At 71.0% G+C, this 57,671-nt stretch carries 47 protein-coding genes (2 of these 47 only partly in view); 22 read left to right on the top strand and 25 right to left on the bottom strand.

All coding sequences use genetic code 11. From position 1 onward, the window contains the following. Nucleotides 1-55 carry the 5' portion of a hypothetical protein gene (locus NAG42_RS38900; protein ID WP_250037416.1) on the bottom strand. 419 nt of this gene lie to the left of the window's left edge, so the window shows 55 of its 474 coding nt (coding positions 1-55); the start codon lies at nt 53-55; the stop codon falls past the left edge of the window. Between the two features lie 219 nt (nt 56-274). Continuing rightward, nucleotides 275-1,270 (bottom strand): LacI family DNA-binding transcriptional regulator, encoded by a 996-nt coding sequence (locus NAG42_RS38905; protein WP_250037417.1) that lies wholly within the window; start codon nt 1,268-1,270, stop codon nt 275-277. 33 nt (nt 1,271-1,303) lie between these two features. Between NAG42_RS38905 and NAG42_RS38910 the strand changes: the two genes are divergently transcribed. Both NAG42_RS38910 and NAG42_RS38915 read left to right on the top strand, forming a co-directional pair. Further along, complete coding sequence (locus NAG42_RS38910) at nt 1,304-3,679, top strand: beta-glucosidase family protein (RefSeq protein ID WP_250037418.1); 2,376 nt, start codon at nt 1,304-1,306, stop codon at nt 3,677-3,679. 123 nt (nt 3,680-3,802) lie between these two features. Next, complete coding sequence (locus tag NAG42_RS38915; RefSeq protein WP_250037419.1) at nt 3,803-4,465, top strand: FHA domain-containing protein; 663 nt, start codon at nt 3,803-3,805, stop codon at nt 4,463-4,465. 5 nt (nt 4,466-4,470) lie between these two features. Here the strand turns inward: NAG42_RS38915 and NAG42_RS38920 are convergent, their stop codons facing one another. The 7 genes from NAG42_RS38920 to NAG42_RS38950 all read right to left on the bottom strand — a co-directional run bounded on the left by NAG42_RS38920 (nt 4,471) and on the right by NAG42_RS38950 (nt 11,870). Next, nucleotides 4,471-5,553, bottom strand: a complete 1,083-nt coding sequence (locus NAG42_RS38920) for a hypothetical protein (protein WP_250037420.1) — start codon at nt 5,551-5,553, stop codon at nt 4,471-4,473. Further along, nucleotides 5,550-6,080 (bottom strand): RNA polymerase sigma factor, encoded by a 531-nt coding sequence (locus tag NAG42_RS38925; protein ID WP_250037421.1) that lies wholly within the window; start codon nt 6,078-6,080, stop codon nt 5,550-5,552. The genes NAG42_RS38920 and NAG42_RS38925 overlap by 4 nt, the downstream gene beginning before the upstream one ends. A 70-nt stretch (nt 6,081-6,150) precedes the next feature. Beyond that, on the bottom strand, nt 6,151-7,533 hold the full coding sequence (locus NAG42_RS38930) for an MFS transporter (protein ID WP_250037422.1): 1,383 nt from the start codon (nt 7,531-7,533) through the stop codon (nt 6,151-6,153). 27 nt (nt 7,534-7,560) lie between these two features. Then, entirely contained in the window at nt 7,561-9,363 is a 1,803-nt protein-coding gene (locus NAG42_RS38935; protein WP_250037424.1) for a laminin G domain-containing metallophosphoesterase family protein, read from the bottom strand. 143 nt (nt 9,364-9,506) lie between these two features. Continuing rightward, complete coding sequence (locus NAG42_RS38940; RefSeq protein WP_250037426.1) at nt 9,507-10,079, bottom strand: histidine phosphatase family protein; 573 nt, start codon at nt 10,077-10,079, stop codon at nt 9,507-9,509. A gap of 91 nt (nt 10,080-10,170) precedes the next feature. Next, the gene (locus NAG42_RS38945; protein ID WP_250037428.1) at nt 10,171-10,779 is read right to left on the bottom strand and encodes an FMN reductase; all 609 of its coding nucleotides are present in this window, start codon (nt 10,777-10,779) and stop codon (nt 10,171-10,173) included. After that, entirely contained in the window at nt 10,776-11,870 is a 1,095-nt protein-coding gene (locus NAG42_RS38950; protein ID WP_250037429.1) for an LLM class flavin-dependent oxidoreductase, read from the bottom strand. The genes NAG42_RS38945 and NAG42_RS38950 overlap by 4 nt, the downstream gene beginning before the upstream one ends. Before the next feature lie 192 nt (nt 11,871-12,062). On the opposite strand from NAG42_RS38950, the gene NAG42_RS38955 reads away from it, so the two are divergent. The 3 genes from NAG42_RS38955 to NAG42_RS38965 all read left to right on the top strand — a co-directional run bounded on the left by NAG42_RS38955 (nt 12,063) and on the right by NAG42_RS38965 (nt 14,976). Further along, a complete protein-coding gene (locus NAG42_RS38955; protein ID WP_250037431.1) occupies nt 12,063-13,028 on the top strand; it encodes a hypothetical protein in 966 nt (321 codons plus the stop codon). A gap of 56 nt (nt 13,029-13,084) precedes the next feature. Continuing rightward, nucleotides 13,085-13,840, top strand: a complete 756-nt coding sequence (locus NAG42_RS38960) for an SCO2525 family SAM-dependent methyltransferase (protein WP_250037432.1) — start codon at nt 13,085-13,087, stop codon at nt 13,838-13,840. A gap of 107 nt (nt 13,841-13,947) precedes the next feature. Beyond that, nucleotides 13,948-14,976 (top strand): FAD-dependent oxidoreductase, encoded by a 1,029-nt coding sequence (locus NAG42_RS38965; protein WP_250037433.1) that lies wholly within the window; start codon nt 13,948-13,950, stop codon nt 14,974-14,976. A gap of 107 nt (nt 14,977-15,083) precedes the next feature. Here the strand turns inward: NAG42_RS38965 and NAG42_RS38970 are convergent, their stop codons facing one another. The 3 genes from NAG42_RS38970 to pgi all read right to left on the bottom strand — a co-directional run bounded on the left by NAG42_RS38970 (nt 15,084) and on the right by pgi (nt 19,212). Then, entirely contained in the window at nt 15,084-16,400 is a 1,317-nt protein-coding gene (locus NAG42_RS38970) for a glycosyl hydrolase family 18 protein (RefSeq protein ID WP_250037434.1), read from the bottom strand. A 64-nt stretch (nt 16,401-16,464) separates the two neighbouring features. Beyond that, entirely contained in the window at nt 16,465-17,541 is a 1,077-nt protein-coding gene (locus tag NAG42_RS38975) for a winged helix DNA-binding domain-containing protein (protein WP_250037435.1), read from the bottom strand. A gap of 33 nt (nt 17,542-17,574) precedes the next feature. Continuing rightward, entirely contained in the window at nt 17,575-19,212 is a 1,638-nt protein-coding gene (gene pgi, locus NAG42_RS38980; protein ID WP_250037436.1) for a glucose-6-phosphate isomerase, read from the bottom strand. 253 nt (nt 19,213-19,465) lie between these two features. Here pgi and NAG42_RS38985 point away from each other — a divergent pair, with 253 nt between their 5' ends. Further along, nucleotides 19,466-21,550 (top strand): ArnT family glycosyltransferase, encoded by a 2,085-nt coding sequence (locus NAG42_RS38985; protein ID WP_250037437.1) that lies wholly within the window; start codon nt 19,466-19,468, stop codon nt 21,548-21,550. 385 nt (nt 21,551-21,935) lie between these two features. On the opposite strand, the gene NAG42_RS38990 is transcribed toward NAG42_RS38985, so the two are convergent. Next, nucleotides 21,936-24,350: a putative bifunctional diguanylate cyclase/phosphodiesterase gene (locus tag NAG42_RS38990; protein ID WP_250037439.1), complete on the bottom strand. Its 2,415-nt coding sequence runs from the start codon at nt 24,348-24,350 to the stop codon at nt 21,936-21,938. Nucleotides 24,351-24,735: 385 nt separating this feature from the next. After that, nucleotides 24,736-26,259 (bottom strand): CBM96 family carbohydrate-binding protein, encoded by a 1,524-nt coding sequence (locus tag NAG42_RS38995; RefSeq protein WP_250037440.1) that lies wholly within the window; start codon nt 26,257-26,259, stop codon nt 24,736-24,738. 244 nt (nt 26,260-26,503) lie between these two features. On the opposite strand from NAG42_RS38995, the gene NAG42_RS39000 reads away from it, so the two are divergent. Further along, the gene (locus NAG42_RS39000) at nt 26,504-27,682 is read left to right on the top strand and encodes a dipeptidase (protein WP_250037441.1); all 1,179 of its coding nucleotides are present in this window, start codon (nt 26,504-26,506) and stop codon (nt 27,680-27,682) included. A 260-nt stretch (nt 27,683-27,942) separates the two neighbouring features. Here the strand turns inward: NAG42_RS39000 and NAG42_RS39005 are convergent, their stop codons facing one another. Then, nucleotides 27,943-28,692, bottom strand: coding sequence for a response regulator (locus tag NAG42_RS39005; RefSeq protein WP_250037529.1), 750 nt, complete (start codon nt 28,690-28,692; stop codon nt 27,943-27,945). A gap of 41 nt (nt 28,693-28,733) precedes the next feature. Continuing rightward, on the bottom strand, nt 28,734-30,011 hold the full coding sequence (locus tag NAG42_RS39010) for a sensor histidine kinase (protein ID WP_250037442.1): 1,278 nt from the start codon (nt 30,009-30,011) through the stop codon (nt 28,734-28,736). Nucleotides 30,012-30,141: 130 nt separating this feature from the next. Between NAG42_RS39010 and NAG42_RS39015 the strand changes: the two genes are divergently transcribed. The 4 genes from NAG42_RS39015 (at nt 30,142) to NAG42_RS39030 (ending at nt 34,232) form a co-directional block, all read left to right on the top strand. After that, nucleotides 30,142-31,041, top strand: coding sequence for an ABC transporter ATP-binding protein (locus NAG42_RS39015; protein WP_250037443.1), 900 nt, complete (start codon nt 30,142-30,144; stop codon nt 31,039-31,041). Further along, on the top strand, nt 31,038-31,826 hold the full coding sequence (locus tag NAG42_RS39020) for an ABC transporter permease (RefSeq protein ID WP_250037444.1): 789 nt from the start codon (nt 31,038-31,040) through the stop codon (nt 31,824-31,826). Before NAG42_RS39015 ends, NAG42_RS39020 begins: the two co-directional genes overlap by 4 nt. A gap of 63 nt (nt 31,827-31,889) precedes the next feature. After that, complete coding sequence (locus NAG42_RS39025; protein WP_250037445.1) at nt 31,890-32,156, top strand: hypothetical protein; 267 nt, start codon at nt 31,890-31,892, stop codon at nt 32,154-32,156. 39 nt (nt 32,157-32,195) lie between these two features. Continuing rightward, nucleotides 32,196-34,232: a M6 family metallopeptidase gene (locus NAG42_RS39030; protein WP_250037446.1), complete on the top strand. Its 2,037-nt coding sequence runs from the start codon at nt 32,196-32,198 to the stop codon at nt 34,230-34,232. On the opposite strand, the gene NAG42_RS39035 is transcribed toward NAG42_RS39030, so the two are convergent. After that, entirely contained in the window at nt 34,214-34,909 is a 696-nt protein-coding gene (locus NAG42_RS39035) for a cyclase family protein (protein WP_250037447.1), read from the bottom strand. The two genes, NAG42_RS39030 and NAG42_RS39035, sit on opposite strands and share 19 nt — an antisense overlap. Nucleotides 34,910-34,964: 55 nt before the next feature. On the opposite strand from NAG42_RS39035, the gene NAG42_RS39040 reads away from it, so the two are divergent. The 3 genes from NAG42_RS39040 (at nt 34,965) to NAG42_RS44655 (ending at nt 39,444) form a co-directional block, all read left to right on the top strand. Next, complete coding sequence (locus NAG42_RS39040) at nt 34,965-35,630, top strand: MerR family transcriptional regulator (protein WP_250037448.1); 666 nt, start codon at nt 34,965-34,967, stop codon at nt 35,628-35,630. Further along, a complete protein-coding gene (locus NAG42_RS39045; protein WP_250037449.1) occupies nt 35,627-38,119 on the top strand; it encodes a VIT domain-containing protein in 2,493 nt (830 codons plus the stop codon). Before NAG42_RS39040 ends, NAG42_RS39045 begins: the two co-directional genes overlap by 4 nt. Before the next feature lie 308 nt (nt 38,120-38,427). Further along, entirely contained in the window at nt 38,428-39,444 is a 1,017-nt protein-coding gene (locus NAG42_RS44655; protein ID WP_308201246.1) for a ricin-type beta-trefoil lectin domain protein, read from the top strand. Between the two features lie 182 nt (nt 39,445-39,626). On the opposite strand, the gene NAG42_RS39060 is transcribed toward NAG42_RS44655, so the two are convergent. Beyond that, entirely contained in the window at nt 39,627-41,504 is a 1,878-nt protein-coding gene (locus NAG42_RS39060) for an FAD-binding dehydrogenase (protein ID WP_250037452.1), read from the bottom strand. Nucleotides 41,505-41,538: 34 nt separating this feature from the next. After that, nucleotides 41,539-42,114, bottom strand: coding sequence for a TetR family transcriptional regulator (locus NAG42_RS39065; RefSeq protein WP_250037453.1), 576 nt, complete (start codon nt 42,112-42,114; stop codon nt 41,539-41,541). A gap of 127 nt (nt 42,115-42,241) precedes the next feature. On the opposite strand from NAG42_RS39065, the gene NAG42_RS39070 reads away from it, so the two are divergent. The 7 genes from NAG42_RS39070 (at nt 42,242) to NAG42_RS39100 (ending at nt 51,368) form a co-directional block, all read left to right on the top strand. Beyond that, complete coding sequence (locus NAG42_RS39070; protein WP_250037455.1) at nt 42,242-43,162, top strand: SDR family oxidoreductase; 921 nt, start codon at nt 42,242-42,244, stop codon at nt 43,160-43,162. A gap of 120 nt (nt 43,163-43,282) precedes the next feature. Next, nucleotides 43,283-43,660 (top strand): hypothetical protein, encoded by a 378-nt coding sequence (locus NAG42_RS39075; RefSeq protein WP_250037456.1) that lies wholly within the window; start codon nt 43,283-43,285, stop codon nt 43,658-43,660. Beyond that, nucleotides 43,588-44,229, top strand: coding sequence for a hypothetical protein (locus tag NAG42_RS39080; RefSeq protein WP_250037457.1), 642 nt, complete (start codon nt 43,588-43,590; stop codon nt 44,227-44,229). Before NAG42_RS39075 ends, NAG42_RS39080 begins: the two co-directional genes overlap by 73 nt. 9 nt (nt 44,230-44,238) lie before the next feature. Then, nucleotides 44,239-46,404: an RICIN domain-containing protein gene (locus tag NAG42_RS39085; protein WP_250037458.1), complete on the top strand. Its 2,166-nt coding sequence runs from the start codon at nt 44,239-44,241 to the stop codon at nt 46,402-46,404. Nucleotides 46,405-46,452: 48 nt separating this feature from the next. Further along, nucleotides 46,453-47,883, top strand: coding sequence for an amino acid adenylation domain-containing protein (locus NAG42_RS39090; protein ID WP_250037459.1), 1,431 nt, complete (start codon nt 46,453-46,455; stop codon nt 47,881-47,883). A 72-nt stretch (nt 47,884-47,955) separates the two neighbouring features. Beyond that, nucleotides 47,956-48,738 carry an FAD binding domain-containing protein gene (locus tag NAG42_RS39095; RefSeq protein ID WP_250037460.1) on the top strand — a complete coding sequence of 261 codons (783 nt, stop codon included), beginning with the start codon at nt 47,956-47,958 and terminating at the stop codon, nt 48,736-48,738. Next, on the top strand, nt 48,735-51,368 hold the full coding sequence (locus tag NAG42_RS39100; protein ID WP_250037461.1) for a molybdopterin-dependent oxidoreductase: 2,634 nt from the start codon (nt 48,735-48,737) through the stop codon (nt 51,366-51,368). Before NAG42_RS39095 ends, NAG42_RS39100 begins: the two co-directional genes overlap by 4 nt. On the opposite strand, the gene NAG42_RS39105 is transcribed toward NAG42_RS39100, so the two are convergent. The 4 genes from NAG42_RS39105 to NAG42_RS39120 form a co-directional block, all read right to left on the bottom strand. Then, complete coding sequence (locus NAG42_RS39105) at nt 51,304-53,253, bottom strand: ATP-binding protein (protein WP_250037463.1); 1,950 nt, start codon at nt 53,251-53,253, stop codon at nt 51,304-51,306. The two genes, NAG42_RS39100 and NAG42_RS39105, sit on opposite strands and share 65 nt — an antisense overlap. Further along, nucleotides 53,250-53,822, bottom strand: coding sequence for a GAF domain-containing protein (locus tag NAG42_RS39110; protein WP_250037464.1), 573 nt, complete (start codon nt 53,820-53,822; stop codon nt 53,250-53,252). Before NAG42_RS39110 ends, NAG42_RS39105 begins: the two co-directional genes overlap by 4 nt. 40 nt (nt 53,823-53,862) lie before the next feature. Beyond that, complete coding sequence (locus NAG42_RS39115) at nt 53,863-55,926, bottom strand: transglycosylase domain-containing protein (RefSeq protein WP_250037465.1); 2,064 nt, start codon at nt 55,924-55,926, stop codon at nt 53,863-53,865. Between the two features lie 104 nt (nt 55,927-56,030). Beyond that, nucleotides 56,031-56,423 (bottom strand): DnaJ family domain-containing protein, encoded by a 393-nt coding sequence (locus NAG42_RS39120; RefSeq protein WP_250037466.1) that lies wholly within the window; start codon nt 56,421-56,423, stop codon nt 56,031-56,033. Between the two features lie 76 nt (nt 56,424-56,499). Here NAG42_RS39120 and NAG42_RS39125 point away from each other — a divergent pair, with 76 nt between their 5' ends. Then, entirely contained in the window at nt 56,500-56,769 is a 270-nt protein-coding gene (locus NAG42_RS39125; protein ID WP_250037467.1) for a DUF2277 domain-containing protein, read from the top strand. 6 nt (nt 56,770-56,775) lie between these two features. On the opposite strand, the gene NAG42_RS39130 is transcribed toward NAG42_RS39125, so the two are convergent. Beyond that, nucleotides 56,776-57,492, bottom strand: coding sequence for a GntR family transcriptional regulator (locus NAG42_RS39130; RefSeq protein WP_250037469.1), 717 nt, complete (start codon nt 57,490-57,492; stop codon nt 56,776-56,778). Beyond that, nucleotides 57,479-57,671, bottom strand: the final stretch of a protein-coding gene (gene trpA, locus NAG42_RS39135; RefSeq protein ID WP_308201247.1) for a tryptophan synthase subunit alpha. The gene runs 923 nt beyond the window's last position; 193 of the gene's 1,116 nt are visible here — the last part of the coding sequence; the start codon falls outside the window, past its right edge; it ends in the stop codon at nt 57,479-57,481. The genes NAG42_RS39130 and trpA overlap by 14 nt, the downstream gene beginning before the upstream one ends.

Below are 57,671 nucleotides of genomic sequence, written 5' to 3' on the forward strand. Positions count from 1 at the left end.
TCGCGGTGGCGGTGAAGTCGCGATGACCCAGGTTGCTGTTCAGCGAAACGAGCATGGCGCTCATCCCCCTTCGGCGGGCTGTCCTTACCCCCTCACCATTCGCCTGCCGCCTGAGCCGCCCATGTGCCTTGCCTGTGCGTTTGTTGTCAGCCTCATCGAGGTTCGCTGATCAGTCCGGCGTGGAGGCCACGACACACTCGGCGCCCGCGACGGGCAGCAGCAGCACGGTCAGTGGCTCGGCTCGTGGCGGCCGGCGGCTGGTGGCGGCTGGTGGTTACGCCGACTGGCGGGGGACTATGCGGACGATGTCGGCGGCGGGCAGGGTGGGGGCGGCGCGGCCGTTCATTGCGGCCACGACCGTGGCGGCCAGGTGGGCGCCGACGACGGACTGGTCGGTGGTCACCGTGGTGAGCGGCGGGTCGGCCAGGCGGGCGGCGGGGATGTCGTCGACGCCGATCACGGCCAGGTCGGCTGGTGCGGACGAGCCGAGCTGGCGCAGGCCGGCGAGCACGGCGAGCGCCACCTCGTCGTTGTAGGCGCACACCGCGGTCACCCCGGTGGCCTGCCATCGCCGTACGGCATCGGCCGCTGCCGGGGGATCGAGCGGGACCGTCAGGCCGACCGGCGTCGGCAGGCGCCGGGCCGCGCACGCGGCTCGGACGCCGGCCAGCCGCGGCTCGGCGAAGAACCGCACCCGCGGGTCGTCGGGGTAGGCGTAGCCGAGCCTGGTGTGACCGGCCTGCGCGAGGTGCTCGGCCTGGCGGCGCCCGACCAGCTCCTGCGGGACGGCCAGCTCGTGCCCGCGGTGGCGGCCGGACAGGGCGACCACCAGCGCCACCCCGGCCGAGCGCATCGCGGCGATCTCGGCGTCGGAGAAGCCCGAGTACGCGATGACGGCGGCCGGCGTGATCGCCTTCCACAGGTCGGCGATCGGGCGGTCCGCGCGGTTGCCCGGGTGCACGACCAGGGTGAGCCCGTGGTGGGCCAGCGCGGCGGAGAGGTGACCGAGGTTGGAGCCGACCTCGGTGCCGATCGGCCAGTCGGGCAGCAGGCAGAGCACCACGTCGGAGCGGCCGGTGCGCAGGGTGCGGGCGGCGGCCGAGGGTGAGTAGCCGAGCTGGGCGGCGGCCTCGCGGACGCGGTCGCGGGTGCCGGCCGAGATGGTCTGGCGCGGCGTGTCGTTGAGGACGTAGCTGACCGTCGCACGCGACACCCCGGCCAGGCGGGCGACGTCGGCGCTGGTGACTCGTTTGGTCGTGGAGTCGGCCATGACAACCCAACTTACACGTGTAACCATGGGGTCATGACGTCCGACCTCGCCGCCCTGGTGAAATCCCTCGATCTGCCCGCCAAGGTGCGCCTGCTGACCGGCGCGACCGCGTTCACGCTCGCCGGGGAACCGTCGATAGGACTGCACGAGATGCGCTTCTCGGACGGTCCGACCGGCGTCCGCGGTCTGAAGTTCACCGGCGGGCGGGTGGCCACCCTCTTCCCGAACGCGACCCTGCTCGCCTCGACGTGGGACGAGCGGACCGCGTACGAGGTCGGGAAGCTCCTCGCCGAGGAGGCGATGGCCCAGCAGGTGCACGTCGTGCTGGGCCCGACGATCAACCTGCACCGCACGCCGCTGGGCGGTCGTCTCTTCGAGGCGTACTCGGAGGATCCGCTGCTCACCGGCAAGCTGGCCGCCGCTTACGTGCGGGGCCTGCAGGACAGCGGCGTCGGCGCGTGCCTCAAGCACCTGGTGGCCAACGAGAGCGAGACCGAGCGCAACACGGTGAACTCGGTGGTCGACGAGAAGACGCTGCACGAGCTGTATCTCCTGCCCTTCGAGATCGCGGTGGACGAGGCCGGCGCCTGGTCGATCATGGGCGCCTACAACGACGTCAACGGGGTGGCCGCGACCGAGCACAACTACGTGAACAACGAGGTCATCAAGGGTGCCTGGGGATACCAGGGGCTGATCATGTCGGACTGGTTCGCCACCAAGACCGCGGCGCCGGCTGCGAACGGCGGTCTCGACCTGGTGATGCCGGGGCCGGACGGGCCGTGGGGTGAGGCCCTGGTCGCCGCGGTGCGGGCCGGTGAGGTCGACGAGGCGGTCGTCGACGACCACGTCACGCGGCTGCTGCGGCTGGCCGAGCGGGTGGGTGCGCTGGGCACGCCTCGCGATTACCCCGCCGATCTGCCGGCTCCCGCTTCCCTCGTACGCCGGGAGCAGTTGACCAGGTTGGCCGCGAGCGGCATCACCGTGCTCAAGAACGACGGCGACCTGCTGCCGCTGGACCGATCCACCAGTGTGGCGCTGATCGGGCGGCACGCGGTCGAGACGATCGACATGGGCGGTGGCTCGGCCGTGGTGAACCCGCCATACCAGGTCACCGTGGCCGAGGGCCTGACCGGGCTGCTCGGCGACCGGGTCACCGTGGTCGACGGGGTGGACGTGCGGACCCGGCCGGTGCCCGCGCGCGGCGGCTTCCTGACCGCTCCCTCCAACGGGCAGCCGGGCATCGACGTCATCCTCTGCGACGCCACCGGCAACGAGCTCGAACGACGGTTCTGCCCGCTGGCCAAGACCATGATCGGCATGGACGACGACTTCACCGGGACGGTCACGACGGCCCGGCTGGTGGGCGACGTGCACGCCGACGGACAGGCCGAGCTGGGTGTCATGGGTGTCGGCGACTGGAAGATCTCCGACGGCACCACCTTCGCGCTGCGGACCTCCGGGCGCGGCATGGGCGAAGAGGTACTCACGCCGCCCACCCGGACTTTCGTCCCGTCGTCGGCGCCGGCCCGTTTCGAGGCCGAGGTCGCGGTGCCCGGCATGGGGCTTTACGGCCTGATCGGGAAGCCGGCGGCGCGGGAGACGGTCGACGTGATCGACGAGGCGGTGCGGGCGGCGGCCGGCACCGACGTGGCCGTGGTGGTCGTCGGCCTCACCGAGGAGCAGGAGACCGAGGCGGTCGACAAGAGCACGCTGCAGCTGCCGGGCGCCCAGGACGCGCTGGTCGAGGCGGTGGCGGGAGCGGCCCGCCGGACGGTCGTGGTGGTCAACGCGGCCACCCCGGTGCTCATGCCCTGGCTGCCGCGGGTCGATGCCGTGCTCTGGGCCGGGCTGCCCGGTCAGGAGGGCGGGCACGCCGTGGCGGCGGCCCTGCTCGGCGACATCGAGCCGGCCGGGCGGCTGGTCACCACCTTCCCGGCGGCCGACGGGGCCGCGCCGGCGTGGTCGGTGACCCCGGTCGACGGCCGGCTGGAATACGCCGAGGGCACCTTCATCGGCTATCGCGGGCACTTCGCGGGCCGGGCGCCGGACCCCGCCTTCTGGCTGGGTCACGGGCTCGGCTACGGCGAGTGGCAGTACAGCGACGTGCGGCTGGTGACCGGCGACGCGCCGTCGATCACGGTCACCGTGAAGAACGTCGGCCGGCACGAGAGCCGTGAGGTCGTCCAGGTCTACCTGCGCCCGGTCGAGCCCGACGAGCCCGTCCGCCTGGTCGGGTGGACCGCCGTGACCGTCGAGCCGGGCAAGGCGGCGCGGGTCACCGTGCACGCCGACCGCCGGCTGTGGCGCCGCTGGGACGCCGAGGCGCACGCCTGGTCGGACCGGCTGGCCGACGGCGGCGAGTTCCTGGTGGCACGCGGCCTGGGTGACGTGCGCGCGACAGTGTCCTGATCGTGGCGGCGGTCGCCTGGCATACTCGTCAGCTGAGCTTGCCGGGCAGGCCGTCCCAGGCCCACGGGCGCCGTGGGGCGGCCGGACCTGCCTGGCGTGACGTACGACCGTCAGGATGACGCCGTGACCGCTGCGCCCGAACGCGAGAGGCTCGAGTCGCTCGAGCCCTCCGGTGCGGTGCGCCCGGACGACATCCTCGACGCGATGCGCCGCGAGGCCGAACGTCACAAGGCGCTGCTGGCCGCCGGCCGCACCCTGGTGCCCAACCACTACACAGTCGGGCTCTCCGCTTACGACCACCGCCGCTGGGCCCCGCACGCGGCCCGGCTGGCGCAGGAGCTGGCCACCCGGCAGGCGGCGCTGATCGCCGAGCAGGCCTGGATCGTCTACGGCGACGTGTCGGTCGAGGTCTTCCAGGGTGACGACCTCGACACCGGCACCTTCCGGGTGGCGGCCCTGCTCGAACCGGATCCCCCTCCCCCGCGACCGGCCCCGCCGCCCGACGACACCGTCGCCACGCTGGTCAGCGCCGAGGGCCAGGCGTGGGGCCTGCCTCCGGGCCTGACCGTGCTCGGCCGCGACCGGGAGGCCGGCGTCCGGCTGCGCGACCCCGGCGTGTCCCGCCGCCACCTGATCATCGAGGTCCACGACGACCGGATCACCCTGACCGACCTGGGCTCGCACAACGGCACCCGGGTCAACGGCCACCCGATCGCCACCGTCGACCTGCGCCCGGGCGACACCATCGAGATCGGCGGCACCGCTCTCACGCTGCGCATCCGCTGAGTGGCTCACGGCAGGTCCCCGATGTCTTCCACCAGGCCGAAGTTGTAGATGTGGCGGTTGACCAGGGCGGGGTCGATCGGTCCGGCCGGGAGTGGCGCCGGGGACCACGGCAAACCCGACGGCCCGGTCTGCACCTCGACGTTGTCGGGCGGTGACCAGGCGGGAGCCGGCCCGTCGTGCAGCACCTGGGTGCCGGCGATCTCTCCGCTCACCGGGTCGATCAGCAGGTCGTAGGCCTTGTCGGGGCCGAGGAAGCCGAGGAAGCTCCCGGCCGGCGCGGCGAAGCGGACGATCACCAGGCGGCGGCCGTCCACCCCCGTTTCGCCGACGCTGACCGGGAGATCCCTCAGCAGCTGGTAGAGCGCGACCCGTCGCTCCGCCGGAAGCAGCGCGTCGAGGATCACCATCTCCCAGATGCCGCTCCACACCTGCTCGTCCTCGGAAACGACGTCGACCGTGACCCGGTCGATGAGGTCGCGGCGAGCCGCGGCCGGGTCGGTCGGGCCGGCCAGGAACGAGGTGAGCTTGAGGAAAGGCCGCTTCCCGAGGGGGAGGGACCGGTAGCGGTCCTTCGCGTTCTCCTGCTCCCACGCCGCCGAGGCCCGGCCGGGGTCGGTCAGTCCCTCCTCGGCCGAGCCGAGATAGGTCGTGGTCGCGGGCTCGATCCAGGTCTCGATGCTTCGCCGGAAGGGACGACCGTCGAGCGGACTGATCTCGACGATCTCATCGTTCTGATACACGAGTTGCCCAGCCCGGGGCCGGAAGGGCGTTTTCCGGCCGGCCGCCGTGATGAGCTCGTCGAACACGCGCCGCACCCGGGCCGGCTCGGACGACACCGGCTCGGGCTGCGGCGGGGTCAGCGCCCTCGGTCGCAGGGAGGCCAGGCCCACGCCGACCACCAGGAGCACCGCAGCCGCGGCGGCGACCGGCACCCAGAACCGCCGCATCGTCAGCCGCCACGCGAGATGCCGCGGCGCGGGCTGCGCGAAGACGCGCTGCCGGACCCGGGCCAGCGACTCGTCGGACGGCTCGACGACGCCGGGCGGAAGGTTCCGGACCGCGATCAGGTCCTCATCCATGGGCGTCATCGCGCACCCTCCTTTTCCAGTGCCGCCCGCACCTTGGTCCGGGCCCGGTGCAACGCCGACTGGACCGACCCGAGCGGAATGCCCAGAGCTTCGGCGATCTCGGCATACTCCAGCTCGGCCACGGCGAAGAGCATCAGAACGTCGCGCTGGCGGGTGGGCAGTTTCGCGATCACGGCCGAGAGCCGGGCCACCGACCGCTCGGCATCGACCCGCCCGGCCGCCGCCTCGTCGTGAGCCGGGTCGTCGGCCGCGACCGCCCGCGTGTTGTCCCGCAGCGCCTGGAGCTCGGCCCGCCGATGCCGGCGCAGCAGGTTGGTCGCGATGCCGTAGAGCCAGGGCAGCCACTCGCCGCGCTCGGGATCGAACCGCTCGCGCCGCTCGTGGGCCACCAGGAACGTCTCGGCCACCACATCCTCGGCCAGCTGCGGACCGACCCGGCGTGTGCAGTAACGCAGCAGCTCGCGGGCATGCCGATCGAACAGCTCCGCGAGTTCGTCGTGCTGCGTGGCGGCCCGGATCGGCGTCATACCTGTACTTGTCTCAACTCGACAGTCATGTTCCCGGATATTCGAGACGGCGGATCGCGCCGCCCGCAAGTCAGGGGCGGGCCCGGCCGGCCACGACGTTCCCGGCGGTGGCGGGCAGCCGGAACGCCTCGACGGCGGGGACCACGAGCAGGACCGCGAGCGCCAGGAAGGCGAACCGGAACCGGGGCTCGGCCCCCTCGGTGAAGCTTGCCCCCAGCCGTACGAGAAGGGCTCCGGACGCCACGCCCAGGCCCGCACCCAGCTCCTGAACGGTCGACATCAAGGTGTTGGCGCCGGTCATCCGGTTGGCTGGGACGTCGGCGAAGGCCAGCGTGTTGTAGGTGCTGAAGCCGATCGAGCGGAACGTGCCGCTCAGCGCGAGAACGAGCAGGACCAGCAGCAACGGCGTCGAACCGGTCAGCGACGCGAGGCCGATCAGGCAGGCCGCGGAGGCGAGCACGGCGCCCAGCATGACCGTGCGCATGCCGTAGCGGCGCATCAGCGGGGTGGTGACCGGCTTGATGCCGATGTTGCCGGCGAACAGGGCGATCACCACCAGGCCGGCCTGCGCGGCCGTCCAGCCGAAGCCGAGCTGGAAGAGCAGCGGCAGCAGGAACGGGATGGCGTTCATGACCGCGCGGAAGACCGAACCGCCCAGGGCCGTGACGCGGTACGTGCGCACGCGCAGGATGCGCAGGTCGACCAGGGGGTTCGCGGCGCGCAGCAGGTAGCCGATCGTGGTGACCAGCGCCGAGGCGGCCAGCACGAGCAGGGCGATCGCGAGCGGCCACCGGGGACGCTGCTCGGCGACGCCCTCGAGACCGGCCACCAGGGCGGCCGTGCCCGTGGCGACCAGCACAAAGCCGCGCCAGTCGAGCCGGCGGGGCGTCTCGGCCCGCACGTCGGGGATCAAGCGACGGGCCAGGGGCAGCGCGAGCAGGCCGAGCGGGACGTTGACCAGGAAGATCAAACGCCACGACGCGTACGTGCTCAGGACGCCACCCAGCGCCGGCGCGATCAACGGCGCGGTGAGCGCCGGCCAGGTCAGGTAGGCGATGGCCCGTACGAGATCGGTCTTGGCCGTGGTCCGGATGACCACCAGGCGGCCGACCGGCACCATCAGGGCGCCCCCGACCCCCTGCAGCACCCGGGTGCTCACCAGCATCGGCAGGTTGACCGCGGCGGCACAACCCACCGAGGCCAGGGTGAACACGACGATCGCGACGGTGAAGACCCGGCGGGCCCCGAACCGCTCGGTCAGCCAGCCGCTGATCGGGATGAAGACGGCGAGCGTGAGCAGGTAGGCGGTGATCGCCACGTTCACGGTGACCGGCTGCACCCCGAGGTCCCGGGCGATGTGCGGGGCCGCCGGGGCGATCACCGTCGCGTCGAGGATCTCCATGAAGAAGGCCCCGGCGACCAGCAGAGCGAGACCCCGGGCCGTCCTGTCCATCCCCCGATCATGGGTGCTGGAGGGAGATCAGCGGAAGTGACCCCCCGGAAGGAACTGGGCCGGGCGCAGTGCGCGGTCGGTGATCCGGACGTCGCCGATCCAGCCGTAGAAGCCCTGGCCGTAACTCAGGTCGAACGACGTCGCACCGATCACGAACGGCCGGCCGACCGTGGCGATGCCCCGCGCGGGCTGGGCCGGGTTCCGGGCGATCTTGGAGCCGTTGACGTAGACGATCGAGCGCTTGCCGTCGTTGACCACCGCCAGGTGCTGCCAGACGCCGGTCGGCAGGGCGTGGCTCCACGAGGTCGGGTTGTGATCGCCGACCTCGGAATAGAGCACGTACTGCAGGAACCGCTCGCCCGAGATGTTGAGGCTGCATGTGGGCTCGAGATCGGACCAGCCGCTGTGCTTGCCCGCGTCCCCGGCGCGGGCCTCCCAGCTCAGGATGCCCATCCAGGCGTGGTCACCCTCGAACGGCTCGGGCAGCTTGACGAACGCCTCGATGGTGTAGCCGCCGAGGAACTTCGCGCTGTTGATCGGGGCGTCGCCCGCAGTGTGCAGGATGGCGCCGCGGTCGGGGCCTTTGCCACCGTCGAAGCGCAGGCTGGCATGGGCGGGGGCACCGACATGATGCTCTGCCGAAACGGTCAGCGTCCGGTCGGTGCTGTTGGCGAGCCGCCGTACGGTGAGGTGGTTGCCCTTCCCGCTGAGATCCCTGATCTGGGCGCCGTCGGCGACCGACTGACCGCTCTGGTCGAAGCGCCAGTAGGCGGCGGTGTGCCGGTCGACGACCTGAGCCGCCGGACGTGGGCGGGGCGCGGCCACCGGGAAGCGCTCGTCGAAGTCGAACTCGAGACTGAACCGGTCGACGTCGCTGGTCAGCTCGATGGTCTCGGCCTCCAGCGGGGTGCGACGGGCGGGGTCGCGGGCCAGGAACCAGGGCGCGAACGTCTCGACGTCGATGCGGTTGCGCACCAGGTCGAAGCGATAGAGCCGGATCATGCCGGCGCCGCCGTAGTAGCGGTCCTGGTAGTTCGTGATGTGCACGTGGACGTCGTTTCCGGCGTCGTTCTCGAGGACCGTGCGGCCGGGCGGCCAGTAGTGCCCGTTCAAGGTCAGGAAGACCTGGTCGTTGCCCTTGATGAGCTGGTCCCACAGCCGCTGACCGTTTCCCGAGAGGTACGCCTTCCCGGCGTCGTCGGCGTAGGCCAGGTCATGGGTCGTGACGATCGTGGGAACCCGGTGCCGGCTGAGGATCGTCTGCGCCCAGGCGAGCCCGCTGTCCGAGATGCGCCAGTCGAGGGCCAGGATCAGCCACTTCTTACCGGCCGCCTCGATCAGGTGGGCGCTGTTGTAGCCGTCCGTCGAGGCACCGAGGAAGGTCTTGGACCTGCGCTGGCGCTGCGGGCCGAAGGTCGACAGGTACGCGCTGGGGCCGCGCTGGTCGTCCTTCGAACCGTCGATGTCGTGGTTGCCGGCCAGCACGCTGTACGGCAGCCGGCCGTCGATGGCGGTGAACGTCTGACCGGCCAGCACGATCTCCTGCTCGGTGCCGTGCTCGGTGACGTCGCCCAGGTGCGTCAGGAAGGCGATGTTGTCCTCGGCCCGCTGCTCCAGCAGGTATCCGAAGGTCTCGCGCAGGGGCGCGGGGTCGGCGCTGTCGGCGTCGAAGAGGTATTGGGTGTCGGGCAGGACCGCGATTGCGAAGCGGGGGCTGTCCTGGTCGAACCGGCCGGCCGTGGCCTGCGCGGGCGCGGCCGGGACAGCGGTCGTGACGAGGGTCGCGGCGGGGGCGGCGACGGCCGCCCGGAGAAGATTCCTTCGTTCCACGCCCGTCAATATGGCCGCCGCACCGCAACATCAGGCGGCGCCCGAAAGAAGCCCGGCCGAACTTCATGATCTTCCTGGTGAGCCACCGCCTCCCCCACCCACCCGGGCGCTGAGGCTACGCCTTTTGAATGGGGCGAATCGCCTTATCCACAGGGGGAGTTCCACGTGTCGATGGCGGTGCGGCCGTGGTCGAAGCCGAGGATCGACAACGTGGCGGTGCCCAGCTTGAGCCGGCCGCCGCCCTCGGCCGGCATCCCGACCCAGCGGGCGCCGACCACCCGCAGCGCGTGCCCATGGCCGATCAGGGCCACGTCACCCTCCTCGAGCAATGGTCGGACCCTGCCCAGTACGCGGTCGATGCGCTCCTGGATCTGTGCCGGTGACTCGCCGCCCGGAGCACCGTCGCGGAACAGCCACCAGTCCGGATCCGTCTGGTGGATCTCCGCCGACGTGATGCCCTCGTACGAGCCGTAGTTCCACTCGACCAGGTCGTCGGTCGTCTCGGTGACCTTCAGCCCGGCCAGCTCGGCGGTGCGCAGCGCACGGTGCCGGGGGCTGGAGATCACGGCCACGAAATTCCGGTCCTTGACCCGGGCGGCGACCGCCTTGGCCTGGCGCTCACCCTCCTCGGTCAGGTCGAGATCGGTGTACGACGTGTGGCGGCCGTTGGCACTCCACTCGGTCTGCCCGTGCCGGATCAGCACGATCTCGCCCATGGTGACTCCTTCGTCGGTTCGTTCTTTGTACCCCGCCGGAGCCCCGGGGGCACAAAAAAGGCGGCTCCGCACCGAGCGGAGCCGCCTTCTTTTACTTGAGCAGGTCTTCGAAACTGACCGTCAGGGCGAACGGGTCGGTCACCGTGGCCGCCTCGCGGCGGTCGACCTCGGTGGCCAGCTCGGCCGCGGCCCGGGTGATGCGCGACTGCAGGAAGCCCTCGGCCGAGTCGGCCCCCCAGTCGTCGGTGGCGGCGAAGACCGAGGTCGGCACGACCACCGCGCGCAGGTAGGCGAACAGCGGGCGCAGGGCGTGCTCGAGCGCCAGCGAGTGGCGGGCCGTCCCGGCCGTCGCGGCGATCAGCACCGGCTTGTCGACCAGCGCGTCCTTGTCGACCACGTCGAAGAACGACTTGAACAGGCCGCTGTAGCTCGCGGTGAAGATCGGCGACACGGCGATCACCGCGTCCGCCCCGGCCACCGCGTCCAGGGCCTGTTTCAGCGCCCCGGGCGGGAAGCCGGTGAGCAGGTGATTGGTGATGTCGTGGGCCAGATCCCGCAGCTCGATCGTCGTGACGTGCAGTTCGATCCCGCGCTCGGCGGCGGCGGTGACCGCGGCCGCGGAGAGCTGATCGGCGAGCAGGCGGGTCGACGACGGCTGGCTCAGGCCGGCCGCGACGACGACCAGGGTGCGCTGCTTCATGCGGACACCTTTTCCTTGGCCGTCTTGGCGGCCAGCAGGGAAGCGTGGGTGGGGGCGTCCGGCACGTGGGCCGGCTTGAGGGCGGCGAACTCCTTGCGCAGCACCGGCACGACCTCGTCGCCGAGGATGTCGAGCTGCTCGAGGACCGTCTTGAGCGGCAGGCCGGCGTGGTCCATCAGGAACAGCTGGCGCTGGTAGTCGCCCACGTAGTCGCGGAAGCCGAGCGTACGGTCGATGACCTGCTGCGGGCTGCCGACGGTCAGTGGCGTCTCGCGGGTGAAGTCCTCCATCGACGGGCCGTGGCCGTAGACCGGGGCGTTGTCGAAGTAGGGGCGGAACTCCTTGACCGCGTCCTGGCTGTTCTTGCGCATGAACACCTGACCGCCGAGGCCGACGATGGCCTGGTCGGGGTCGCCGTGACCGTAGTGGGCGAACCGCTGACGGTAGAGCTCGATCATGCGCTGGGTGTGCGACGCCGGCCAGAAGATGTGGTTGGCGAAGAACCCGTCACCGTAGAAGGCGGCCTGCTCGGCGATCTCGGGGCTGCGGATCGAGCCGTGCCAGACGAACGGCGGGATCTCGTCGAGCGGGCGCGGCGTCGAGGTGAACGACTGCAGCGGCGTACGGAACTTGCCCTGCCAGTCGACGACGTGCTCGCGCCACAGCTTGTGCAGCAGCGCGTAGTTCTCGATGGCGAGCGGGATGCCGGCCCGGATGTCCTTGCCGAACCAGGGGTAGACCGGCCCGGTGTTGCCGCGGCCCATCATCAGGTCGACGCGGCCGGAGGACAGATGCTGCAGCATCGCGAAATCCTCGGCGATCTTCACCGGGTCGTTGGTGGTGATCAGCGTGGTCGCCGTGCTGAGCAGCAGCTTGTCGGTCTGCGCGGCGATGTAGGCGAGCGTCGTGGTCGGTGACGAGGAGAAGAACGGCTCGTTGTGGTGCTCGCCGAGCGCGAAGACGTCGAGGCCGACCTCCTCCGCGTGCTTGGCGATGGTCACGATGTCCTTGATGCGCTCGTGCTCGGTCGGCGTGCGCCCGGTGGTCGGGTCGGTGGTGACGTCGCTGACGCTGAAGATTCCGAACTGCATGACCGCTCCCTCTCCGCCGGGACCCGTTGCATCCCGTTGACTGCCCTGCACAACCACACCAACGGCGGAAGTATTTCAAATCTAAAAGAACCTCGCTGCGGCCTGGCTCACATCTCGACCCGCATGTGCGTTGCGTGAGGTTGCAGTCATCGACTGTGATGAAAGGACTTTGAGCCGGGGAGAAGAACACACGTGCAGATTCTGATCAAGATCATGGTCACGAGCATCGCCGGTGGCCTGACCTACCTCCTCACCAACGCCACCAAGCAGCCGGAAGTCTGGCAGCTGACGATGTCGATCTTCGTGGCCGGCATCGTCCTGGTGGTCCAATTCCTCATCGACGCGGCCGAGCAATCGCGCAAACTCGCCCGCGCCATCGGCGAGGACGGCGCGAAAGGGGCGCAGAGCCTGACCCAGAAGGTGCAGAGCATCAGCGAGGCCGCCACCCATCTCGCCCGCGTCGAGGATCTTCTCGGCCGCGACAGCATCGTCCGCCTGGTGGAGGCGGCCGGCCGGCTGAAGGCGGGCGAGGACTTCCTGCTGCAGTTCACCGACAGCCAGCTGAAGGGCCTGGCGAGCCTTCTCGAAGGTCTGCGTTCCGGGCGGGCGGACCACGCGGGCGAGAATCCCGACTGGCTTCTCGACCTCACCGACGCGGCGACCATCAGCATCGACGCCACCAGCATGACCTCGTTCGACCGATCGCACGGTTTTGTCGACGAGGGCGATTTCTGGTCGAGCGAGCTCGGACTTCGCTATCTCGATCGGCAACGTCAGGCGGCCGAGCGCAATGTGCGGATCCGCCGGCTGTTCCTTCTCACCGACGACGCGGACGACACTGAACAGGTCCGGCACCTGCTGGAACCACATCGGAAGATCAATGTGGAGGTGCGAGTCCTGCGCCACGACGACATACCCTTCCTCTACCAGAAGGATCTTGAGGACTTCATCCTCTTCGATCAGAAGGTAAGCTACGAGCTTCAGACCGCAAGAGTGCTGCGGAGCGACGTGACGCCATCGATCAGTAACGTCGCCTTGGTGTCCAATCCCAAATTGACGGGAAGACGTAAGGACCGATTCGAGGATCTGTGGGGCGCCGCCCGGGATCCCGATGCCTCGGACACGGGACAGCCGACCTCGCCATCGGCGGCGCACTAGCGGTCCGAAGGCGTATCGACGGAGGGGGCCCGGTGAGCGAAAGCCATCCACGTTCCATGTCGCCATCTGCCAATGTTGCTGACCGGCCCGAGGATGTCAGCGGGTTCATCTGGGAGAGATTCAACTCCGACGCCTATTTCACCGCCAACTACGGCCGGCTCCGCTCGGACGACGCCACCATCATCAAGATTGTCGCCGACTACTTCAAGAAGAATCAGCCGGTCCCCGATCTGGGTCAGGCCATCGATGTCGGTCCCGGCGCCAATCTGTACCCGGCCTTGGTGATGTTGCCCTATGCCTCGCGGGTCACCCTGTTCGAGCGCTCCTTCGCCAACCGTGACTGGCTGGCCCGCGAACTGGATACGCCGCACGGGTCCTGGTGGCAGTTCTGGGATGCGATCTCGGCCGGCCGGTCGGCCTACGACCCGATCAACAAGCCGCTGGAGACCTTGCACGGCCGGGTCAGGATCGAGCGCGGCAACGTCTTCAGCCTGGAGCCCGACCAGTACGACGTCGGCACGATGTTCTTCGTGGCCGAGTCGATCACCAGCCGGATCGACGAGTTCCAGCGGGCCACCCGGCTCTTCGTCAACGCACTCAAGCGGAACGCGCCGTTCGCCGCCGCGTTCATGCGGCTGTCGTCCGGATACGTCGTCGCCGGCGAGCGCTTCCCGGCGTGTTCGATCGACGAGGACGACGTGCACCGGGCGCTCGCTCCGGTGGCCCGCAACGTGACGGTCCATCGAGTCCGCAGCAAGGGACTTCGCCCCGGGTACGACGGCATGATGGTCGCCACGGGACGGCGGAAATGACGGCCGGGACCATCGGTGAGCCCGGCCGATTCACCGCCGGAAAAGACACGTGCCGCAAGCTCGAATGCGCGCATCCCGCGCTCGCGTCAGGAGGCTAGTCTCAAGATATGGCCTCCCTTCGAGCGGATGTTCTGATCATCGGCGCGGGCGTTATCGGTCTGACCACCGCCGTTCGCCTTGCCGAGCGGGCCCGGCTGGCGAAACGCGATCTTCGCATTGTGATCTACAAGGGTCAGGCGGCCGGCCAGACCAGCTCGTATGCGGCCGGCGCCATCTTCGATCCCTACATGGCCGAGCACAAGAACAATGCCGTCCGCGACGAGTGGGCCGCGGCGACACGTCAGCGGTTCGAAGCTCTTCATCGCCAGCGCTTCTCCTGGGCCCGGCTGCTCAAGGGCATCGAGGCGTCCCGCACTCCCTTGCCGACGCCGCCGTGGGCACCGGCGCTACCCGGCTATCGGCGATGTGCTCAGGCGGATTTACCACGAGGTTTCGACTCCGGATGGCATTATCTGTCCCCCTTGATCGAAATGCCGTCGTTTCTCCGATGGCTCGAGCGACGGCTGAGGAAACTGTCGGTCACGATCGAGGATCGGCGACTGAGCAATCTGAAGCAGGGCTTTCTCGACGCCGGAATTGTCGTGAACTGCACGGGGATCGGCGCCCGCACCCTGGTGCCTGACGATGAGGTCCGGCCGATCCGCGGGCAGCTCGTGGTCGTCCGCAATCCGGGGATTCACGAGTTCTTCGTCGAGCACGTCCCGGACCCCTACATCGGCGACACCACCTACGTGCTTCCGCACGGTGACTTCTTGCTGCTCGGCGGCAGCGCCGAGCAGGGTGTGTCCGACCTGCGGTGGGACACCGATGTGGAGGAGGCGATCCTGCGGCGGTGCCGCGAGGCCTTCCCCGTGCTCGCCACCGTCAGCCCGATCAAGGAGCGCCGCCGGATCGGGATCAGACCGCACCGCCCGACGGTCCGCCTCGAGCACGAGGACTTCGGCGACCGCCACATCGTCCACAACTACGGCCATGGCGGCTCCGGGGTCAGCCTCTCGTGGGGATGCGCCGATGAGGTCGCCCGCATCATCGACGACATCCACGAGAAGGCCCGGCTGTCCGTGCCGGCCCTGTGAGCACAGCGTCCGCGCCGCCCGCTCCGTGAGCGCAGCATCCGGGCCGCCCGCTCCGTGAGCGCAGCATCCGGGCCGCCGGCGTTCCGACGGCCCGGACGCTGTGCTGATCAGCGGCCCTGGAGGCGCTTCACGTTGTCGCCGAAGGTCCAGGCCTTCGAGCCGTCCCAGTTGATCGACCAGGTCATCAGGCCCTTGATGCCGGGGACGCTGTTGTAGGCCTGGGTGACCAGCGCGGGTGTCATGTAGCCGCCGCCCGCGCCGGGCTGGGCCGGCAACCCCGGCACCTGCTTGTCGTACGGGATGCGGATCGTGGTGCCCTGGATCGTCAGGCCGTTGTTGAGGCACTGGGTCTGGACGGTGAAGCCCTGGACCGTGCCCGCGCCGTACGAGTCACCGGCGCAGCCGTACATCGAGCCGTTGTAATACTGCATGTTGAGCCACCACAGGCGGCCGTTGTCGAGGTACTTCTTGATGATCGGCAGGTACGAGCCCCAGATCGAGCCGTAGGTGACGCTGCCGCCGGTGACGTAGGCGGTCTCCGGAGCCATGGTCAGGCCGAAGTTGGCGGGCATCGCGGCCAGCACCCCGTCGATGATCCGGATCAGGTTGGCCTGCGAGGTCGACAGCTGGTTGATGCTGCCGCTGCCGGTCAGGCCGGTCTCGATGTCGATGTCGATGCCGTCGAAGTTGTATTGGCGCAGGATCGGCACGATGGTCGCGACGAACCGGTCGGCGACGGCACTGGAGCTCAGGTCGACGCCGGCGGTCGCGCCGCCGATCGACATCAGGATCGTGGCGCCGGAGGCCTTGGCCGCGCAGATCTCGGCGGCCGTCGGCACCTTCACGCCGGCGTCCATGCCGTTCTCCCACAGCACCGTGCCGTCCGAGCGGATCACCGGGAACGCCGCCATCAGGACGTTGTAACCGTGCTGGGTGATCCGGCTGTCGTTGATCGGGATCCAGCCCAGGCCGGGGTGCACACCGTTGCTCGCGCCGTCCCAGTTCTCCCAGTAGCCCTGAAGCACCTTGCCGGCGGGCTTACCGCGGACCGCGCAGCCCACCGGGGGCGAGGTGGTGGTCGGTGGGGTCGTGGTGGGAGGCGGGGTCGTCGGCGGCGGGGTCGTGGTGGGGGGCGGCGTGGTCGGGCCGCCCGTGCAGGTGCCCAGGTCGCGCCACAGCGTCGGGGTGGCGGCCGGGTTCCAGCCCGTGCCCGCGTACGCCGTGTGGGTGACCAGCGCCTGGTAGAGGTGGGCGTTGTAGGTGACCTGCTGGCCCGCCGTATAGAGCGGGCCCTCCCGCCAGACCGTGCCCGAGCAGGCCACCGCGGCGGAGGCCACGCCTCCCCCGGTCACGGCGACGGCGAAGACCCCGGCCGCTACTCCGAGCGCTGCGGCCAGCGCCACCAATCGACGACGGACACCCATGGCGACTCCCTAGATGCTTGCGTGACACGCGTTAGGCACATCATGGAGTTCACATGTGTGAATATCAAGGGTTCTTAACAGTCAGCGGCACATCCAGGTACGCCGCATACACCTCCAGGGCTTCCGCCGCCGCGTCGCGATCACGCACGGTGAAGGACGTCAATGGCCGGACGGTGACGGTGACGCCCTTGCGGGTGAGCGTGCGGGTCCAGGTCGCGCGCACCCGCCCACCCTGGACCAGGGTCGAGCGGAACACGCCGTTGCCCCCCGGGATGATGGCGGCGAGGTCGTCGGCGGACGCCATCAGCGAGCGATCCTTGTAACCCAGCAGGTATTCGTCGAAGCCGGGCAGCGCCAGCCACTCGCCGGCCCCGAGATCGGGCGTGCCGGCGGCCATCACCATCTCGGCACCGTCCACGTCGACCGTGGTCAGGGCCTCACCGGCGACCGCGATACCCGTGCGGCAATCGGTCATGGTCAGACCCGTCCAGCCGACGAAATCCTTACGCGACGCCGGCCCGTGGCTGCGGAAATAGCGCACCGCGATGATGCCCAGCGCCTCCTCCCGCGACGGCCGCCGCGGCGACGGGACCCACTCGTCGAGCAGGACGAACGTCTGCTCCTTGCCGACATGCGGGGCGATGGCCGTGACGCCGCGCTGAGCCGCATACCAGAGCAGGTGATAACCACGCTGGCCGGCGACCTCGACCCCGCCCTCGACCATCGCGGCCAGGCACTGCGACCGGGTGAGCCGGCCGCCGCCCTTGAGCGCGGCCCCGAGCACCTCGACCGCGAGATCGACCGTCGCCTCGTCGAGCCCGAGGGTCTCCCGGCGCTTGGCAGCACCGCCCAGAGCGCGGACGCCCATGATCTCGAGCATCCAGTGCGCGTCGACCGCGGGGACGAAGTGGACAGTGCCCCGCATCGGCCACGTGCGCAGCACGGATCTGTCCTCGAGCGCGTCATTGACCTGGGCCAGAGTGACCCCGGGCAGACGGCACCCCAGCGACCACAGAGCGCTGTTGACATCCTGCGCCTGCATGGCGCCGAACCACTCGACGACGCCGGCCACGTCAGCCGGGGCGTTGCCGCGCAGCAACAAGCTGGTCATCCGCAGGCCCAGGGCCGTCGTCCCATCCATGACGACGACCCTAGAGCCCGGGTACGACAGAAATCAGCGGCCGCGCTGCGACCGGTACAGCTTGATCAGCGCGTTGGTCGACGAGTCGTCGTCCGTGGCCGGCGCCGACGACGAGGTCAGCTTGGGCGCGAGCTGGTTGGCCATGACCTTGCCGAGCTCGACACCCCACTGGTCGAACGAGTTGATCTGCCAGATCGTGCCCTGGGTGAACGTGATGTGCTCGTAGAGCGCGATCAGCTGACCCAGGACGGCCGGCGTCAGCTCCTCCGACAGGATCGTCGTCGTCGGGTGGTTGCCCTGCATCACCCGGTGCGGCGCGATCGCCGGGTCGGTGCCCTCGGCGAGCACCTGCTCGAGCGTACGGCCGAAGGCGAGCGCCCCGGTCTGGGCGAAGAAGTTCGACATGAACAGGTCGTGCATCTCGCCGATGTCGTGGTTGGGCTTGCTGAACCCGATGAAGTCGGCCGGGATCATCTTGGTGCCCTGGTGGATCAGCTGGTAGAACGCGTGCTGCCCGTTGGTGCCGGGCTCGCCCCAGAAGACCTCGCCGGTCTGATAGGTGGCCGGCGAGCCGTCGAGCCGCACCGACTTGCCGTTGCTCTCCATCGTCAGCTGCTGCAGGTAGGCCGCGAACCGGTGCAGGTACTGCGAATACGGCAGGATCGCGTGCGACTGCGCGCCGAGGAAGGTGTCGTACCAGACGTTGAGCAGGCCGAGCAGCGCCGGCACGTTCGACTCGAGCGGCTCGGTGCGGAAGTGCTCGTCGACGGTGTGGTAGCCGGCGAGCATGTCGGCGAACTGCTCCTTGCCGATCGCGATCATGACCGACAGGCCGACCGCCGACGGCAGCGAGTAACGGCCGCCCACCCAGTCCCAGAAGCCGAACATGTTCTCGGTGTCGATGCCGAAGTCGGCCACCCGCTGGGCGTTGGTGCTGACCGCCACGAAGTGCTTGGCCACCGCGTCGGCCCCGGCGTCGCCGCCGAGCCCGGCCAGCAGCCAGTTGCGCGCCTCGGTCGCGTTGGTCAGCGTCTCCTGCGTACCGAAGGTCTTGGACACCACGACGAACAGCGTGCTGGCCGGGTCGAGGTCGTGCGTCTTCTCGTAGAGGTCGGTCGGGTCGATGTTCGAGATGAAGCGGCACTCGATCTCGGGCGTCTTGAAGGCCTTCAGAGCCTCGTACGCCATGACGGGGCCCAGGTCGGAGCCGCCGATACCGATGTTGACCACCGTCTTGATGCGCTCGCCGGTGTGACCGGTCCACTCCCCGGACCGGACACGGTCGGAGAAGGCACCCATCCGGTCGAGAACCTCGTGGACGTCGGCCACCACGTCCTGCCCGTCGACCACCAGGGTCGCGTCGCGGGGCAGGCGCAGCGCGGTGTGCAGGACGGCGCGGTCCTCGGTGACGTTGATGTGCTCACCGGCGAACATCGCGGCGATCCGCTCGCGCAGCTTGGCCCGCTCGGCCAGCGCCAGCAGAGCGGTCAGCACCTCGTCGGTGACGAGGTTCTTGCTGTAGTCGACGGTGAGATCGGCGACCCGCGCGGTGAGACGCTCGCCGCGGTTCGGATCGCTGCCGAAGAGGTCGCGCAGGTGCACGGCGTTGAATTTCTCGGCCTGGCCCTGCAGCGTCTGCCACTCGGTGCTGTCGGAAACGTGATCGCTCATTGTCCTAGTCTCTTCCTCGAACCCGGACTCCCGGGCTAATCCTGGCACGAATCGTCTCAGTGCGACGGCGACGCCGGGGAGATCACCAGGCGAACGACGCGTTGCATGGCCGGCATCACTTTCTCGGATCCTCCCCCGCGGTCCGCAGTGCCACCCGGAAACACGCGATACCCACCCACGGGGCCGGCGATGCATAGAGCGCGCACAGGCCGGCCACAGAGCGGGCGTAGGGCCGCGGCCGACTCTTACCGCCATGACGACCTTGATGGAACGGCCCCCCGCCGCCGCGCCGCCCCGGCACCAGGCGCCGAGGGCCCACCGGGACCGCCGATGGCCGGTTGTGGTGCTGCTGCTCGGCGCCGCGGCGCTCTACCTCTGGGACCTGAGCGCGTCGGGCTGGGGCAACAGCTTCTACGCGGCCGCCGCGCAGGCCGGGGCGCAGAGCTGGAAGGCATGGCTGTTCGGCTCGCTGGACGCCGGCAACGCCATCACCGTCGACAAGCCACCGGCCGCGCTGTGGGTGATGGGCCTGTCCGCGCGCCTGTTCGGCGTCACCAGCTGGGCCGTGCTCGCCCCGCAGGCACTGATGGGCGTGGCCAGTGTGTGGTTCCTCTACGCGGCGGTCAAGCGCTGGTCCGGCACCACGGCCGGACTGCTCGCCGGGGCGGCGCTGGCACTCACCCCGGTGGCGGTGCTGATGTTCCGCTACGACAATCCCGACGCGTTGTTGGTGCTGCTGATGACGGCCGGCGCCTACACGACAGTCCGCGCCGTCGAGCAAGCGTCGTGGAGGTGGCTCGCGCTCACCGGCGTACTGCTGGGCTTCGGCTTCCTGACCAAGATGATGCAGGCCTTCCTGGTGCTGCCCGGCTTTGCGCTGGTCTATCTGATCGCCGCGCCGACCGGCCTCGGCAAGCGCGTCCGCGACCTGCTGATCGCCGGGCTCGCCCTGATCGCGTCGGCCGGCTGGTATGTCGCTCTGGTGTCACTGTGGCCGGCGTCGTCGAGGCCGTACATCGCCGGTTCCACCAACAACACGCTCTGGGAACTGGCGCTCGGCTACAACGGCCTCGGCCGGATCCTCGGCGGCTCCGGCAACGGCGGCGGTGGCGGGAACACCGCGTTCGGCGGCTCGACCGGCCTCGGACGCCTCTTCGGCCCGGCGATGGGCACGGAGATCTCCTGGCTGCTGCCGGCCGCGCTGATCGCCCTGGTCGCCGTCCTGGCCGCGACCTGGACGGCTCCGCGCACCGACCGCACCCGGGCGGCCATGGTGCTGTGGGGCGGCTGGGTGCTGATCACCGGCCTCACGTTCTCCTACATGAGCGGCACCATCCACCCGTATTACACGGTCGCGCTGGCCCCCGGCATCGCCGCGCTGGTCGGCATCGGCGGCCGGTACCTCTGGCTCCACCACGACCGCCTGTGGGGCCGCGCCCTGCTGGCCGCGATGGTCGTCGCGACCGCGGTGTGGGGCTGGGTCCTGCTGGGCCGCACCGACTGGCTGCCGGCGCTGCGGTGGGCCTCGCTCGGGCTGGGCGTGGCCTCCGCGCTGGTGCTGCTCGTGCCGGGCCGGCGTCTGCGGCGGCTGGCGGTGGCGGCTCTGGCCGCGGCCGTTCTCTCGGCGGGTGCCGGCGGTGCCGCTTACGCGGCAGCCACCGTCTCGGTCCCCCACACCGGCTCGATTCCCGCTTCCGGTCCGTTGGGGTCTCTCCCGGGCATGGGTACGGGCGGTGGCGGCTTCAAGCGCAACGGCGCCTCCGACGGCGCCGCGAGAGGCCCATCGGGCTCCGGCTCCGCACCGGCTCCCGGCACGGCTTCGACCGGTGACGCCTCGTCGGCGTCGGGCACGGGTACGCCCCCGGAGTCGTCAGCCTCCACCACGTCAGGTTCAGACTCCGCCACCGGCGGTTCCGATTCTTCGTCGAGCTCCGGCGCGGCCGCCGCGGGCCGGGGCACGAGTTCCAACAGCGAGCTGAGCGCCCTGCTGGAAGCCGGCACCACCAAATGGTCGGCCGCCGTCAGCGGCGCCACCTCAGCCGCCGATCTCGAACTGGCCAGCGGAACCTCGGTGATCGCCCTGGGCGGCTGGAACGGCAGCGACCCCTCCCCCACCCTGACTCAGTTCCAGTCCTACGTGGCCGCCGGCCAGATCCACTACTACATCTCCGGCGGCGGAATGGGCGGCGGCGGCACAGGCGGCGGCGCAGGCGCAGGCGCAGGCGCAGGCGGCGAATCCACCCAAGCCAGCCAGATCGCCGCCTGGGTAGCCGACAACTACACAGCCACCACAGTCGGCGGCACCACTGTCTACGACCTGACCGCCACAGCCCACTGACACCCGAAGTCCCGGAGCCCCGCGTCCCGCCAGACGCGGGGCTCCGCGCGTCTGCCCGGTCGCAAACCCGGCAAACCCGATCCGTCCATCACCCACCCAACCGAGCGACACCCTCAGCCGTCCGCAGCCATCAACCTTCGCTGCCGCTCCCGATCCGTCCCGCAATGGGCCCGTACCAGCCGCTTCTGTCCCGGTCGACCACGACCCGGCGGATCGCCCGACCAGCCCGAGCACCGGCTGCGCCGACCGGTCTCGCCCCACCCACTCCGAAGCTTCCTAGGAGGCTAGCTCGAAGTCGGTGAGCGACTGGCCGGTCGAAGCGCACCCTCGCGGCTCGCGCAGCCGTCCCCCTGGTAGGTCGAGGCGCAGGACAGGGCGGCCCGATTCACGTACGGGGAAGGCTCTCCAAGGCGAAGCGTGCGGCGGGCAAACCGGTTTGCAGCAGGCGCCCGGCTTCCCCGGCGGGGACCGGGCGGGACAGGAAATAACCCTGGCCCAAGTCGCAGCCCATCTCGCGCAGGGCGGCCACCTGGCGGGCGTTCTCGATACCCTCGGCGACCGTCTGCATGCCGAAGCGCTGGCCCAGGCGGACGATGGTGCAGACCAGCGTCTCGTCCTCGGCGTCACCGGTGCCCAGGTGGTCCACGAAGGAGCGGTCGATCTTCAGGACGTCCATCGGGAAACGGCGCAGGTAGGCCAGCGACGAATACCCGGTGCCGAAGTCGTCCATGGCCAGCATGACGCCCAGCGCCTTCAGGCTGACGATCCGGGCCAGGTTCTCGTCGGTGTCGGTCAGCAGCACGCTCTCGGTCATCTCGAGGCAAAGCCGGTCGGCCGGCATGCCGGTCTCGGCCAGCACCCCGGCCACCGTCGCGGCCAGGTCGCCCGCCTCGAACTGGCGCACCGACACGTTCACCGCCATCTTGACCGGGCGGCCCCAAGCGACCGCCTGGCGGCACGCCTCGGCCAGCACCCAGCGGCCCAGCGGCACGATCAGCCCGGTCGACTCGGCCAGGCCGATGAACTCGAGCGGCGGCACCATCCCGCGCGCCGGGTGGTTCCAGCGCACCAGCGCCTCGAAGCCCACGATGTCGCCCGTAGCCAGGTCGACCGTCGGCTGGTAATGCAGCACCAGCTCGTCGCGGACCAGCGCCAGCCGCAGGTCGTCGGCCAGCGACAGCCGCTGCATCAGCGCGTCGTGCATCCTCGGGTCGTACGACGCGTACACCCCGCCACCCGCGTCCTTGGCCCGGTACATGGCCAGGTCGGCGTTGCGCTGCAGCTGCTCGATGTCGCTCGCGTCGCCCGCCGAGGCGATGCCGATGCCCGCGCCCACGTGCAGTTGGCGGCCATCGATCAGAAACGGCGCGTCGAGGTGGTCGAGGATGCGGCCGGCCAGCGCCTCGGCGTCCGCGCGGGCGTCCGGCGAGACGACGATCACCGCGAACTCGTCACCGCCCAGGCGGGCCACCGTGTGCGGCGCCGGGACGGCTCGTAGCAGCCGGGCCGCGACGTGCACGAGCAACTGGTCGCCGGCGGCGTGCCCGAGACTGTCGTTGACCTCCTTGAACCCGTCGAGGTCGAGGAAGAGCACCGAGATGTGCTCCGGGTCGATCTGCTCGGCCACGGCGGTGGCCAGGCGCTCGCGGAACAGCGCGCGGTTCTCGAGCCCGGTCAGCGCGTCGTGATAGGCGTCGTGGCGGAGCTGGTCCTGCAGCTGCCGGGCGTCGCTGACATCGCGGGTGTTGAAGACGAGACCCGCGATGTACGGGTCGTCGAGCAGGTTGGTGATGGTCACCTCGGACAGGCGCCGGCGGCCGTCCTGGTGGGGCAGCAGGACCTCGATCGTCGTCATGCCGCCCGGGCGGTCGACGACGTCGTCGATCGCAGCCTGGACCTGCTCGGCCGAGCGCGCTCCGATGACGTCGACCAGCCGGTGCCCGACGAGCGTCGACAACGGGAAACCGAAGATCCGCTCGACCGACGAGCTCTGATAGCGGATGGTCGAGTCGGCTTCCAGGATGGCCAGCGACTCGGAGCTCTGCTCGACGAGCGCCCGGAACCGCTGCTCCCGGTTCGCCAGTTCGGCCGTACGGTCGGTGACCCGCCCCTCGAGCCGGCGCGCCAGCTGGTGGTTGTCGCGGGCCAGCAGCACGCCGCGCAGCACGATGAGCAGGATCGAGAGGTACCGGCACCAGGTGCCGACGGCGGTGGGCGTGCCGCCCAGGGCTATCCACACACTGCTCAGCACCAGGCTCAGCACCACCATGCCGTACGGCAGGACGACGCCCACCGACCAGCGGCTGGCCACGGCTTGGTCACCGGCGGTGCGGGCGGCGAGCGGATCACGCCGGGCCCGCACGATCGCCAGCAGGACCAGCGCCAGCCCGGCGCACCAGCCCACGGCGGCCAGAGTCGGCCCGTCCCCGTCCCCGTCGCCGGCTCGCAGCCGGAGGGCGGCGCTGTCGGCCACCGCCATCAGCAGCAGTCCGCCGCAGACGAGGGCGAGCGTCCGCGAACCGGGACGGCGCGGGCTCCAGTGGACGAGCCCGATCAGCGCGACCGTGCCCAGCAGGACGTCGGCCGTCGCGTGGATGACGGCGTCGCGTACGCCGGCCGCCGTCGCCGGCTGGATCACGAAGTTCCACGAGGTCACGAACAGCGAGAAGCCAACGAGAAGCGTGTCGATGCCGGTGCGGGTCCGGGTCAGCCGGTTGCCTCGCGACGACGGGACCACGAACAGGTACAGCGCCGCCAGGATCACCAGGGTGACGATGGGAACCGTGGCGCCGGCCGTCATCGGATCCCCTTCCCCGCGTACGGGACGCGCCTGCCGCAAGCCCCGATCAGCAGAATCGGAATATCGGGCCGTGACCTGAGAAAATGGCCGCGGCGGCCCTCCCGGAGGGAGAGCCGCCGCAGCGGTGAAGAAGTCAGCTCACTTCTTCTTCTTGTTCTTCTTGTCCTTTTTCTTGTCCTTCTTGGACTTCTTGGCCATGGTGGACCTCCCATCGGCGACGTCGGCGCTCGGGTCGGGCGCCACCCGTCAACGATAGGGAAATCGGAGCGGTCCGAGAGCCCAACGCAGATGATCATGAGGTGTCACGAGCCCCGGCGGTGATCGTCGGAAACGCGTGCCACTCCGGTTCAGCCCGGCTTGGCCTTCTCAGCTCAGCTTGACCTTCTCAGCTCAGCTTGACCTTGAAGATCGGGTCGGCCGCGAGCTTCTTGAAGGCGGCGAGCGCCGTGGTGGTGCTGTTGATGCTGATGTCGCGGTCGCCCTCGTCGTCGTGCTTGGTGTCGAAGTACACGATCGCCTTGATCGCGGAGCGCTTGGCCAGCTCGGGCAGCACGCTGTTGTAGACCGGCGCCTTGTCGGCGATCTTGCCGACGCGGTGGTAGGCGCCCCACTCGGCGACCATGATCGGCTTGGCGGCGTGCTTCGTGACGGCCCAGTCGTACCAGTTGGTGCCGCCGCCGGTCGGCGCGCGGTCGAGCAGGTCGTTGAACTTGCCGTAGTGGTAGTAGCCGGGCTCGGCGCTCACGTAGGAGTCGAGGCCCATCCAGTCGACGACGTCGTCACCCGGGTAGAGGTCCTTCCACCAGCTCTGCGCCATCCACTTCTCGTTGCCCATGTAGGCCATGACGTTGACGACATTGGTGACGCCCTGGGCCTTCAGGCGCAGGATCGTGTGGCGGTACATGGCGGCGAAGTCCTTGGCCTCGAAACCGGAGCCGGCCTTGGCCACGACGTCGTTCTCGGGCTCGTGGTTGAGGACGAGGAAGAACTTCTTGCCGTACGCCTTGGCCCGCGCGGCGAAGGCGTCGATGCGCTTGTCCTGCTGCCCCTGGGCGACCTTGGCCCACGACGAGCCGTAGGCGATCTTCCAGTTGGTCAGCAGCACGCGGGGGTTGGCCGTCTCGGCGGTCATCGCGATCTCGGACTTGGTCGGGAAGATCTCGTCGCCCTTGTGGTACGTGTGGAAGATCGTCGAGGTGCGGCCGCTGAGCTTCTCCCAGTCGCGCAGGGCCTGGTCGCGCGGAGCGTCGGTGAAGCCACCGGCCGCGGCACCCCAGAGCACGCCGCAGGAGGGCACAAGCTTCGCATCGGTCACACAGTTGCCGTTGCTGACCGGCGCCGACGGCACCGGCGGCGACACGTCGCCCTGCGTGGTGACTTCGAGGACCGGGGCGCCGGTCGTGGCCTCAGCCGAGTTGAAGCGCACCGCCGCACCCGTCGAGGACAGGGCGAAGGCGTACGTGCCGGGGCCCTTGACGACCTTGCCGAGGTCGACGCTGAGCGTCGCACCGGGAACGGCCGACATCAGCACCGAGCCCAGAGCCGGGGCGTTGGCCGCGGTCAGCTTGCCCTCGGTCCAGGTGGTGCTGGCGACCTGGCGGACGGCGACCGTGCTGGGCGTCGAGGCCTGCGTGGTCAGGGTGAGGCGCGCGCCGGCGACCTTGGTGCCCGCGGGGACGGCGAACTTGAGGAACGAGGTCTTGGCCTCCTTGCCGGCCACGCCCGCCACCAGCTTGGTCTCGGCGCCGAAGACGACGCCGGTGCGAGCGCTCGAGACGTACGCGTCGTCGCCGGCCCTGATCTTGAGGGTCGCCGTCGCGGCATCGGCCGGGCTCGCGGCGGTGACGCCGGCGGCACCCGCGAGGACCGCGGTCAGAACCGAGTACTTCTTCAGCTTCGAACGACGCACTTGTGAACTCCCCCGCTCAGTCCGGCCGTTGTCAGCCGGGCATGGGAAAGAGATTGCGGGGCGTTCGGTGCGCGGCAAGTGCCCGCGGCGGTGCGGTCAGGTTGCGGGTGCCGTTTTCCTCAAGTCCGGCTTTTCCGTGCTCGCAGCTCGCGTTTCGGTGGGTGCGGCGGGCTTTCGCCGGACGCGGCTCGCATTTCGCCGGATGCAGCTTGCTTTCGCCGGGTGCGGCGGGTAGCCAGACAGGATGGAACTGATCATCGACGGGCACAACGACCTGCCCATGCAGCTGCGGGGGCGCTCCGGATATCGCGTGGACGGGCTCGACAGGCCGCGCCCCGACCTGCAGACCGACATCCCACGGTTGCGGGCGGGCGGGGTCGGCGGGCAGTTCTGGTCGGTCTACGTGCCGGGCGACCTGAGCGAACCCGAGGCCGTGGTGGCGACGATGGAGCAGATCGACGCGGTCTACCGGATGGTCGCGGCCTATCCCGACGACTTCGCGATCGCCTGCGGCGCGGACGACGTCGAGCGGGCGATCGCGGCCGGCAAGATCGCCTCCCTGATCGGGATCGAGGGCGGTCACAGCCTGGCCACCTCGCTGGGCGTGCTGCGGGCCTTCGCGCGTCTCGGCGTCCGCTACGTCACGCTGACCCACAACGAGAACACCTCGTGGGCCGACTCCGCCGTGCGCGAATCCCAGGTCGGTGGCCTCAACGACGAAGGACGAGCCGTCGTACGCGAGATGCAGCGCATCGGCGTGCTGGTGGACCTCTCGCACGTGGCGCCGGTGACGATGCACGCCGCCCTCGACACGGCGTTCGCGCCGGTCATCTTCAGTCATTCGAGCGCCCGGGCGCTGCACGACCACCCGCGCAACGTGCCGGACGACGTGCTGGCCCGGCTGCGCGACAACGGCGGGGTCATCCAGCTGACCTTCGTCGCCCCGTTCCTCTCGGCGGAATACCGGGCGTGGTCGGCCGCCGCCGACGCGGAATGGCAGCGGCTGGGCCCGCCGGCCCGGCCGGCCGAGTGGCCGCGAGCGCCGCGCCCCGGTGAGGACCCGGCCACCCTGCCGGACTGGCCGGGCCCGGACCGGATCGTCGAGCCGGCCTACGCGTCGTGGCTGGCGGCCCACCCGAAGCCGCCGGTGACGGTGGCCCAGCTCGCCGATCACGTGGAACACGCCCGCGACACGGCGGGCATCGACCACGTGGGGCTGGGCGGCGACTACGACGGCACGACCGAACTGCCGGAGGGGATGGGTGACGTGTCGGGCTACCCGCTGCTGCTGACCGAACTGTCGGGCCGCGGCTGGTCGCCGGAGGACCTGGGCAAGCTGGCCGGCGGCAACATCCTGCGGGTCCTGCGCGAGTCCGAACGCCTGGCCGAGGAGCCGCTCTGGCCCCTCACCCCGGCGCGCTGACCAAGCGGCGGCCACCCCACCCCCGCACCCGCCACATCCCGGCCCGCTGCCACCCGACCCGCCGCATCCCGGCTCGGTGCCGCCGGACCCGCTGGATTCCCACCCGGTGCCGCCGGGCCGCTGCGTTCCGGCTCGGTACCACCGGACCCGCTGCGTTCCGGCTCGGTACCACCGGACCCGCTGCGTTCCGGCTCGGTACCACCGGACCCGCTGCGATCCGGCCCGGTGTGACCGGCGGCGATGGTGGCGCTTGCCCGGCCCTAGGCCAGACCGGCGTCGTGGACGAGGATCGCGACCTGCACGCGGTTGTTGAGCTCCAGCTTGACGAGCAGGCGGGACACGTGAGCCTTGACCGTGGCCACCGACATGTGCAGCTCGGTGGCGATATCGGCGTTGGACCTGCCCTGGGCGAGCGCGAGCGCCACCTGGCGTTCGCGCTCGCTCAGCCGGCCGATCTGGTCTGCGGCGCGGCCCCGGGAGGGCGGGCCCGGCGCGGCCACGTGCGCGATCAACTGGCGGGTCACCGTGGGCGACAGCATCGCCTCGCCGGCGGCCACCCGCCGCACCGCCCGCAGGATCTCGGCCGGCGGGGTGTCCTTGAGCAGGAACCCGCTGGCCCCGGCGCGCAGGGCACGCAGCACATACTCATCCGCGTCGAACGTGGTCAGCACGATCACCTCGGGAGCGCCGGCCCGTCCACGCAGCGTCTCGGTGGCAGACAGCCCGTCGATGCGCGGCATGCGGATGTCCATCAGCACGACGTCGGGCCGGCATCGCGACACCGCCCCGGGCACGTCGGCCCCATCGGCTGCCTCCCCGACAACGGCCACGTCGGGCGCCGCCGACAGGATCATGCTCAACCCGGCCCGCACGAGCGCGTCGTCATCCACCACCAGCACCCGCACCGGCCCACTCCCACTGCCGCTCGTGCCACCAGTCGCGCCACCGCTCACGCTGCCAGTCGCGCCACTGCTCCCACCGCCAGTCGCGCTACTGCTAACACCGCTCATCGCGCTGCCGGTCGTGCTGGCGCTCGGCCGGACGGAGTCGCTCACGCGGCCGCCGTCTCGCGCGCGGCGGTGGCGGTGGAGCCGGCCCCCTCGGGCCAGGGCAGCCACGCGGTCAGCGCGAAATCGTTCTGCGGGGTGCGGCCGTGGCTCAGGCGGCCGCCGGCCAGCAGGGCCCGCTCGGTCAGCCCGATCAGGCCGGTGCCGGTGCCGGGGATCGCGCCGGGCGAACCACCGACCGGCCACGGGTTGCGGACTTCGATCACCAGGCCGTCACCGGCCACCCCGGCCACGGTGACCCGCACCGCCGTGCCCGGAGCGTGCTTACGGGCGTTGGTCAAACCCTCCTGCACGATGCGGTAGGCCGTGCGGCCGGCGCCGGCGGGCACGGCGTCCGGCTCGATGCCGACGTCGAGGCTGACCTTCACGCCCGCCGAGCGCGACTCGTCGGCCAGCGCGGGCAGCGCACCCAGCGTCGGCTGCGGCGGCTCGGGGGCGTCGTCGGACCGGTCGGTGCGCAGCACCCCGATGACCTCGCGCAGATCCTGCAGGGCCTGGTGAGCACTGGCCCGGATGACCGTGGCGGCTTTGGTCACCTCATCGGGCGTGGCATGCGGCTTGATCTCGAGCGCGCCCGCGTGCAGGCTCAGCAACGAGATGCGGTGGGCCAGCACGTCGTGCATCTCGCGGGCGATGCGGGTGCGCTCGACCGACCGGGCCTGCGCGACCCGCAGCTGCTGCTCGGACTCCGCCCGCTCGGCCCGGTCGCGCAGCGAGAGCACAAGCTGCCGCCGGGAGCGGATCACCATGCCCCACAGGCAGACGATGATGATGAATGCCGATCCCCAGCCCACTGTCTCGGCGTAATGCCGCCCGTCCTCGGGACGCAACAGCGGAAAGATCGCGTTGGTCACGAAGGCGGCCCCCGCGAAGACGGCCAGGATGCCGAATCGGCGGTGCACGGCGACGGTGAACAGCACGATCAGGCAGGCCGGCCCGGCGGCGACGGTGAAGAACGAGGCACCGGCGCAGAAGACGGCGAGCGGAATCAGCAGCCGCCCCCGGCGAAACCACAGCCCGATGCCGACGATCGTGCCGACGGCGAGGTCGAGCCAAGCAAGCCAGGCGGAGGTGGAGGACCACTCGGGCACGAAAGAGAACTCGTCGCTGAGCAGGTCGTAGGTCACGAGCACCACGAAGCCGTAACCGATCACGAAGCACAGCGCATCGATGATCCAGTCGCGTGTGCTGCGCCGGGTGGGCGCCTGCGTCTCGAACGCCGCCGGCAGCAACCAGCGGTATTCGGGCTTCACCGTTCTCACGCTGCCGACTCTACGGCCGGTCGGCGAGGCCGGATACCTACCAAAGTCGGTGGTCGGGCCCGACCAAGGTTCTCCTCGGCCGACCTCCGGCCGACGCGTCCCAGCGGCCGCCGCCCGCACGCTGAGAAGCATGATCACGGTCGAACGACTCACGAAGAAGTACGGCGGCCACCCCGCGGTCGACAACGTGTCCTTCACCTGCGAGCCCGGCACGGTGACCGGGTTCCTCGGCCCCAATGGTGCCGGCAAGTCGACCACCATGCGCATGATCTGTGGGTTGACCCCACCCACCGCGGGCTCGGCGACGGTCGGCGGCACTCCCTACCGCCGGCTCGGCAACCCGGGCCGCCACGTCGGCGTGCTCCTCGACGCCTCGGCTCAGCACGCCGGACGTACGGGCCGGGAAGTGCTCGCCCTCGCCGCGCTCACCATGGGCGTCGACAAGCGTGAGGTGCCCGGCGCTCTCGACCGGGTGGGGCTGAACGCGACTGCGGGCAAGCGCCGCGTCCGCGCGTACTCCCTGGGCATGCGGCAGCGGCTGGGCCTGGCCCTCGCGTTGCTCGGCGACCCCGCCGTGCTGATCCTGGACGAGCCGGCCAACGGCCTCGACCCGGAGGGCATCTATTGGATGCGCGGCCTGCTGCGGGATTTCGCCGACCGGGGCGGCACCGTCCTGCTCTCCTCCCATCTGCTGCGCGAGGTCGAGGCGGTCGCCGACCGGTTGGTGGTGATCGGCGCCGGGAAGGTCGTCGCGCAGGGCGACAAGGCCGAACTGCTCGCCCAGAGCGGAACCCTGGTGCGGGCGGCCGACCCCGCCGCGCTGGCCATGGTGCTCGACCGCGCGGGCCTGACCGGGACGAAGACGACCGACGGGGGCGTCGTGGTCCCGACCGGGTCCGAGGTGATCGGGCGCGCCGCCGCCGACGCCGGACTCGTCCTGCTCGAGCTGCGACCGGCCGGGTCCGGCGGCCTCGAGCAGATGTTCCTCACCCTGACCGCCGGCGATTCCGTCAAGGAGGCCGTCCGATGACCGCCGTTCTGCAAAACACCCAGACCCCTTCCGTACGCGGGGAGAGCGGCCGGGCCGTGCCGCTGGGCCGGCTGACGCTGGTCGAGCTGCGCAAGCTCGCCGACACCCGGGCCGGGCTGTGGCTGCTGATCGTCATCGGCTTTGCCACGGTGGGCACCTCGGCCATCCTGCTGGGCTGGGCGCCCGACAACGAGCTGACGTTCGGCGAGTTCTTCGCCTTCGGTCTGCTGCCCTCCTCGGTCCTGCTGCCCGTGCTGGGCATCCTGTCGATGACCGCCGAGTGGTCACAGCGCACCGCGCTCACGACCTTCACCCTGGTGCCGGCGCGGGAACGGGTGATCGGCGCCAAGCTGATCGCCGGGGTCCTCATCGCGGCCGCCTCGACCGCGGCGACGATCGTGCTGGCCGCCGCGGCCAACCTGCTCGGCCGCGCGCTCGGCGGTGACGGCGGGTGGAGTGTCTCCGGTTCGCTGATCTGGCAGGGTCTGCTGTTGCAGGTGATCTTTGTGCTCATGGGTCTGGCCTTCGGCGCGTTGCTGATGAGCTCGCCGGTCGCGATCGTCGCGTATTTCGCCCTGCCGATCGTCTGGAGCATCCTCGGCGAGACGATCCGCGCGTTGCGGACCGCGGCCGGCTGGCTGGACATCAACGTCACGACGGCTCCGCTCTCCGAGCCGGACATGACCGGCGGCGAATACGCCCGGCTCGGCGTGACGGCCGCGGTCTGGGTGTTGCTGCCCCTGGCCCTCGGCGTCTGGCGCATGCTCCGGCGCGAGGTCTCGTAGCCAGTTCGCCCAGGACCTTTCAGCGCGTTGGCGGCCGGCCGGGAGCGGGGTAGCGTCGGGCTCATGCCCATCGGTGCTCAGCCGCCCGGCCGGCGTGGCACGGTCGAGGAGCCTTACAGCCCGCTCAACCTGCGACTGATCCTGGCCGCGTTCGGGTTCGTGGTCTGCATCGTCCTGGCGATCGTGCTTTTCCGCACGGGCTGGCCCGTGCCGGGTTGGCTGTTGCTCGCCTGGGCCGCGGTCGCCCTCATCGACATCGTCGTGGTGCAACTGCGCCGCCGGGCCCGCCGCCGCGCCGAGGGTGGACGCGACCACTCGCTCTTCGAATAGGCGCATGACCGCTGCTCCCTGCTAGTAGCGTGCCGAATCATGAGCCGCGCCCGATTTGCAGCCTTTGTGGTGATCGTTCTTCTTGTCGGCGTGCCCGTGCCGGCTCGGGCGCACGAGGCGGGCGCGGCCTCCGACGTACGGGAAATGACCCGGACCCGTCTCACCCTCGACGAGCCGCAGGCAAGGCGGCCGCCCGGCCGGGTGGCGGCCAAGCCGACGCCTCCAGTGGGGACGGTGCGGGAGTGGCTCGGGCTCGACGACACGACGGGCAAGCTCTATCCCAAGAAGTACACATTGAGGGCGGTCGGCCGGCACATCGAGGTCTGGGTGGCTGAGGACATCGCCTTTCCGGCCACGGACTGCCGCACGAACTCCGTCGAGGTCACCGACGCCGACGTCGCGTCGCTGGTCAATGAATTCGACCGGACCATCTATCCGAAGGAGACAGCGACCTTCAGCCCGCCGCCCGATCGGGACGGCACCGGGGCGACGAAGGAAGGCGACTTCACCGGGGACGGCGACAAGACGGTGACACTGGTCGACAACATCCGCGACGAGAACTACTTCACCTTTCCGAAGGCCGTCACCTACATCGCGGGGTTCTTCTCCCGGCAGCTCACCGAACTGCTCGACCGCAACGTGGTGACCATCGACGCCTACGACTGGAAGCACCGGCTCGGGGCGGAGCCGGCCGACGACCCGACGGATGACCTCTGCACCAGCCGGCCCGCGCGCCCGCGGATGTACGAGGCGACCTTCGCCCACGAGTGGCAGCACCTGCTCGAGTACTACGCCGACCCGGCCGAGGCGACCTGGCTCGGCGAAGGGCTGGCCGATTTCGCGTCGACGCTGGCCGGGTATGCGGACCCGCGCGCGACGGTGGACGAGCCGGGCAACGACACGCACCTGATGTGCTTCCAGGGATTCGGCATCCGGAAGACGAAATACAACGCCAATCCGCGCGACTGCGGCGGGCCGGAGAACTCGCTGAACGAGTGGGACGAGGGCACGCCGAGCGAGGTGCTCGCCGATTACGGCAACGCCTATCAGTTCGTGCTTTACCTGCGCGACCGGTTCGGCATGGACGTCGTGTCGATGCTGCACCGCGACGGTCTGCGCCAAGGGCTGGCCGCGGTGCAGGCCGCCCTGCCGACCGGGGTGGCCCTCTACGACGTACTGCACGAATTCCAGCTGATGACGCTCGTCGACAGCGTGGTCGGCGAACCGGGCGGGACCGTCTCGGGGGCGCCGGCCGCCGGCGTGACGGCGGCGAGCCTGCGCTCGTCGGTCAACCTGGCCAACAAGTCGGCCTACGCCCGGCCCGGCGTCGCACCGAACGGGGCGGATTACGTACCACTGCCGACGCCGCTCTCGTCGGTGAGCTTCAAGGGCGCCACGCACCTGGATCCGCTGCCCACGGGCTGGACAATCGCCGGCGACACGCTCTTCTCCGGGAACCGCGACAACGTCGATGCCTACGCCGTCCGGCGGGTCACCATCCCGGCCGGCGAGCCGGTGCTGTCGCTGGAGACCTCGTACGCCACCGAGGAGCGCAACGATTTCGCCTACGTCACCATCTCGATCGACGGCGGGCGGACATTTCACTCGGTGACCGGGGACCGGACGGTGCCCGGACCGCTGGGCCCCGGCCTCACCGGCGCCAGCAATGGCGTGGTGACGGCCCGATATCCCCTCAAGCTGTATGCCGGGAAGGCCGTGCTGCTGGGGCTGCGATACGTCACCGACGCGGCCGTGTCGAAGGGCGGCTGGCGCATCGGCACGATCGGCCTGGCCGGGCGCACCCTGAGCCGGGGCACCACGCTGACCGGCTGGAAGTCGCCCACCGAGCTCATCCGGACCCCGGTGCACAACTGGCACGTCCGGCTGGTCGGCCTGCGCGACCGGCACGCCGAGATCGTCACGCTGTCGCAGGCCGCGCGGCTGGCCGGATACCCCCAGGTCGTGGCGGTCATCTCGCACGACGCGCCCACTGAGACGGAGACGCGCTACGCCCCCTATCGTCTGACGGCCAACGGCCGCCTCCAGCCCGGCGGAGCTCACGGCAGCAAGCCATAGATCAGGGCCGGGGAGCCGGAGCCGGCGCGGTTGATCTGACCGCCGCAGAGGATGTGGGCGCCGGTCTCGGGCAGGGCCTCGAGGTTGGCGAGTATCTCGAGGCTGATCCGGTGCCGCTGATAGATGAGGTGCGACACCGTGAAGGTGGCGTCGGCACCGACGTCGAGACTGAAGGCGTCGGTGCCCGTGCCGCCGCGCCGGCCGATGCGACCCGTGTCGAGCAGCCAGCGAGCCGTCTCGACGGCGAAGCCGGGATGATGTGGCACACCGTCGGCGTCCGCGTTGGTGAACTCGGCCGTGCCCCACTTGGCGTCCCAGCCGGTCCAGATGATCACCATGGACTCGTCGGCGATGCGCCCGTGCACCCGCTCCCACCGCTCGACGTCGGCGACCGTGACGGCATAGTCGGGATCGCGCGCGCACTGCTCCCGTACGTCGATCTTCACTGCCGGCAGATGCAGGTCGGCCAGGTCGAGCTCGTCGGCCAGCGGCTCGCCCGCGTTGAAGTGGCCGGGTGCTCCCCAATGCGTGCCGGTGTGCTCGCCCTGACGCACGAGACGCAGGTAGTAGCCGTCTTTCTCGATTGTGGCGACCGTCTCGAGGCGCAGCGGCGGATCGCCCGGATAGACATTCGCGGTCGCGGGATCGTTCACGTGGGACAGGCCGATCAGTCGCATGCCGGCCACCCTAGCTCATTGACAGTGTCATGGTGACAGTGTCAAAGTAGTCGGCATGTGGACGCTGGACGAGTTGGTGGAGCGGGTGCGCGAGGCCCTGGAGGCCGAGTATCCCGGCGCGCCCAACGGACGCGTCCGCGACCTGCCCGATCGCCGCGCCATCCGGTGGTATTCGTCGATCGGCCTGGTCGACAAGCCGCTCGGGATGCGCGGCCGTTCCGCCCTCTACGGCCCTCGTCACCTGCAACAGCTGGTCGCGATCAAGCGCCGTCAGGCCGAGGGGCAGACGCTGGCCGCCATCCAGAGCGAGCTGACGGGGCTCTCCCCCGACGCGCTCACCGACATCGCCCACGTGCCGGCCCGCCTGCTCATCGAGGTGGCCGACGACCTCTCTCACGGACCCCATCGGCCACGTTTCTGGGCCGACCAGCCGGCTCCCGCAAGCCCTGCGCCACCGAATTCTCCGCCACCCAGCCCGCCACCCAGCCCCCCGCCACCCAGCACTCCGCCGCCGAGCCCTCCGCTGCCCGATGTCCTCCGTGCCCCGGCCCAGCAGTTCACCGGGCTCGCCCTCGGCGGCGGTGTGCTGCTGCTCGTTCCCCATGCCCTGTCCGAGGGCGACCTCGACGCCGTCACCGAGGCCGCCGCACCTCTGCTCGACCTGCTCACCGCCCGAGGCCTGACCCTTGCCGAAGGCTTGATCGATGGGAGTCCGTCATGACCGTCTCCGTCACCCCCATGAGCCCGGGGGAGATCAGCCGCATCAAGGTCCTGCCCGACGCGGGCTTCGGGATGCTGCGCACCGACCGGGGCGCGCTGCCGCTCGACCGCCTCGACGTGCGCGCCCGCATCAGCGGCCTGACCGCGCGCACAGTGCTCCGGACCGAGTTCGTCAACGTGCACGACGTCGCGCTCGAGGCGACCTACATCTTCCCGCTGCCCGACCGCGCCGCGGTCACCGGCATGACGATGACGGCCGACGACCGCACGGTCACGGCTGAGCTGCAGGAGCGCGGGCAGGCCCGCGAGACCTACGACCGGGCTGTCGCGGCCGGCCGGCGCGCGTCGATCGCCGAGGAGGAGCGGCCCGACGTCTTCACGATGCAGGTCGGCAACGTCCTGCCCGGCGAGCGCGTCACCATCGAGCTGAGCCTGGTCGGGCCGCTGCCGTTCGAGGACGGCGAGGCGACGTTCCGGTTCCCGCTGGTCGTGGCGCCTCGTTACATCCCCGGCACGCCCCTGTCCGGGCCGGCGGTCGGCGACGGCTGGACGCCCGACACCGACGCCGTTCCCGACGCCTCGCGCATCACCCCGCCGGTGCTGCTGCCCGGCTTCCCCAACCCGCTGCGGCTGGGCATCACCGTCGAGATCGACCCGGCCGGCCTCAAGCTCGGCGAGGTGCGATCCAGCTTGCACACGGTCACCGACCAGGATGGTGTGCTGACCATCGGCGCCGACGAGCGGGCGAACCGCGACTTCATCCTCCGCCTGCCTTACGCGGGTGGCGGCCAGACAGCCATCGCCGTGCCCGACGAGACCGGCGGCGTCTACCAGCTGGTCGTGCTCCCGCCCGCCGACGCCGCGACTCCCCGCCCCAAGGATGTCGTCCTCCTGCTCGACCGCTCGGGCAGCATGGGCGGCTGGAAGATGGTGGCCGCCCGCCGGGCCGCCGCCCGGGTCGTCGACACGCTGACCGCCGCCGACCGCTTCGCCGTGCTCACCTTCGACCACCAGGTCGACCGGCCCGACGACCTGCCCTCGGGCCTGGCCGAGGCGACCGACCGCCACCGTTTCCGCGCGGTGGAGCATCTAGCCAAGGCGACCGCCCGCGGCGGCACCGAGCTGCTCAGCCCGCTTTCCGAGGGGCTCGGGCTGCTGCGGGCGAGCGAGGGCCGCGACCGCGTTCTCGTGCTGGTCACCGACGGTCAGGTCGGTAACGAGGATCAGATCGTCCACGACATCACGCCGCTCATCGGCACGACCCGCATCCACACCATCGGCATCGACCGCGCGGTCAACGCGGGCTTCCTGGGCCGGCTGGCCGCGCTCGGCGCCGGCCGGGCCGAGCTGGTCGAGAGTGAGGACCGTCTTGACGAGGCGATGGAGCACATCCACCGCCGCATCGGGGCGCCTGTCGTCACCGACCTGCGGGTCACCGCCACGGGTCTGCAGCTCGTCGACGACGAGCGCACACCGGCCCGGCTTCCCGGGCTCTATCCCGGGGTGCCGCTGGTGGTCAGCGGTCGCTACACCGGTCAGCCGGCCGGCGAGTTCGTCGTCACCGGCCGGACCCGCGACGACCGCGAGTTCCGCGCGACGGTCGCGGTCCAGCAGCGCACCGAGCCGGCCGTCGCGGCCCAGTGGGCGCGGGCGCGGCTGCGTGACCTCGAGGACGCGTACGCGGCGGGCGACCGCGGCCTCGAGCAGCGCATCGTGGCGACCTCTCTGCGCTACGGCGTGCTGTGTCGCTTCACCGCGTTCGTCGCGGTCGACAGCCGGGTCGTCAACGAGGGCGGCGAGACCCGACGCGTGACCCAGCCGGTCGAGCTGCCCGACGGCTGGGAAGCCCCCGGCGACGTCGCGCCCGCGATGATGCGACTGGCGGCCGCGTCGGCCCCGGCGCCGCCGGTCCCGCCCGCCCCCGGCCGTTTCGCGCCGACGTACACCCTCGAGTCGATCGCCGACCCCGGCGATGCCGGAAGCGGCATCCTCGGCAGCCCCGGTCCCAGCCCCAGCTCTGGTCCCAGCGCCGGCCCCGCCGGCTATGTCGCCCGCGGCGGTCGCGCCCGCACGCCGGGGTTCGCCGGCCCGCGGGCCGGAAAGGCCGTCGCTGCCTCGGGGGCTCCGTCGCTCGACGAGGTGCGCGCTTTGGCTGTCATCGAGGCCCAGCGCCTGCGGGACGCCACCGCCCAGCCCGAGTGGGAGCAGCGAGACCTCCTCGACGACCTGGCCAGCCGGCTCGACGTGCTCGTCGGTGCGATCACCGATCCCGAGTTCGCCCCGCTGCAAGATCTGGTGGCCAAGCTCCGGTCCGACACCTCCACCGCCGAGAAGTGGGCACTGGCCCTCAAGGTCCTGACCGACTTCGGCGGCAACGCCTCTTCGCCCTCCGGCCCCGGTTCCGCCGGCGACCGGCCCGCCGATCCGGGTTCCGCCGGCGACCCGCCCTCCGACCACAGCTCCGAGCGGAAGGCTTTCTGGAAACGCTGAGCAGAGGGAGCTGTGCGCGGCTCGGCACCCGCCCAGGGGCTGCCGAGCCACCCAGCCCGCCGGTCGGTGTCCGTGTCGCGCTCAGATGATCAAGAGGGTAGGTTCGGGCGACGTCATCGACTCTCCGCTTTGGAGCGAGCTGTGCCGTACGGTCAACTGTCGCCAAGACGACGGAAGCTGGTCGTTCCCTGCCCGATCGGCCACAACGGGCGGAAAGTCGGATGTTCAAGGAGCGGTGCGATCGCGATCTTCGCGGGTAAGTTTGGCGGCCGATCGTTTCTTGGTAGCTCGATGGCGGCGGGTGAAGCGTGACGGACGGTGACCACGACGACGAGCGGGATCCCCTACTCGTGCGGCCGTTCGTGCTGCGTGACGCCGGGACGCCCGACTCCGGGACGCTCGACGATGACGAATCGACCCAGACCTGGCCGGCGACGGCCACCCCGGGCAACCAGCCAGACAATTCCGACGCACCCACCGCGATCCTGCACCTGCCGTTCCGGCGCAAACACGCGGCCACGACCACCCCGGCCCGGAGCAACCGCCACCGGCGGATGGCCGTTCTGATCGGCACGGCCGCCGTCGTTGTGCTGGGCGCCGCGGCCGCCGGCTTTGCCGCGCTCCGTGACGACGTCCGCCCGACCGTCACCACCGGCCTGCCCGGTGGCCCCCTGCCCGCCGCGACCGCCCCGCTGAGCTCGAGCGCCGCCACATCACCGGTGCCCGGCACGGTGGCCCCGACCGGCGGTGGCCGCCCCGGCGCCGGCTCCGAAACCCGGACCAGTCCCGCGACCACCCCGGCCAGCGCCACCGCACCTTCGGCCACCAGCGGCGCCCCCAGCAGTCCGGCCGGCAGTCCGACGGCGGGCGAGCCGATCTCTCTCCTGCCCACCGCCACCGGCGGCACCGAGACCTCCCCCCGCGCGCCCGAGGGCGTCGCTCCCTTGCCGCCGACCAGCGACCGGGTCGGCGTGGTCCGCGGCCAGAACGGCCTCTGCCTCGACCTCAACGGCGCGGTCGCCGTGGACGGCAACCACGTCCAGGTCTTCGACTGCAACAACACGATCGCCCAGAGCTGGACCCTGGCTACCGACGGCACCCTGCGAGTCCAGGGCAAGTGCGCCTTGGCCGTCGGCGACAACTCCATCGAGATAGTCAGCTGCGACGGCCGCACCCCCGCCCAGTGGCGCATCTCGGGCCAGCTGCTCGTCAACGCCGCCACCAACACGTGCCTGACCGACCCTTCAGCCGGCCGCCGCTCCGGCACCGGCGTAACGGTCACCACCTGCTCCGGTTCAGCCAGCCAACGCTGGTCACTCCCCTAAGTCACCCACGATCCGGGTCAGCGCCCACGCGAGTCGGACCCGTGTGGGTCCGGGCGGATGAGAGGGCCGGCCGTTCCACAGCCCCGTGCCCGTGGGCCGACGCCCGTGGGCCGACGCCCGTGGGTCGACGCCCGTGGGTCGACGCCCGTGGGTGGATCAGAGAGTCTGGGTCCCGTGGTGGATCAGAGAGTCTGGGTCAGGTGGCGGCCTGCGGCACGGCCGGTGAAGAGACAGCTTCCCAGGAACGTGCCTTCCAGGGCGTTGTAGCCGTGTACGCCGCCGCCGCCGAAGCCGGCTACCTCGCCTGCGGCGTAGAGGCCGGGGATGGGGGTGCCGTCGGCCGCCAAGGCCCGGGAGTTCAGGTCGGTCTGGATGCCGCCCAAGGTCTTGCGGGTCAGGATGTGCAGCTTGATCCCGATCAGGGGGCCGGCGGCGGGATCCAGCAGGCGGTGCGGTGACGCGGTGCGGCCGATGCGGTCGCCCAGGTAGCGCCGGGAGTTGTGGATTCCCTGGATCTGGGCGTCCTTGGAGTAGGGGTGGCCGATCTGGCGGTCGCGGTATTCGATCTGGGTGCGGATGGTCGCGGCGTCCAGCAGGGGCTCGTCGGTCAGCTTGTTCATGCCGGTCACCAGGTCGTCCAGGGTGGACGCGACGACGAAGTCGGCGCCTTTGCGCTTGAACGCCTCGACCGGGGCCGGGGCACCTTTGCCGAAGATGCGCTCACGGAGGAACGCCTTCTTGTCGCTCGCGGTGATGTCGGGGTTCTGCTCCGAGCCGGAGAGCGCGAACTCCTTCTCGATGATCTTCTGGGTGAGGATGAACCAGGAGTGGTCGTAGCCGGCGATCTCCGGGGTTGTCCGCAGGTGACGCAGCGTGCTCATCGTGTCGTAACCGGGAAGGCAGGGCGCGGGCAGACGCCTACCCAGAGCGTCGAACCACATCGACGACGGCGCGGGCAGGATGCGGATGCCGTGGGCCGGCCAGATCGGGTTCCAGTTCTGGATGCCCTCGGTGTAGTGCCACATGCGGTCGCGGTTGACCAGCCGGGCCCCCGCGTCGGCCGAGATCTCCAGCATGCGCCCGTCGACGTAGGCGGGCACGCCGGTGATCATGCGTTCGGGCGCCGACCCGAGACGGTCGGGCCAGTACTTCCGTACGAGATCGTGGTTGCCCCCGATGCCGCCGGACGCCACGACGACCGCCTGCGCCGTCAGACTGAAATCGCCGACCGTCTCGCGGCTGGACGGTTCGCCACGGGCACCGTCCGACGGCTCGAGGACCTTTCCGCGTACGCCGGTGACGGCACCGTTCTCCACGATGAGCTCATCAACACGGTGCCGGTAGCGGAACGTCACGAGACCGCGCGCCGCCGCGTCCAGGATCGACCGCACGAAGGGCGCGACCACCCCGGTCCCGGTCCCCCAGGTGACATGGAAGCGCGGCACCGAGTTGCCGTGACCGTCGGCCCGCAGACTGCCCCGCTCGGCCCATCCCACAGTCGGCAGCCACGACATCCCCAGCGAGGACAGCCAGGCCCGCTTCTCCCCGGCGGCGAACTCGACATAGGCCCGAGCCCAGCGAACAGCCCACTCGTCCTCCCCCCGCCCCGCGAACGGCCGACTGGAGGTGGCGGCGGCGGAGGTCGCGGCGGCAGAGGTGGCGGCGGCGGAGGTCGCGGCGGCAGAGGTGGTGGTGGCGTCGGAGGTCGCGGCGGCAGAGGTGGCGGCGGCAGAGGTGGTGGTGGCGTCGGAGGTCGCGGCGGCAGTGATGGTGGCGGCGGAGGGAGCGGAGGGAGAGGTGGGCGCGGCGGTCAGGCGGTCGAAGGCGGCGCTGCCTTGCCAGTCGCTCCAGGCCAGGTCGACGGAGTCGGAGACGCGCATGCGGCGCTGTTCGGGGGTGTCGACGAGGAAGAGGCCGCCGAAGGACCAGAACGCCTGGCCGCCCAGGTTGGCGGCGTTCTCCTGGTCGACCAGGAGGACGTGCTTGCCGGCCGAGGTGAGCTCGTGGGCGGCGGCCAGACCTGCGAGGCCGGCACCGACGACGATGACGTCTGCGTCCATGGCCCGGCAATGTACCGGAAATACCGAAGAAGTTTCAGCTTCCGAGGCGCGCGGGAGCCAGCAAGGCCCGCAATCCGATGAACGACTCGCGCAGATGATCGGCCAGCGCGCCGCCGGCCGGGTCGGACACCCAGCGGGCGAACGCCACCTTGAACGCGGCCACACCGGCCTCGGCCGCCAGCGCCGCCGCCGGGTCGTCGAGGCCGCGGGCGCGCAGGACCTCGGTCAGGGCGGCAGCCACCCGGTGCAGCTTGGCGATCTCCCGCTCCTGCAGCGCCGGGTTGGCGTCGATCACCGTCTGGCGCTGCCGCGAATACTCGACCGGGGGAAAGTAGTGCTCCGCGGCCCGCTCGAACGCGTCGGCGACCGCGTCGAGGCCCGCCGGCCGGGACGAGCCGGCCACCGACTCGACGAGCATCTCCTGCAGGCGCTCGGAGCCGGCGAACAGCACCTCACGCTTGTCGGTGAAGTGGCGGAAGAACGTGCGCTCGGTGAGGCCGGCCCGCTCGGCGATCTCGGCCACCGTGGTCTGGTCGAAGCCGTACTCGGCATACAGATCCATCGCCGCCTGCCGGAGGCGGGACTGCGCGTTCGGCTCCCATCGGCCCATGCCCCCATCTTATGCGACGTCAGTTCCTGACATCACAGCCCGGAAAGTATGTCAGTCGCTGACATCATGACGTAGGGTCTGATGTCAGCGACTGACATCGGTCGCGGAAGAGAAGAGAGGAACTGTCATGCGCGTATTCGTCACCGGCGCCTCGGGCTGGATCGGCTCGGCCGTCGTCCCGGAGCTGCTGAAGCACGGCCACCAGGTCACCGGTCTGGCTCGGTCCGACGCCTCGGCCCAGCGGCTCACCGACCTCCAGGCCGACGTCCTGCGCGGCGATCTCGACGCCCTCGACGTGCTCCAGGAGGGCGCCCGGACCCACGACGCCGTCATCCACCTGGCCTTTGTGCACGACTTCAGCAACCTGGCCGAGTCGCTGCGCAAGGACCGCGCCGCCATCGACGCCATCGGTGACGCGCTCGCGGGCACCGGCCGGCCGTTCGCGATCGCCTCGGGCACTCTCGGCATCACCGTGGGCACGGTCGCGACCGAGAGCGACCTGGCCGACCCGGCCGCCGGCCACCCGCGGCAGCAGTCCGCCGCGGCGGCTCTGGCGCTGGCCGACCGGCAGGTGCGGCCGATCGTCGTCCGCCTGTCCCCCACGGTGCACGGCGACGGTGACTACGGCTTCGTCCCGGCACTGATCAAGGTCGCCCGCGAGCGCGGCGTCTCCGGCTACATCGGCGCCGGTGACAGCCGCTGGACAGCCGTCCACCGCGACGACGCCGCCACCCTGTTCCGCCTGGCCATCGAACACGCCGCCACAGACACCGCGAGCGAGAGCCCAGCACCCGAAGACGCGACGCGCGGCCTCGTGCTTCACGCCGTGGCCGAGGAGGCCCTGACCGCTCGCGACATCGCCGAGGCCATCGGCCGCGGCCTCGGCGTGCCCACCGCCGAGTCGACGATGGAGGCGCTCGGCTGGATCGGCCCGATGTTCGCCGCCGACGGGCCGGCCTCGAGCAGCCTGACCCGCGAACTCCTCGGCTGGAAGCCCACCGGCCCGACCCTGTTCGACGACCTCGCCCAGGGTCACTACTTCAAGTAACCCCTGAACGAAATCCTTAAGAAACAATTAAGTCGGTCGATATGCCCTTGACCGGGATCTCCCGGGATGAGAACTGTTAACTACCTTTCCGGTTCTCCACCCCCATCCCGGGAGATCCCCATGCGCAGACGCGCACTCCTGGCCGCGTTCCTGGCTCTGACCGCGGCGACCGCCACCTTCGGTGTTCGCCTCGCCACCGCCGACGCCGCCCCGATCACCTTCACCCACCCCGGCGTCCTGGTCAGCCGGGCCCAGCTCGATTTCGTCAAGAGCAGGGTCGCGGAGAAGGAACAGCCCTGGACGGCGGCCTACGACCAGATGCTGGCCAGCCGTTACGCCTCGCTCTCGCGGACGCCCGCCCCCGCGCGGCCGAGATCATCAAGCACGCGTACGGGAATTGGCCCGGCCAGGCCCGGTTCGCCACCATGCTGCGGACCGTCCATCTGCCCGTCGTCCTACCCGGGAGCAGCAACAACGGCAACTGGGAGCTGTCGATGATGGAGGCCGCCGTCGGCATCTCCGTCTTCCTCGACGACAAGAGCAGCTTCGACCGGGCGATCAGCCGCTTCCAGGCGCGCGCGGCGTCGTACATCTATGTCGCGGCCGACGGCGCCCAGCCGAAATACCCACCGGCCGGCAGCGTCGACACCCGGGCCGAGCTGATCAGCTTCTGGCAGGGGCAGAGCACCTTCGTCGACGGGCTGTCCCAGGAGACCTGCCGCGACTTCGTGCACACCGGGTACGGCCTGAGCGCGATCAGCCACGTCGCCGAGACCACCCGCATCCAGGGCCAGGACCTGTGGCCGGCGGTGGCCGAGCGGATGCGGCACGCGCTCGGGCTGCACACCAAGTTCGAGAACGGTACGGCCGTCCCGTCGACCCTGTGCGGCGGCTCCGTCGTCAAGGGGCTGGGCCCGGTCACCGAGGTCGCCTACAACGCGCTCGCCAACCGGCTCGGCATCGCGATGGCCAACAGCCGCACCTACACCGAGTCACGCCGCCCGCAGGGCACGAACAACCTGTTCGTCGCCTGGGAGACGCTCACCCACGCCGACAACCCCGCTTAAGGACACCGGATGAGAAGAAGAATCCTGGCCGGCGCTGTCCTCAGCGCGACCGTCATCGGCCTGGGGGTCGTCGGCGTCACCCAGGCCCTGGCCGCCACCACCGGCACCGTCGTCAGCTCGGCCAACGGCAAGTGCCTGGACGTGACCAACGGCAGCACGGCCAACGGCAACCAGCCGCAGATGTGGACCTGCTCCGCCGGCCCCAACCAGACCTGGACGCTGGGCGACGACGGCTCGGTCCGGGGCCTCGGCAAGTGCCTCGACGTGGCCAACGGGGCCACCACCGACGGCGCGGTCGTGCACCTGTGGGACTGCTACGCCGGTCTGACCAGCCAGCAGTGGACCTTGAATGCGGCCCGGGACCTGGTCAACGTCAAGGCCGGCAAGTGCCTCGACATCACCGGCAACAACCTGGCCGACGGCGCGAAGTTGCAGCTGTGGACGTGCGGCGGCGGCGCCAACCAGAAGTGGACGATGAACGGAGCCTCGACGCCGCCCCCGACCACCGTGCCGCCCAACCCGAACAACCCCGACCTCGGCCCCAACGTGAGCATCTTCGACCCGTCGATGTCGGCGTCGACCATCCAGAACCGGCTCAACACGGTCTTCAACCAACAGGTCCAGAACCAGTTCGGTACGCAGCGGTACGCGCTGCTGTTCAAGCCGGGCAGCTACACCAACGACGTCAACGTCGGCTTCTTCACCCAGGTCGCCGGTCTCGGCCTCAACCCCGACCAGGTCAATATCAACGGGCACGTGCACGCCGAGGCCGACTGGTGGCCGGACGGCTCGCAGAACGCCACCCAGAATTTCTGGCGGGCCGCCGAGGGTCTCAGCGTGACGCCGCCGGACGGCCTGGACCGCTGGGCGGTGTCCCAGGCCGCGCCGTACCGCCGGATGCACGTACGCGGGAATCTGGCCCTCTCCGACGGTGGCTGGTCGTCCGGCGGCTTCATCGCCGACTCCAAGGTCGACGGGCAGATCCAGTCGGGGTCCCAGCAGCAGTTCCTCACCCGCAACTCGCAGATGGGCAGCTGGAACGGCTCGAACTGGAACCAGGTCTTCGTCGGCTCACCGGGCGCGCCCGCGCAGAGCTTCCCCAACCCGCCGTTCACCACGATCGGCTCGTCGCCCACCATCGCCGAGAAGCCCTACCTGTACGTGGACTCGGCCGGCGCCTACCAGGTCTTCGTACCCGCCCTGCGCAGCAACGCGAGCGGCACCACCTGGGCCGGCGGCAACCCGGCCGGGTCCAGCCTGCCGATCAGCACCTTCTATGTCGTCAAGCCGGGCGACACGGCGGCGACCATCAACGCGGCCCTCGCCGCCGGCAAGAACCTGCTGGTCACCCCGGGCGTCTACAACCTCAGCCAGACGCTGAACGTCACCCGGGCCAACACGGTGATCCTCGGGCTGGGCCTGGCCACCTTCGTCCCCACCGGGGGCGTGAACGCCATGCAGATCGCCGACGTGGACGGCGTACGGCTGGCCGGGGTCCTCTTCGACGCGGGCACCACCAACTCGAACACGCTGCTGCAGGTCGGCCCGGCCAACTCGTCGGCGTCGCACGCGGCCAACCCGACCGTGCTCTCCGACGTCTTCGTGCGGGTCGGCGGCTCGATCGCCGGCAAGGCCACGGTCAGCGTCGAGGTCAACAGCGACAACGTGATCGGCGACCACGCGTGGATCTGGCGGGCCGACCACGGCAACGGCGGCACGGTCGGCTGGACCATCAACACCGGCCGGAACGGGCTGATCGTCAACGGTGACAACGTCACGTTCTACGGCTTGTTCGTCGAGCACTACCAGCAGTACCAGACGATCTGGAACGGCAACGGCGGCCGGACCTACTTCTATCAGAACGAGATGCCCTACGACCCGCCGAACCAGGCGGCCTGGATGAACGGCTCGACCCGCGGCTGGGCGGCCTACAAGGTGGCCGACTCGGTGACCACGCACGAGGCCTGGGGTCTGGGCAGCTACTGCTTCTTCAACGTCAACCCGGCGGTCGTCGCCGCCCGGGCGTTCGAGGTGCCGGTCAAGCCGGGGGTGCGCTTCCACGACATGGTGACGGTCTCGCTCGGCGGCACCGGCACGATCACCAACGTCATCAACAGCACCGGTCAGACAGTCAACAGCGGCCACCAGGTGACGAGCATCGTCAGCGGGCCGTAAAGACCGAATCCCCTCCGCGGGGCCGGCACCGTCGAACACCATGGAAGCATGCGTCCCCTGCTGCGCTTGGAGTCGACGGTGCCGGCCGCCGGGCTGGTCACGTTCCTGCTGGTCTTCGGCGTGCTCGGCGGCCCCTCGGACCCGGCGCCGGCCGCGCGGTGGGTCGGGCTCGGCGTGCTGGTCGCGCCCGCGATCATGGTGTACGCCCACCGGGGCGCGGCGGCGTGGGCGGGCCTGCTGGGCGCGGTGCTGTGGACCCCGCTGGCCACCGGTTTCGCCACGGTCCTCACCACCTGGGCGTACGCGGCGGTGACCATCCTCGTCGCCCGCCTCGACACTGACCCGGCGCCGCTGCCCGTCCCGCACCGCCGCCCGCCGGCCCCGTACTCCCTGCCCCACGTGGCCGCCCCGGCCGAGGTCGGCGGTTTCGCGCTGCTGGTCGGGTCGGCCGCCGGGGTGGTCTGGGTCGGGGTCGACGACGCCGCCGTGCCCTGGCTGGCCGCCACGATCGCCGCCTTCGGCCTGGGCTGCGCCCTGCTCACCCGGGCCGTCCGCGCCCAGGCCGCGCTCCGTCGCCTGTTCACCGTGCCGCAGCCCGTGCACGCGGTGCGGGCCGTCGAGCAGGAGGGCTACGTCCACGTGCTGCTCCCGGCCGAGGACGGCCGCACTGCCCGGGAGTTCGCGTTCGACGTCGCCGAGCCCGAGCCCCGGCACGACGAGGACGACGTGCACACCGAGGCCGCCGTCCTCTACGGCGACCCACGCCCGGGATCGTGGTGCGCCTTGGAGGTCGGCGACCGCCTGCACGTGCCGGTCGGCCCGGTCGGTGAGGTCATCGAGGTGCCCTACGACGTGGTCGAGGGGCTGCCCCGCGAGATCGAGGACGACGAGGAGCAGCTGGTCGACCCCGAGGCGCTGCGCCCGGCCGACCGTGACGCGGACGCCTTCCAGCCGCGCGAGCACCGCATCTCGCCGCGGCGGGCGTGGACGGCCACGACCGCCATCGGGCTCGGCGCCGCCCTGGGCCTGGCCGAGCTCGCCCGGTTCGCCGGGCTTCCCCGGGAGGCGCTGATCGCGGTGGCCGCGGTGGCCGGGGCGGCCGGGTTCGAGTACGGGTGGCGCTCGCAGCTGCGGCCCCGGCTGCGCTGGCACGCGGGTGGCCTGGCCGCGGTCGGCTTCCGCGAGAGCACCCGCCAGCCGTGGGCCACCGACAGCGCGATCGTCCACGACGACGAGGGCACGGTGGTGCTGACCGCGGGCGAGGCGGTGCTCACCGTGCCGGTCCCCGCGCCCTGGCCGTCGCGCTCCCACCAGCGCACGGCCGACCAGCTGGTGGCGGCGTTGCGCGACACCCGCATCCGCGCGCTCGAGATGAGCCCGCTCCCCCCGCCGCCCCTGATCGACCAGCCCCGCCGACCGGTCGCGCTCGTCGTCCTCTGGGCCGTTTCGGTCGCGGCAACGACCCTGATCGTGAACTGAGTTCCGTCCTGCCGTTCCCGTGAACGGCAGGACGGACCCTGAGCGAAACACGACCCGCGTAGCGTGCAGGACGTGGACCTGCACACCGTGGCCGAAGTGATCAGCCCAGCTCAGGTGGGGCAGTGGCGGCCGGGCGACGCGTGGCTCGGCGGCGGCACGGCCCTGTTCGGCGAGCCCCGCCCGCACCTGACCCGGCTGCTCGACCTGACCACGGCCGGCTGGCCCGCGCTCACCCCGGGCGAGGACGGGCTGGAGGTCGCGGCCACCTGCACGATCGCCGAGCTCGCGGCGAGCGGCTACGACATCGCCGAGAAGTGCTGCCACGCCTTCCTGGCGTCCTTCAAGATCTGGAACGTGGCGACCGTCGGCGGCAACCTGTGCGCGGCGCTGCCGGCCGGGCCGATGATCGCGCTGGGCGCCGCGCTCGACGGCACGGTGCTGCTCCAGGGCCCCGACGGCGAGCGCACGGTGCCGGTGGCCGAGTTCGTGACCGGCGAGGGGACGACCGTGCTGAGCGAGGGTGAGCTGGTGCGCTCGATGCACCTGCCCGCCTCGTCACTGCGCTCTCCCACCGCGTACCGCCAAGGGTCTCTGCATGCCCACGGCCGCTCGGGGGTGCTGGTGATCGGGCGGGCCACGGCCGGCGGCGGGCTGGTCATCACGGTGACCGCCGCGACCCGACGGCCGCACGTGCTGGTCTTCGCGTCGCCTCCGAGCGCCGAGATCGTGCAGGTGGCGCTGGCCGAGCGGATCCCGGACGACGCCTATGTCGACGACGTGCACGGGCTGCCGGCCTGGCGACGGCACCTGACCCGGGTCTACGCGGAAGAGGTACGGGCGGAGCTGGCGCCATGAGGATCAACGGGACCGAGCACGAGCGGGCGCCCCGGCCGGGCCAGTGCCTGCGCACCTACCTGCGCGAGGAGGGCTGCTTCGGGGTCAAGAAGGGCTGCGACACCGGCGACTGCGGTGCCTGCACCGTGCACGTCGACGGCGTCCCGGTGCACTCCTGCGTCTACCCGGCGTTCCGCGCGGCCGCCCGGAGCATCACCACCATCGAGGGCCTGGCCGGCGACGACCTGCATCCCGTGCAGCGGAGTTTTCTCGACGCCCAGGGTTTTCAGTGCGGTTTCTGTACGGCCGGACTGATCATGACCACCGCCGCCCTCACCGACGACCAGCGCTCCGACCTGCCGCGCGCCCTCAAGGGCAACCTCTGCCGGTGCACGGGTTATCGCGCGGTCGCCGACGCCCTGGCCGGCGTGGTCACCGTGGCCGAGCCCGCCCCCGGGGCGGCGGTCGGCGCCAGCCCCGGCGCCCCGGCCGGCCCCGACGTGGTCACCGGCCAGGCCCGCTACACGTTCGACCTGACCGTCCCCGGCGTGCTGCACCTCAAGGTGCTGCGCTCGCCCCACCCGCACGCCCGCGTCCTGGCCATCCGGACCGAGGCCGCGCTGGCCGTGCCCGGCGTCGAGCTGGTGCTGACCCACGCCGACGCCCCGGCCCGGCGCTTCTCCACCGCCCAGCACGAGAACGCGGGCGAGGACCCGGCCGACACCCGGGTGCTCGACGACGTCGTGCGGTTCGCCGGCCAGCGCGTCGCGGCGGTGATCGCGACCAGCGAGGCCGCCGCCGAACAGGGCTGCCGGGCGCTCGCCGTCGACTACGAGGTGCTGCCGGCCGTCCTCTCCCCCGACGAGGCAACGGCCGAGGGGGCGCCCCAGCTGCACCCGGCGTGTGAGAAGAACATCGTCGCGGAGCTGCACGCCGAGCTGGGCGATCTCGAGGCCGGCTTCGCCGCGGCCGACGAGGTCTACGAGGAGACGTTCCGGACGCCGCGCGTGCAGCACGCCAGCCTGGAGACGCACGGCGCGGTGGGCTGGCTCGACGACGACGGCCGGCTGGTCATCCGGACCAGCACGCAGACGCCGTTCCTCACCCGGCGGGCGCTGGCCCGGCTCTACGACCTCGGCGAGGACCGGGTCCGGGTGGTCGCCGGCCGGGTCGGCGGCGGGTTCGGCGGCAAGCAGGAGATGCTGGTCGAGGACCTGGTCGCGCTGGCCGTGCTGCGGCTCGGTCGGCCGGTCAAGCACGAGTACACGCGGGCCGAGCAGTTCACCTCGGCCACCACGCGGCACCCGTTCACGGTCACCGTCAAGGCCGGGGCGCGCGCCGACGGCACCCTCACCGCGCTGGCGCTGCGCGTCGTGGCCGACACCGGGGCGTACGGGAATCACGGGCCCGCGGTCATGCATCACGCCTGCCACGAGTCGGTGGCCGTCTATCGCTGCGCGGCCATGCGCACCGACGCGTGGTGCGTCTACACCAACACCGTGCCCTCGGGGGCGTTCCGCGGCTACGGCCTGGGGCAGGTGTCGTTCGCCGTCGAGTCGGCGCTCGACGAGCTGGCCCGCCGGCTCGGGATCGACCCGATCACCCTGCGCGAGCGCAACATAGTGCGGGCCGGGGACGACCTGACCGCGCCCGGTGACCATGCCGGCGACCTGACGATCGCGTCCTTCGGGCTCGACCAGTGCCTCGGCCACATCCGTACGGCGGCGGGGTCGGCCGCGGACGGGGCACCGGACGGCTGGCTGGTCGGCGACGGCATGGCGATCACGATGATCGCGGCCGGTCCGCCCGGCGGGCACCACGCCGACGCGACGGCAACCCTGCTGCCCGACGGGCGCTTCGAGATCGCCGTCGGCACCGCCGAGTTCGGCAACGGCAGCACGACCGTGCACGCGCAGATCGCCGCGGACGCGCTCGGCACCACGCTCGACCGGATCACCGTGCGCCAGTCCGACACCGATGTGGTGCGGCACGACACCGGCGCGTTCGCGTCGACCGGCGTCGTCGTGGCCGGCCAGGCGGTGCTGCAGGCGGCGCGTGGGTTGCGGGCGCTGCTCGTCGCCTCGGCCGGCGGGGCCGTCCTGACCGAGACGGTGCTCAAGGAGCTGGCCGCGCGGGCCGGCCGGCCGCTGAGCGCCGAGGGGCACTGGGGTGGCAGTCCCCGCTCGGTGGCCTTCAACGCCCAGTGGTTCCGGGTCGCGGTCGACCCCGGGACGGGTGAGCTGCGGATCCTGCGCAGCGTGCACAGTGCGGACGCGGGCACGGTGATGAACCCGCTGCAGTGCCGGGGCCAGATCGAGGGTGGCGTGGCTCAGGCGCTCGGCGCGACGCTGGCCGAGCACGTCGACATCGGGCCGGACGGCCAGGTGTCCACGGTGGGTTTCCGGCAGTACCACCTGCCGACCTTCGCCGACGTGCCACACACCGAGGTGCTGTTCGCCGACACCGACGACACGATCGGGCCGCTCGGCGCCAAGTCGATGAGCGAGAGCCCGTTCAACCCGGTCGCGCCGGCCCTGGCCAACGCGGTGCGCGACGCCACCGGCGTACGGCTGACGGAACTGCCCCTCACCCGCGACCGGATCTGGGCGGCGCTGCGGTCCGCGCCGGGATCAGCGGCAACGTCATCGTGAAGGTGCTGCCCCGGCCCAGCTCGGAGCGGACGGTCACGGTCCCGCCGTGGTCGCTGACGATGTTCCGGACGATCGCCAGCCCCAGACCGTTGCCCTGCACGGCCTGATCCATCGCGTTGGCCGCCCGGTGGAAGGGCGTGAACAGCCCGGGTACGTCGTCGGCCGGGATGCCGATGCCGGTGTCGGTGATCGTGACGACGGCCCGCTCGCCGGTGCAGTCGAGGCGGCACTCCAGGCGGCCGCCGGGCGCGGTGAACTTGACCGCGTTGTCGAGCAGATTCCGGACGGCGCGTTCCAGCTGGACGGCGTCGCCGCGCACCCAGGCCGGCTCGGTCGTCAGCTCGCATTCGAGCCCCTTGGCCCGGGCCGGGATGGTCAGCGCGGCGTGCACCCCGTGCACCAGCCGGGTCAGATCGACCGGCAGGACGGCCCGGCTCCGGTCGTCGGAGCGGTCCAGGATCTGCAGGTCGGCCACGGTGGCCTCGAGCCGGTGGGCGTTGCGCCGGATCGCCCCGACGCCGCGTTTCTGGGCGGGCGACAGCACGTGGTGCTCCTCGTCCTCGCTCAGCATCTCGCTGTAGCCGAGGATGCTGGTCAGCGGCGTCCGCAGCTCGTGGCTCACGGTCGCGACGAAGACGTCCTTCTGCTCGTCGAGCACCCGCAACTCGTTGATCAGCCGGGCCTGGCGCAGCCGCAGCCGCTCCTGGTGCGCGGCGTGGTCGATCTCGCGGGCCAGCCCGATCAGCAGCCGGCTCTCCTGCTCGGACCACTCGGGCCGGTCCGGCCGGGCCACACAGATGAAGCCGGGCGGACAGCCCGCGTCACCACTGAGCGGGATCACGATCGTGCCGATCGAGCCGGCCGGGCGCATCGAGCTGCCCGGCGCGCACGACCGCGCCTGCTCGGCGATCGACTCGTCGAGCGGGGCCACGCTCTCGGGCCAGGCCGCCTCGATCGGGACGCCGGTCTGGATGGTGATCCGGCTGTGCACGGTCGCGGCGTGCATCGCCGTGCCGATCAGCTCGGCGATCCGGTGCGCGGTGCGGGCCGGCTCGGTCGCCTCCTGCAGTTCGCGGGTGACCGCCTGGCGCAGCTCGGCCCGGGTCACCCGGTCCTGCTCGGCGCTGATCAGCCGCTCGGTCTCGGCGGCCAGGTCGTTGAGAGTGCCGGCGACCGCGCGCAGCTCGGGTGGGCCGGACGGGACCACCCGGGCCGAGTGGTCGCCGTCGGCCAGCCGGCGCAGCGTGAGCCGGATGTGCTCGAGCGGGACCAGCAGGTGCCGCTGATGCAGGGTGGCCAGCCCGATCCCGGCCATCACGACCAGGGTGGCGAGCCCGGCGAAGAGCAGGGCGGTCAGCTCGGCGTCACCACGCTCGTCGTCCCCGGTGCGCTGCTCGAAGTCCTCGACCGCGGCCGAGACGTCCGCGTTGGCCGTGCGCACGCGGTCGAACAGGTCCTTGCCCCGCAACGAGCGGGTCCGGTCGGTGTCGGCCACGCCGGCGTTGACGATCGGGATCGCGTAGCCGTAGAGCCAGTCCTCGGCGGCCAGCCGCTCGAGCTGAAGCAACCGGCTCGACTCCTCGTCCAGCGGGTCGCCGGCGAGTCGCTGGAGAGCGCTGAACGCCCCGGCCCGGCCGCTGGTGTACGGCTCGAGGAACACGGGGTCGCCGGTGAGCTGGAAACCCCTGATGCCGGTCTCGGCGTCGGTCAGGTATTGCAGCACGGCGTGGTTGGTGTCGCGGGCGACGTCGATGCGCTGAGTGGCCCGATCGTGGCGCAGTCGCTGGCGCTCGGTGACCGCGAAGTGCGCGACGATCAGGGTCAGGAAGAGCAGCAACAAGAGCGCGAAGCCGCCCGCCACCCGGTACTTTAGCGTCGCTCTCATGACGATCGGCCAGGCTGCTCGGCGTGCAGCCGCGCCAGCTCCTCGTGCTGCTGCTGGACCTGCGCGGCCAGCTGCCCGTTGAGCCGGCCCTGTCGGCGGCACTCGAACAGGGCCAGCAGCACCATGGCCAGATCGCGCAACCGGGCCACCTGCTCGTCGGTGAGCTCGTGGCGCTTCTCGTCGAAGACGCAGAGCGACCCCAGCGCGTACCCCTGCGGGGTCACCAGCGGCGCCGAGAAATAGAACCGGATGCGGCCGAGCATCCCGGTGACCCACGGGTTGAACGCGTAGGCCGCGTCCAGCCTCGCGTCCGGGAGGTAGGTGACCTCGCCGGTCCGGAACCGCACCGCGCACATCGAGTCGGTCCGGGCCGAGTCACTGCCCGCGAAACCGGTGGTGGTGAGCTGGCACTGCCGGTTCTCGTCGATCAGGTTGAGCGTCGCGAACGGCACCCCGGCCACGGACGCCGCCACCCGCACCACCGCTTCCAGCTCGTCACCGGCCGGCGTGTCGAGCAGCTCGTACTCGTGCAGGGCGGCCAGTCGTCGCTGCTCGTGGGCGGCGGTCACGAGGTTCAGTTCGGCAGCAAACGCATCATCGCTGAGCGAATCATCCACCAAACGCAGAGATGTCGCTCGGTGGCTCGAACCCGTCGTATCCGCCGTTCCCGACCGCGGCGCGCAAGGTTCGCGCCACGGCCGTGACCACGCGCGACTCGACGCCGCTGCCCACCCGGTCGGAGGGGTCGGCCGGGTCGTTGGCGATGCCGGCCGCGGCCATCGCCGGGGTGAAGCCGACGAAGGTCTCGGTGCGGTTGTCCTCGGTGCTGCCGGTCTTGCCGGCCACCTCGAGACCGCCGAACAGACCGGCGACCTGCTCCGCCGTGCCACCGTCGCATTTCCCGTACGTGCTCTGCTGGCCGACCGGGCAGCGGGCGGCGTCGGTCGCGGCGCGGGCGATCTCGGGGTCGAGCACCTGCTTGCAGCTCGCGGTCACGGCCACCCGCCGGCCGTCGGAGCCGGTGATCGAGGCCACCGGCAGCGGCGCGCAGTATTTGCCCTCGGCCGCCACCGTCGCGTACGCCGAGGCCAGCTCGAGCGGTGTCGTGTCGATGACGCCGAGGGTGAACGAGCCCCACGATCCGGCGTTGGTCCTCGCCATCTCGGCGTCGGCCGGCGAGCTGAAGCTGATGCCCAGCCGCTGAGCCATGGCGACCACGGCAGCCGGGCCGACCTGCTCCTCGAGGTGCACGAAATACGTGTTCACCGAGCGCCCGAACGCGTCCCACATGGTCCGGTGGCCGTCCATCCAGCTCGGGTTGTCGTTGCCCGGGCAGTACTTGCCGCCGCAGTTGCCGGGCCCGTCGTCGGACCACTCGGTGACCAGCTTGGCCGGCGAGTCGAAGCCGGAGTTCAGCGGCAGGCCCGCCTCCAGCGCGGCCAGCATGGTGAACATCTTGAAGGTCGAGCCGGCCGGGTAGCCGTTGATCCCGTTGCCCCCGCTGACGAGGGGATTCACGGTGTTGGAGGTGGACTTCGCGGTGCCGTAGTGACGGTTGACCGCGAGCGCCAGGACCTTGCCGGTGCCGGGCTGCACGACGGCGATCGGCAGCGTCTTGCGGTTGTCGAGCCCGTAGACCTTGCGCGACTGCTTGGCCACCACCTTCTGCACGTCGGGGTTCAAGGTGGTGACGACGGTGTAGCCGCCGCGGCGCAGCGCGTCGTCCCGCTCGGCCTTGGTCGCGCCGAACTGGCTCTGGGAACTCCACCAGCGCTCGAAGTAGTCGCAGAAGAAGCCCCAGCCGTCGGCCTTCCCGGTGGCGTCGACACACCCGTTGGGCTGGGTCCGGCCCGAGTACGTGAGCTTCTCGGCGGCCGCCCGGTCGTGCTGGGCCTGGGTGATCAGGCCCGACTTGAGCATCGCGCCGAGCACGTAGCCCTGGCGCTGCTTGGCCCGGGCCCGGTCACCGCTGATCGGGTTGTCGGCGTCGGGCGACTGCACGACGCCGGCGATCAGGGCCGCCTGGGCCAGGTCGAGCCGGGCCGGGGTGATGCCGAAGATGCGGCGGGCGGCAGCCTCGATGCCGTACCCACCGTTGCCGAAATACACGATGTTCAGGTAGTTCTGCAGGATCTGCTGCTTGGTGAGGCGGTTCTCGAGCTCCACCGCGTATTCGACCTCGCGCAGCTTGCGGCCGGCCGAGTCCTCGGTCGCGGCGGCGCGCTCGGCCGTGGTCAGGTTCGGATCCTCCTTGAGCACGTTACGCACGAGCTGCATGGTGAGCGTGGAGGCACCCTGCTCGGCGCGACCGCTGCGGGCGTCCGAGACGAGCGCGCGGGCCACGCCCTTGAGGTCGACGCCGCCGTGCTCGTAGAAGCGGGTGTCCTCGGCGGCCACGATGGCCTGCTGCATGACCGGCGCGATCTGGCTCAGCGCGACGTCGTGCCGGTCCTCGTCATAGAACGTGGTGATCAGCGTCCGGCCGTCGTCGGCGTAGACCCGGGTCACCTGGGCGGCCGACGGGGTGAGCAACTGGGCGGGCAGTTCGGCGCGCTGCCGCCGGCTCCACTGGGCGCCCGAGCGCAGGACCGCGCCGACCGGGATCGCGGACAGCCCGATCAGGGCCCCGACCAGCACCAATAACCCACCGAAGCGAGCCGCTCTCACGATCATTGCCGGACCTCTCTGGAGTCGTCGACCAAGTCGGTAACACCGATTCCTGAGAGCAGCCTGGATTCGCCGTCCTCCTCGTGGTGACCATCACAAGCCGCGGGCATTCAGCCGGCGGCCCGGCGCTCCCGCCAGCCGGCGACCACCTGGTCGGCGTCGAACGGCCGCAGAATGACCGGCGGCCCGTCCATCAGGCCCACCGTCGCCTTGTGGATGCGCTCGTTCAGGTCGGCCACGTGGTCGCGGACCTCGTGCTCGGTCGGCAACCGGTCGACCTTCTCCTCGAGGTCCTCGGTCTCCCGGCGAAGGGCGAGCGTCGGCGGGATGACCGAGGCGGTCGCGCCCTCACGCTCCAGCCAGTCCTTCACCCACCAGTCGTCCTCGTACTCCCCGCCATGGCCGCGGAGTGGTTTGCCCTTGCCTCGCAGGTTGTCGAACTCACCGCGCTCGGCGGCCTCCCGGAGCTGCCGGTCGATCGACGACTCGTACCAGTGCGCCATGAACCCATCGTATTTCGTCATACCCGTGGCGTAATTTGGCAGAAGTCCAGGCAGCCGTTCCCCGGAGGTCCTCACCGTGTGCCGCAACATCCACCAGCTGCACAACTTCGAGCCGCCCGCCACCCGTGACGAGGTCCACGCCGCGGCCCTGCAGTACGTCCGCAAGGTGGCCGGCAGCACCCGCCCGTCCCAGGCCAACCAGGCCGCCTTCGACCGCGCGGTGGCCGCGGTCGCCGCCGCCACCGCCGAGCTGCTCGACGAGCTGGTCACCACCGCCCCGCCCAAGAATCGCGAGGAGGAGGCAGTCAAGGCCCGGGCCCGAGCCGAGAAGCGCTACGCCAGCTGAGCGGGTCTAGAGCGAGCCGCTCTCGGTCTGGACCCACTGCATGGACAGGCCGGTCACCTCGCGGTCGGTGCGGATTTCGAGCATGGTGCCGAGGATGGTGGCCCGATCGGCGACCAGGGCCTGGTTGTCGAGTCCGTAGGTGACTCGCTCGGAGAGGAACGCGGGGGTGCCGGGCGGCTGCCGCAGCAGGGCCGCGGTGGCCTGGTCGAGCGTGCCGGGGCGCACCGACTCGCTCGCCCGGTGGACGGCGATGCCGTGGTCGGCCAGCGCCGCGTAGAGCGAGGTGCCGCTCAGGTCGGTGCGGGCCAGCTCGGTGCCGAAGATCCATGACACCTGGTGCACGGCCGGGTGGCCGGCGAGCAGGCGGATCCGCTCCAGGCGCAGCGCGAGGAAGGCGTCGCCGAAGTGCGCGGCCGCCCACGCGGGCGGGTGGGCCACCTTCTGATCGAGGATCTGGGTGGTGACCAGCTGACCCTGGGCGCGCAGGTCCTCGGCGAAACCGCGCAGCGAGTCGAGGCGGTAGGCAGCCCGCGGCTCGGCCACGAAAGTCCCGCGGCCGGGCTGCTGCGAGAGCAACCCGTCGTCCTCCAGCTGCTGCAGGGCCTGGCGCAGCGTCGCGAGCGTGACGCCGTAGCGGGCGCTCAGCTCTTTCTGCGGCGGCAGGGCCGACCCCGGCGACAGCTCCCCACCCCGGATCTTGGTGCTCAGGTCATCGGCGATCACCCGATACTTCGGCGTGCGCGGCGCGGTCAGCGGAAGCCTCCTGGTCCAGAGTGTCGAGGGCCGCCCGTAACGCCGCGACGTAGTCCCCGATCTCGCGCGGCGTGGCCCCGTCCAGCACCCTACGCATCAGCGCCGCACCGACCACAACACCGTCCCCGGCGCGCCCCGCCTCCACCGCC

The organism is Paractinoplanes maris (assembly GCF_023544465.1).
Lineage (GTDB): Bacteria > Actinomycetota > Actinomycetes > Mycobacteriales > Micromonosporaceae > Actinoplanes > Actinoplanes maris.

Bases quoted from the DNA above. Each gene is read 5' to 3' on its own strand.
- NAG42_RS38990 (WP_250037439.1), bottom strand. From the start codon at position 24,350: ATGACGGCCGGCGCCACGGTTCCCATCGTCACCCTGGTGATCCTGGCG.
- NAG42_RS39020 (WP_250037444.1), top strand. From the start codon at position 31,038: ATGACCGCCGTTCTGCAAAACACCCAGACCCCTTCCGTACGCGGGGAG.
- NAG42_RS38960 (WP_250037432.1), top strand. From the start codon at position 13,085: ATGTCGCCATCTGCCAATGTTGCTGACCGGCCCGAGGATGTCAGCGGG.
- NAG42_RS39025 (WP_250037445.1), top strand. From the start codon at position 31,890: ATGCCCATCGGTGCTCAGCCGCCCGGCCGGCGTGGCACGGTCGAGGAG.
- NAG42_RS39120 (WP_250037466.1), bottom strand. From the start codon at position 56,423: ATGGCGCACTGGTACGAGTCGTCGATCGACCGGCAGCTCCGGGAGGCC.
- NAG42_RS39080 (WP_250037457.1), top strand. From the start codon at position 43,588: ATGCTGCGGACCGTCCATCTGCCCGTCGTCCTACCCGGGAGCAGCAAC.
- NAG42_RS39070 (WP_250037455.1), top strand. From the start codon at position 42,242: ATGCGCGTATTCGTCACCGGCGCCTCGGGCTGGATCGGCTCGGCCGTC.
- NAG42_RS38965 (WP_250037433.1), top strand. From the start codon at position 13,948: ATGGCCTCCCTTCGAGCGGATGTTCTGATCATCGGCGCGGGCGTTATC.
- NAG42_RS38930 (WP_250037422.1), bottom strand. From the start codon at position 7,533: ATGGACAGGACGGCCCGGGGTCTCGCTCTGCTGGTCGCCGGGGCCTTC.
- NAG42_RS38970 (WP_250037434.1), bottom strand. From the start codon at position 16,400: ATGGGTGTCCGTCGTCGATTGGTGGCGCTGGCCGCAGCGCTCGGAGTA.
- NAG42_RS38940 (WP_250037426.1), bottom strand. From the start codon at position 10,079: ATGGGCGAGATCGTGCTGATCCGGCACGGGCAGACCGAGTGGAGTGCC.
- pgi (WP_250037436.1), bottom strand. From the start codon at position 19,212: ATGAGCGATCACGTTTCCGACAGCACCGAGTGGCAGACGCTGCAGGGC.
- NAG42_RS38985 (WP_250037437.1), top strand. From the start codon at position 19,466: ATGACGACCTTGATGGAACGGCCCCCCGCCGCCGCGCCGCCCCGGCAC.
- NAG42_RS38920 (WP_250037420.1), bottom strand. From the start codon at position 5,553: ATGACGCCCATGGATGAGGACCTGATCGCGGTCCGGAACCTTCCGCCC.
- NAG42_RS39030 (WP_250037446.1), top strand. From the start codon at position 32,196: ATGAGCCGCGCCCGATTTGCAGCCTTTGTGGTGATCGTTCTTCTTGTC.
- NAG42_RS38905 (WP_250037417.1), bottom strand. From the start codon at position 1,270: ATGGCCGACTCCACGACCAAACGAGTCACCAGCGCCGACGTCGCCCGC.
- NAG42_RS38975 (WP_250037435.1), bottom strand. From the start codon at position 17,541: ATGGATGGGACGACGGCCCTGGGCCTGCGGATGACCAGCTTGTTGCTG.
- NAG42_RS39040 (WP_250037448.1), top strand. From the start codon at position 34,965: ATGTGGACGCTGGACGAGTTGGTGGAGCGGGTGCGCGAGGCCCTGGAG.
- NAG42_RS39000 (WP_250037441.1), top strand. From the start codon at position 26,504: ATGGAACTGATCATCGACGGGCACAACGACCTGCCCATGCAGCTGCGG.
- NAG42_RS39090 (WP_250037459.1), top strand. From the start codon at position 46,453: ATGCGTCCCCTGCTGCGCTTGGAGTCGACGGTGCCGGCCGCCGGGCTG.
- NAG42_RS39100 (WP_250037461.1), top strand. From the start codon at position 48,735: ATGAGGATCAACGGGACCGAGCACGAGCGGGCGCCCCGGCCGGGCCAG.
- NAG42_RS38950 (WP_250037429.1), bottom strand. From the start codon at position 11,870: ATGCAGTTCGGAATCTTCAGCGTCAGCGACGTCACCACCGACCCGACC.
- NAG42_RS38925 (WP_250037421.1), bottom strand. From the start codon at position 6,080: ATGACGCCGATCCGGGCCGCCACGCAGCACGACGAACTCGCGGAGCTG.
- NAG42_RS39035 (WP_250037447.1), bottom strand. From the start codon at position 34,909: ATGCGACTGATCGGCCTGTCCCACGTGAACGATCCCGCGACCGCGAAT.
- NAG42_RS39015 (WP_250037443.1), top strand. From the start codon at position 30,142: ATGATCACGGTCGAACGACTCACGAAGAAGTACGGCGGCCACCCCGCG.
- NAG42_RS39060 (WP_250037452.1), bottom strand. From the start codon at position 41,504: ATGGACGCAGACGTCATCGTCGTCGGTGCCGGCCTCGCAGGTCTGGCC.
- NAG42_RS39115 (WP_250037465.1), bottom strand. From the start codon at position 55,926: ATGATCGTGAGAGCGGCTCGCTTCGGTGGGTTATTGGTGCTGGTCGGG.
- NAG42_RS38910 (WP_250037418.1), top strand. From the start codon at position 1,304: ATGACGTCCGACCTCGCCGCCCTGGTGAAATCCCTCGATCTGCCCGCC.
- NAG42_RS39005 (WP_250037529.1), bottom strand. From the start codon at position 28,692: ATGAGCGGTGTTAGCAGTAGCGCGACTGGCGGTGGGAGCAGTGGCGCG.
- NAG42_RS39045 (WP_250037449.1), top strand. From the start codon at position 35,627: ATGACCGTCTCCGTCACCCCCATGAGCCCGGGGGAGATCAGCCGCATC.
- NAG42_RS39085 (WP_250037458.1), top strand. From the start codon at position 44,239: ATGAGAAGAAGAATCCTGGCCGGCGCTGTCCTCAGCGCGACCGTCATC.
- NAG42_RS39075 (WP_250037456.1), top strand. From the start codon at position 43,283: ATGCGCAGACGCGCACTCCTGGCCGCGTTCCTGGCTCTGACCGCGGCG.
- NAG42_RS39105 (WP_250037463.1), bottom strand. From the start codon at position 53,253: ATGAGAGCGACGCTAAAGTACCGGGTGGCGGGCGGCTTCGCGCTCTTG.
- NAG42_RS39065 (WP_250037453.1), bottom strand. From the start codon at position 42,114: ATGGGCCGATGGGAGCCGAACGCGCAGTCCCGCCTCCGGCAGGCGGCG.
- NAG42_RS38945 (WP_250037428.1), bottom strand. From the start codon at position 10,779: ATGAAGCAGCGCACCCTGGTCGTCGTCGCGGCCGGCCTGAGCCAGCCG.